Origin of the sequence: Enterobacter cloacae complex sp. 402C9 (assembly GCF_050030745.1) — a bacterium.
In the GTDB taxonomy this organism is placed as follows: Bacteria; Pseudomonadota; Gammaproteobacteria; order Enterobacterales; family Enterobacteriaceae; genus Enterobacter; species Enterobacter intestinihominis.
This window is the reverse complement of record NZ_JBLGUW010000001.1, coordinates 2235517-2291756: the sequence shown is the minus strand read 5'-3', so window position 1 is coordinate 2291756 and position 56240 is coordinate 2235517. Positions and strand designations below refer to the sequence as shown.

53 protein-coding genes (2 of these 53 only partly in view) are annotated in these 56240 nt (G+C 55.9%); 20 read left to right on the top strand and 33 right to left on the bottom strand.

Annotated features, from left to right (window positions below):
- Window positions 1–716: the 5' portion of a PhzF family phenazine biosynthesis protein gene (locus ACQG1K_RS10960; RefSeq protein WP_058676651.1), read on the bottom strand. 97 nt of this gene lie to the left of the window's left edge; only the first 716 of its 813 coding nucleotides appear in the window; the start codon lies at window positions 714–716; the stop codon falls past the left edge of the window.
- Between the two features lie 22 nt (window positions 717–738).
- Complete coding sequence (locus ACQG1K_RS10955) at window positions 739–1527, bottom strand: PhzF family phenazine biosynthesis protein (protein ID WP_367074563.1); 789 nt, start codon at window positions 1525–1527, stop codon at window positions 739–741.
- A 176-nt stretch (window positions 1528–1703) separates the two neighbouring features.
- Here ACQG1K_RS10955 and ACQG1K_RS10950 point away from each other — a divergent pair, with 176 nt between their 5' ends.
- Window positions 1704–2900 (top strand): sugar transporter, encoded by a 1197-nt coding sequence (locus ACQG1K_RS10950; protein ID WP_022648106.1) that lies wholly within the window; start codon window positions 1704–1706, stop codon window positions 2898–2900.
- A gap of 93 nt (window positions 2901–2993) precedes the next feature.
- Here the strand turns inward: ACQG1K_RS10950 and ACQG1K_RS10945 are convergent, their stop codons facing one another.
- Window positions 2994–3659, bottom strand: coding sequence for a MarC family NAAT transporter (locus tag ACQG1K_RS10945; RefSeq protein ID WP_022648105.1), 666 nt, complete (start codon window positions 3657–3659; stop codon window positions 2994–2996).
- Between the two features lie 256 nt (window positions 3660–3915).
- On the opposite strand from ACQG1K_RS10945, the gene marR reads away from it, so the two are divergent.
- Genes marR through marB form a run of 3 tightly spaced genes read left to right on the top strand, consistent with a single transcriptional unit; the run spans window position 3916 to window position 4999 of the window.
- Window positions 3916–4350, top strand: coding sequence for a multiple antibiotic resistance transcriptional regulator MarR (gene marR, locus ACQG1K_RS10940; protein WP_020884159.1), 435 nt, complete (start codon window positions 3916–3918; stop codon window positions 4348–4350).
- 20 nt (window positions 4351–4370) lie between these two features.
- A complete protein-coding gene (gene marA, locus ACQG1K_RS10935) occupies window positions 4371–4751 on the top strand; it encodes an MDR efflux pump AcrAB transcriptional activator MarA (RefSeq protein WP_001303241.1) in 381 nt (126 codons plus the stop codon).
- Between the two features lie 32 nt (window positions 4752–4783).
- On the top strand, window positions 4784–4999 hold the full coding sequence (gene marB / locus ACQG1K_RS10930; protein ID WP_003857184.1) for a multiple antibiotic resistance protein MarB: 216 nt from the start codon (window positions 4784–4786) through the stop codon (window positions 4997–4999).
- Between the two features lie 38 nt (window positions 5000–5037).
- Here marB and eamA read toward each other — a convergent pair whose 3' ends face one another.
- Complete coding sequence (eamA, locus tag ACQG1K_RS10925) at window positions 5038–5937, bottom strand: O-acetylserine/cysteine exporter (RefSeq protein ID WP_367074566.1); 900 nt, start codon at window positions 5935–5937, stop codon at window positions 5038–5040.
- Window positions 5938–6130: 193 nt separating this feature from the next.
- Between eamA and ydeE the strand changes: the two genes are divergently transcribed.
- A complete protein-coding gene (ydeE, locus tag ACQG1K_RS10920) occupies window positions 6131–7348 on the top strand; it encodes an efflux MFS transporter YdeE (protein WP_063152187.1) in 1218 nt (405 codons plus the stop codon).
- Between the two features lie 46 nt (window positions 7349–7394).
- Here the strand turns inward: ydeE and zinT are convergent, their stop codons facing one another.
- The 8 genes from zinT to ACQG1K_RS10880 all read right to left on the bottom strand — a co-directional run bounded on the left by zinT (window position 7395) and on the right by ACQG1K_RS10880 (window position 15402).
- Window positions 7395–8033 (bottom strand): metal-binding protein ZinT, encoded by a 639-nt coding sequence (gene zinT, locus ACQG1K_RS10915; RefSeq protein ID WP_367074568.1) that lies wholly within the window; start codon window positions 8031–8033, stop codon window positions 7395–7397.
- Between the two features lie 52 nt (window positions 8034–8085).
- The gene (gene urtE, locus ACQG1K_RS10910) at window positions 8086–8784 is read right to left on the bottom strand and encodes an urea ABC transporter ATP-binding subunit UrtE (RefSeq protein WP_023300094.1); all 699 of its coding nucleotides are present in this window, start codon (window positions 8782–8784) and stop codon (window positions 8086–8088) included.
- Window positions 8785–8793: 9 nt separating this feature from the next.
- Window positions 8794–9591, bottom strand: a complete 798-nt coding sequence (gene urtD, locus ACQG1K_RS10905) for an urea ABC transporter ATP-binding protein UrtD (protein ID WP_367074570.1) — start codon at window positions 9589–9591, stop codon at window positions 8794–8796.
- Complete coding sequence (gene urtC, locus ACQG1K_RS10900; protein ID WP_367074572.1) at window positions 9591–10664, bottom strand: urea ABC transporter permease subunit UrtC; 1074 nt, start codon at window positions 10662–10664, stop codon at window positions 9591–9593. The genes urtD and urtC overlap by 1 nt, the downstream gene beginning before the upstream one ends.
- A complete protein-coding gene (gene urtB / locus ACQG1K_RS10895) occupies window positions 10664–12238 on the bottom strand; it encodes an urea ABC transporter permease subunit UrtB (protein WP_032624268.1) in 1575 nt (524 codons plus the stop codon). The genes urtC and urtB overlap by 1 nt, the downstream gene beginning before the upstream one ends.
- A gap of 22 nt (window positions 12239–12260) precedes the next feature.
- Complete coding sequence (gene urtA / locus ACQG1K_RS10890; protein ID WP_023306184.1) at window positions 12261–13532, bottom strand: urea ABC transporter substrate-binding protein; 1272 nt, start codon at window positions 13530–13532, stop codon at window positions 12261–12263.
- A gap of 199 nt (window positions 13533–13731) precedes the next feature.
- Window positions 13732–14835 (bottom strand): cobalamin-independent methionine synthase II family protein, encoded by a 1104-nt coding sequence (locus ACQG1K_RS10885; protein WP_023300089.1) that lies wholly within the window; start codon window positions 14833–14835, stop codon window positions 13732–13734.
- Between the two features lie 156 nt (window positions 14836–14991).
- Window positions 14992–15402, bottom strand: coding sequence for a rhodanese-like domain-containing protein (locus ACQG1K_RS10880; RefSeq protein WP_023306182.1), 411 nt, complete (start codon window positions 15400–15402; stop codon window positions 14992–14994).
- 73 nt (window positions 15403–15475) lie between these two features.
- On the opposite strand from ACQG1K_RS10880, the gene ftrA reads away from it, so the two are divergent.
- Entirely contained in the window at window positions 15476–16474 is a 999-nt protein-coding gene (gene ftrA, locus ACQG1K_RS10875; protein WP_426720858.1) for a transcriptional regulator FtrA, read from the top strand.
- Between the two features lie 147 nt (window positions 16475–16621).
- Here the strand turns inward: ftrA and ACQG1K_RS10870 are convergent, their stop codons facing one another.
- Window positions 16622–16984 carry a hypothetical protein gene (locus ACQG1K_RS10870; RefSeq protein ID WP_015570547.1) on the bottom strand — a complete coding sequence of 121 codons (363 nt, stop codon included), beginning with the start codon at window positions 16982–16984 and terminating at the stop codon, window positions 16622–16624.
- Window positions 16985–17226: 242 nt separating this feature from the next.
- On the opposite strand from ACQG1K_RS10870, the gene ACQG1K_RS10865 reads away from it, so the two are divergent.
- On the top strand, window positions 17227–17460 hold the full coding sequence (locus ACQG1K_RS10865; RefSeq protein ID WP_023300086.1) for a DUF2554 family protein: 234 nt from the start codon (window positions 17227–17229) through the stop codon (window positions 17458–17460).
- Here the strand turns inward: ACQG1K_RS10865 and ACQG1K_RS10860 are convergent.
- Window positions 17457–19421: a peptidase U32 family protein gene (locus tag ACQG1K_RS10860; RefSeq protein WP_045622761.1), complete on the bottom strand. Its 1965-nt coding sequence runs from the start codon at window positions 19419–19421 to the stop codon at window positions 17457–17459. The two genes, ACQG1K_RS10865 and ACQG1K_RS10860, sit on opposite strands and share 4 nt — an antisense overlap.
- 80 nt (window positions 19422–19501) lie before the next feature.
- Window positions 19502–20029 carry a helix-turn-helix domain-containing protein gene (locus ACQG1K_RS10855; RefSeq protein WP_155019805.1) on the bottom strand — a complete coding sequence of 176 codons (528 nt, stop codon included), beginning with the start codon at window positions 20027–20029 and terminating at the stop codon, window positions 19502–19504.
- Between the two features lie 92 nt (window positions 20030–20121).
- On the opposite strand from ACQG1K_RS10855, the gene ACQG1K_RS10850 reads away from it, so the two are divergent.
- Entirely contained in the window at window positions 20122–21288 is a 1167-nt protein-coding gene (locus ACQG1K_RS10850; protein ID WP_337258046.1) for a benzoate/H(+) symporter BenE family transporter, read from the top strand.
- Here the strand turns inward: ACQG1K_RS10850 and ACQG1K_RS10845 are convergent.
- On the bottom strand, window positions 21268–22140 hold the full coding sequence (locus ACQG1K_RS10845; RefSeq protein ID WP_022648088.1) for a helix-turn-helix domain-containing protein: 873 nt from the start codon (window positions 22138–22140) through the stop codon (window positions 21268–21270). The genes ACQG1K_RS10850 and ACQG1K_RS10845 overlap by 21 nt on opposite strands.
- Window positions 22141–22314: 174 nt before the next feature.
- Here ACQG1K_RS10845 and ACQG1K_RS10840 point away from each other — a divergent pair, with 174 nt between their 5' ends.
- Window positions 22315–23211, top strand: coding sequence for a DMT family transporter (locus tag ACQG1K_RS10840; protein WP_038416041.1), 897 nt, complete (start codon window positions 22315–22317; stop codon window positions 23209–23211).
- Between the two features lie 33 nt (window positions 23212–23244).
- Here ACQG1K_RS10840 and ACQG1K_RS10835 read toward each other — a convergent pair whose 3' ends face one another.
- Together ACQG1K_RS10835 and ACQG1K_RS10830 are read right to left on the bottom strand one after the other, a co-directional pair.
- Entirely contained in the window at window positions 23245–23919 is a 675-nt protein-coding gene (locus ACQG1K_RS10835; protein WP_367074578.1) for a DUF3313 domain-containing protein, read from the bottom strand.
- Between the two features lie 135 nt (window positions 23920–24054).
- The gene (locus ACQG1K_RS10830; RefSeq protein WP_046621579.1) at window positions 24055–25650 is read right to left on the bottom strand and encodes an ABC transporter substrate-binding protein; all 1596 of its coding nucleotides are present in this window, start codon (window positions 25648–25650) and stop codon (window positions 24055–24057) included.
- Between the two features lie 111 nt (window positions 25651–25761).
- On the opposite strand from ACQG1K_RS10830, the gene pepT reads away from it, so the two are divergent.
- The gene (gene pepT, locus ACQG1K_RS10825) at window positions 25762–26991 is read left to right on the top strand and encodes a peptidase T (protein ID WP_426720859.1); all 1230 of its coding nucleotides are present in this window, start codon (window positions 25762–25764) and stop codon (window positions 26989–26991) included.
- Here the strand turns inward: pepT and tehB are convergent.
- Both tehB and tehA read right to left on the bottom strand, forming a co-directional pair.
- Window positions 26988–27581, bottom strand: coding sequence for a tellurite resistance methyltransferase TehB (tehB, locus tag ACQG1K_RS10820; RefSeq protein WP_023300079.1), 594 nt, complete (start codon window positions 27579–27581; stop codon window positions 26988–26990). The genes pepT and tehB overlap by 4 nt on opposite strands.
- Window positions 27581–28576 carry a dicarboxylate transporter/tellurite-resistance protein TehA gene (gene tehA / locus ACQG1K_RS10815; RefSeq protein WP_063149969.1) on the bottom strand — a complete coding sequence of 332 codons (996 nt, stop codon included), beginning with the start codon at window positions 28574–28576 and terminating at the stop codon, window positions 27581–27583. Before tehA ends, tehB begins: the two co-directional genes overlap by 1 nt.
- A 121-nt stretch (window positions 28577–28697) precedes the next feature.
- On the opposite strand from tehA, the gene ydcK reads away from it, so the two are divergent.
- Window positions 28698–29678 carry a YdcK family protein gene (ydcK, locus tag ACQG1K_RS10810; RefSeq protein WP_367074581.1) on the top strand — a complete coding sequence of 327 codons (981 nt, stop codon included), beginning with the start codon at window positions 28698–28700 and terminating at the stop codon, window positions 29676–29678.
- Here the strand turns inward: ydcK and rimL are convergent.
- A complete protein-coding gene (rimL, locus tag ACQG1K_RS10805) occupies window positions 29673–30212 on the bottom strand; it encodes a 50S ribosomal protein L7/L12-serine acetyltransferase (RefSeq protein WP_045622776.1) in 540 nt (179 codons plus the stop codon). The genes ydcK and rimL overlap by 6 nt on opposite strands.
- A 105-nt stretch (window positions 30213–30317) precedes the next feature.
- Window positions 30318–31973, bottom strand: coding sequence for a glucan biosynthesis protein D (locus ACQG1K_RS10800; protein WP_032622222.1), 1656 nt, complete (start codon window positions 31971–31973; stop codon window positions 30318–30320).
- Window positions 31974–32003: 30 nt separating this feature from the next.
- On the opposite strand from ACQG1K_RS10800, the gene ACQG1K_RS10795 reads away from it, so the two are divergent.
- Complete coding sequence (locus tag ACQG1K_RS10795) at window positions 32004–32249, top strand: hypothetical protein (RefSeq protein ID WP_367074583.1); 246 nt, start codon at window positions 32004–32006, stop codon at window positions 32247–32249.
- A gap of 81 nt (window positions 32250–32330) precedes the next feature.
- On the opposite strand, the gene ACQG1K_RS10790 is transcribed toward ACQG1K_RS10795, so the two are convergent.
- Both ACQG1K_RS10790 and ACQG1K_RS10785 read right to left on the bottom strand, forming a co-directional pair.
- Window positions 32331–33104, bottom strand: coding sequence for an ABC transporter substrate-binding protein (locus ACQG1K_RS10790; RefSeq protein WP_038416033.1), 774 nt, complete (start codon window positions 33102–33104; stop codon window positions 32331–32333).
- A gap of 10 nt (window positions 33105–33114) precedes the next feature.
- On the bottom strand, window positions 33115–34284 hold the full coding sequence (locus ACQG1K_RS10785; RefSeq protein WP_023306171.1) for a pyridoxal phosphate-dependent aminotransferase: 1170 nt from the start codon (window positions 34282–34284) through the stop codon (window positions 33115–33117).
- 113 nt (window positions 34285–34397) lie between these two features.
- Here ACQG1K_RS10785 and ACQG1K_RS10780 point away from each other — a divergent pair, with 113 nt between their 5' ends.
- The gene (locus ACQG1K_RS10780; RefSeq protein WP_023306170.1) at window positions 34398–35240 is read left to right on the top strand and encodes a LysR family transcriptional regulator; all 843 of its coding nucleotides are present in this window, start codon (window positions 34398–34400) and stop codon (window positions 35238–35240) included.
- Here the strand turns inward: ACQG1K_RS10780 and ACQG1K_RS10775 are convergent.
- Together ACQG1K_RS10775 and hglS are read right to left on the bottom strand one after the other, a co-directional pair.
- Window positions 35227–36732, bottom strand: a complete 1506-nt coding sequence (locus ACQG1K_RS10775) for a carboxylesterase/lipase family protein (RefSeq protein ID WP_367074585.1) — start codon at window positions 36730–36732, stop codon at window positions 35227–35229. The two genes, ACQG1K_RS10780 and ACQG1K_RS10775, sit on opposite strands and share 14 nt — an antisense overlap.
- Before the next feature lie 42 nt (window positions 36733–36774).
- Window positions 36775–38118, bottom strand: coding sequence for a 2-oxoadipate dioxygenase/decarboxylase HglS (hglS, locus tag ACQG1K_RS10770; protein ID WP_022648074.1), 1344 nt, complete (start codon window positions 38116–38118; stop codon window positions 36775–36777).
- A gap of 227 nt (window positions 38119–38345) precedes the next feature.
- Between hglS and ACQG1K_RS10765 the strand changes: the two genes are divergently transcribed.
- Window positions 38346–39269, top strand: coding sequence for a LysR substrate-binding domain-containing protein (locus ACQG1K_RS10765; RefSeq protein ID WP_022648073.1), 924 nt, complete (start codon window positions 38346–38348; stop codon window positions 39267–39269).
- A 41-nt stretch (window positions 39270–39310) separates the two neighbouring features.
- On the opposite strand, the gene ACQG1K_RS10760 is transcribed toward ACQG1K_RS10765, so the two are convergent.
- The 3 genes from ACQG1K_RS10760 to ACQG1K_RS10750 all read right to left on the bottom strand — a co-directional run bounded on the left by ACQG1K_RS10760 (window position 39311) and on the right by ACQG1K_RS10750 (window position 42585).
- Window positions 39311–40999: a methyl-accepting chemotaxis protein gene (locus ACQG1K_RS10760; RefSeq protein WP_367074588.1), complete on the bottom strand. Its 1689-nt coding sequence runs from the start codon at window positions 40997–40999 to the stop codon at window positions 39311–39313.
- Window positions 41000–41158: 159 nt separating this feature from the next.
- Window positions 41159–42277 (bottom strand): S-(hydroxymethyl)glutathione dehydrogenase/class III alcohol dehydrogenase, encoded by a 1119-nt coding sequence (locus tag ACQG1K_RS10755; protein WP_017693450.1) that lies wholly within the window; start codon window positions 42275–42277, stop codon window positions 41159–41161.
- 32 nt (window positions 42278–42309) lie between these two features.
- Window positions 42310–42585: a metal/formaldehyde-sensitive transcriptional repressor gene (locus ACQG1K_RS10750; protein WP_003857256.1), complete on the bottom strand. Its 276-nt coding sequence runs from the start codon at window positions 42583–42585 to the stop codon at window positions 42310–42312.
- Window positions 42586–42828: 243 nt separating this feature from the next.
- On the opposite strand from ACQG1K_RS10750, the gene ACQG1K_RS10745 reads away from it, so the two are divergent.
- The 5 genes from ACQG1K_RS10745 to ACQG1K_RS10725 all read left to right on the top strand — a co-directional run bounded on the left by ACQG1K_RS10745 (window position 42829) and on the right by ACQG1K_RS10725 (window position 45038).
- The gene (locus ACQG1K_RS10745; RefSeq protein ID WP_022648071.1) at window positions 42829–43434 is read left to right on the top strand and encodes a hypothetical protein; all 606 of its coding nucleotides are present in this window, start codon (window positions 42829–42831) and stop codon (window positions 43432–43434) included.
- 186 nt (window positions 43435–43620) lie between these two features.
- A complete protein-coding gene (locus tag ACQG1K_RS10740; RefSeq protein WP_003857263.1) occupies window positions 43621–43893 on the top strand; it encodes a DUF883 family protein in 273 nt (90 codons plus the stop codon).
- Between the two features lie 191 nt (window positions 43894–44084).
- Window positions 44085–44324 carry a regulatory protein YcgZ gene (gene ycgZ / locus ACQG1K_RS10735; RefSeq protein WP_154051247.1) on the top strand — a complete coding sequence of 80 codons (240 nt, stop codon included), beginning with the start codon at window positions 44085–44087 and terminating at the stop codon, window positions 44322–44324.
- A 112-nt stretch (window positions 44325–44436) separates the two neighbouring features.
- Complete coding sequence (locus ACQG1K_RS10730) at window positions 44437–44736, top strand: hypothetical protein (protein WP_023306164.1); 300 nt, start codon at window positions 44437–44439, stop codon at window positions 44734–44736.
- Between the two features lie 23 nt (window positions 44737–44759).
- Window positions 44760–45038 (top strand): biofilm development regulator YmgB/AriR family protein, encoded by a 279-nt coding sequence (locus ACQG1K_RS10725; RefSeq protein ID WP_075208094.1) that lies wholly within the window; start codon window positions 44760–44762, stop codon window positions 45036–45038.
- A gap of 85 nt (window positions 45039–45123) precedes the next feature.
- Here the strand turns inward: ACQG1K_RS10725 and ACQG1K_RS10720 are convergent, their stop codons facing one another.
- Window positions 45124–46581: an EAL domain-containing protein gene (locus ACQG1K_RS10720; RefSeq protein WP_367074592.1), complete on the bottom strand. Its 1458-nt coding sequence runs from the start codon at window positions 46579–46581 to the stop codon at window positions 45124–45126.
- A gap of 286 nt (window positions 46582–46867) precedes the next feature.
- Here ACQG1K_RS10720 and ACQG1K_RS10715 point away from each other — a divergent pair, with 286 nt between their 5' ends.
- On the top strand, window positions 46868–47752 hold the full coding sequence (locus ACQG1K_RS10715; RefSeq protein WP_048966891.1) for a hypothetical protein: 885 nt from the start codon (window positions 46868–46870) through the stop codon (window positions 47750–47752).
- A gap of 33 nt (window positions 47753–47785) precedes the next feature.
- On the opposite strand, the gene ACQG1K_RS10710 is transcribed toward ACQG1K_RS10715, so the two are convergent.
- The 3 genes from ACQG1K_RS10710 to ACQG1K_RS10700 all read right to left on the bottom strand — a co-directional run.
- Window positions 47786–48961, bottom strand: a complete 1176-nt coding sequence (locus tag ACQG1K_RS10710; RefSeq protein WP_367074594.1) for an HlyD family type I secretion periplasmic adaptor subunit — start codon at window positions 48959–48961, stop codon at window positions 47786–47788.
- Window positions 48958–51123 (bottom strand): type I secretion system permease/ATPase, encoded by a 2166-nt coding sequence (locus tag ACQG1K_RS10705; RefSeq protein ID WP_022648065.1) that lies wholly within the window; start codon window positions 51121–51123, stop codon window positions 48958–48960. The genes ACQG1K_RS10710 and ACQG1K_RS10705 overlap by 4 nt, the downstream gene beginning before the upstream one ends.
- 176 nt (window positions 51124–51299) lie before the next feature.
- Window positions 51300–56240, bottom strand: partial view of an Ig-like domain-containing protein gene (locus tag ACQG1K_RS10700; protein ID WP_426760339.1) — the 3' end only. It continues 11724 nt past the right edge of the window; only the last 4941 of its 16665 coding nucleotides appear in the window; its start codon lies beyond the right edge, outside the window; it ends in the stop codon at window positions 51300–51302.

Sequence of the window (56240 nt, the reverse complement as noted above, 5' to 3'; positions counted from 1 at the left end):
CAGCGCAGATCCCCGCCACGGGAGGAGACCTGGCGGGCCGACATCTGCGTTTTTCCAAGCTTTTCGCTCCAGTACGGGATCAGCATGCTGTGCGCTGATCCCGTCACCGGATCCTCCGGTACCCCTTCCCCCGGGCAGAAGAAGCGGCTGACGAAATCATACTCATCCCCCGGCGCCGTAACGCAGACCATTTTCCCCAGCGGGAGCATGGCTGTGATATCCGGCGTCAGCGCCTCCACCTGCCGCTGGCTGTCGAGCACCACTATGTAATCGCGCCCTGCACGCACCTCTTTTGCCGCGTTAATGCCCAGCGAGCTGAACAGCACTGGGGGTGGAGTATCGACAACCTCGGTTGACCACGCCGGGAAATTAAGCGTCAGCCAGTCGCCGCTGCGTTGTACCGTCAGTTCGCCGACAAAGCGCGTGGTGAAGGTGATTTCCGTATGTGGATAATCTAGGTATTCGAAAATAACGTGAGAAGCCGCGAGGGTTGCGTGGCCGCAGAGGTTAATTTCATCCTGCGTGGTAAACCAGCGCAGTTCAAACCCGTTATCCGTTCGGACAAAGAACGCCGTCTCTGACTGATTATGCTGCTTCGCCATCTTCAGCAGCGTCTCATCCGGCAGCCACGCTTCCAGCGGACACACCGCCGCCGCATTGCCGCCGAACGCCCTGTCGCTGAAGGCATCCACCAGATAAAAATCAATTTCCTGCATCGTTGGTTCCTCTTAGATTTATTCAGCGCAGAAATAATGTGCCCTTCAGATACAGCGCCGCCTGCCCGCCCATCCGCACGCGGTCGCCTTTCAGTTCGCAGCGTACGTCACCACCACGGGCAGAAACCTGACGGGCAAACATCTGTGTTTTGCCAAGCTGTTCACTCCAGTAAGGGATCAGCATGGTGTGCGCGGAGCCGGTGACAGGATCTTCCGGCACGGCCACGCCCGGCGAGAAGAAACGACTGACAAAGTCGTATTCCTCCTCGTCCCGGGCGGTGACGGCCACTTTATGTTCCCCCGGCGTCATGGCGGAGAAATCCGGATTAATGGCTTCCACTTGCTCGCGGCTCTCCAGTACCAGCACCCAGGCGCGGCCTTTTCGCGCCTCGACGTAGTGGCTGATACCGAGTGCGGTGAGCATCTCCGGTGGCGGCGTCTGTGCCTGCGTCGGGCAGGCCGGGAAGTCAAGCGTCATCCAGTCACCTTCACGGCTGACGGTCAGGCGACCAGAAGCGGTGTCAAAATGAAGGCGTGAGTCCGGATAATCCAGTTCGTTATACAGAACATACGCCGCGGCAAGCGTCGCGTGACCACACAGATTAACCTCGGTGAGCGTGGTGAACCAGCGCAGCTCAATCCCCCCTTTGGTGCACACAAAAAACGCGGTTTCCGACTGGTTATGCTGTTGTGCCATCCGCAGTAACGTCTCATCCGGTAGCCACGCGTCGAGCGGGCACACCGCCGCCGGGTTGCCGCCAAAGGAGGACTCGCTGAACGCATCTACCAGATAAAAATCAATCTCCTGCATTGTGTTACCGCCTGTTTTTGTTGTGTTGTTCTTTATCTTCAATGAAAACAACCGCGTTCGCTACCGCTGCATGAAGGTAAATTTTGTGATTCACATCACATAACGGTTGAGTTTTCGCCGTTTAAGGCTTTAAGATCGTCTCCTCATCTTTCAGGCAACGAATCCCAGATATCCCTATGACAACACACACGGTTTCCCGCAGGGTCGCGTGGCTACGCGTGGTCACGCTCGCCATCGCAGCGTTTATTTTCAACACCACGGAATTTGTTCCGGTTGGGCTGCTGTCCGACATTGCAGCCAGCTTCCATATGGAAACGGCACAGGTTGGCATTATGCTGACCATCTATGCATGGGTGGTAGCGCTGATGTCGCTGCCGTTTATGCTGCTGACCAGCCAGATGGAACGTCGTAAGCTGCTGATTGGGCTGTTTGTGGTGTTCATAGCCAGCCATGTGCTGTCATTTATGGCATGGAACTTTACGGTGCTGGTGATCAGCCGCGTCGGCATCGCGTTTGCCCATGCCGTTTTCTGGTCGATCACCGCATCGCTCGCCATTCGTCTCGCCCCGGCGGGGAAACGCGCCCAGGCGCTGAGCCTGATTGCCACCGGAACGGCGCTGGCGATGGTGTTAGGCCTGCCGATCGGGCGCATTGTGGGTCAATACTTCGGCTGGCGCACCACCTTCTTTGCCATCGGCATGGGGGCGCTGATCACCCTGGTGTGTCTGATCAAACTGCTGCCAAAACTGCCCAGCGAACACTCCGGCTCGCTGAAAAGTCTGCCGCTGCTGATGCGTCGACCAGCGCTGATGAGCATCTATCTGCTGACCGTGATTGTGGTGACCGCCCATTACACGGCCTACAGCTATATTGAGCCGTTTGTTCAGGTTGTGGCGGGCTTTAGCGCTAACTTCGCCACCGTTCTGCTGCTGATCCTGGGCGGCGCGGGGATTATCGGCAGCATCCTGTTCGGGAAGCTGGGCAATAAGCACGCGTCTGCGCTTGTAAGCAGTGCGATTGGCCTGCTGCTGGCGTGCCTGCTGTTACTGATGCCTGCGGCAGGCAGCGAGAGTCATCTGGCGATCCTCAGTCTGTTCTGGGGCGTGGCGATCATGATTATTGGTCTGGGAATGCAGGTCAAAGTGCTGGCCCTGGCCCCGGACGCCACGGACGTAGCGATGTCGCTGTTCTCGGGAATTTTTAATCTGGGAATTGGGGCCGGTGCGCTGGTGGGAAATCAGATCAGCCTGCATGTATCGATGTCGGCCATTGGCTATCTCGGGGCGATTCCCGCGCTGATTGCGCTGATCTGGTCGGTGCTTATCTTCCGTAAATGGCCGGTCGCGATGGAAGAACAGACCAGCCACGGTTGACGTTAGTTGTGCCGGGTGGCGGCTTCGGCCTACCCGGCCCAGGTTATTACGGACTTGTAGGCCGGGTAAGCGCAGCGCCACCCGGCGATGTCCTCAGTGATACGTCTTAATGATCTCCAGCACGCCGTTAATAATAAACTGCACGCCCATACAGACCAGCAGGAAGCCCATCAGACGGGAGATAGCTTCAATCCCCCCCTTGCCCACCCAGCGCATAATCGCCCCGGAGCTGCGCAATGACCCCCAGACGATAATGGCGATAAGCGCAAAAATGATCGGCGGCGCAACGGTAATAACCCAGTGCGGAAAAGTAACACCATCACGCACCGTTGAGGCGGAACTGATGATCATCGCAATCGTTCCCGGCCCCGCCGTGCTCGGCATGGCTAACGGCACAAACGCGATATTGGCGCTCGGTTCGCTTTCAAGCTCCTCCGATTTGCTTTTGGCTTCCGGCGATTCATGCGCTTTATGCGCCGGGAACAGCATCCGGAAACCAATAAACGCCACAATCAGCCCACCGGCGATACGCAGACCGGGAATCGAAATACCAAAAGTATTCATCACCAGTTGTCCGGCGTAATAAGCCACCATCATAATCGCGAAGACGTAGACGGAGGCCATCCTCGACTGCTGGTTGCGCTCCGCGCTGTTCATGTTACCCGCCAGCCCCAGAAAGAGCGCCACGGTCGTTAACGGGTTCGCCAGCGGAAGCAACACCACCAGCCCAAGCCCCACTGCTTTAATCAAATCCAACATAATGCACCGCAGTCCTTATCCTTATTCATTACCGCAATTATAGGGGGAAAGTCTCGTCCTGAGCTATCCGCGCAACGTAACCATAATTGTCCCGCGTAACTAATAACCCCAGATTATCTATATGATTTAAAAGCGTACAGAAAAAGTTCCTGAAGCGTTTTAGCAATTCGTGGCATCGGCTGATCCATTCAGTTGACTTATACTTGCCTGAGCAATAATATCTGCCGTGACTAAACTACTTGCCAGGGCAACCATTGTGAAAAGCACCAGTGATCTCTTTAACGACATAATCCCACTGGGTCGTCTTATTCATATGGTTAACCAGAAAAAAGATCGCCTGCTCAATGACTACCTGTCACCGCTGGATATCACCGCAACACAGTTCAAAGTGCTGTGTTCCATTCGCTGCGAAGTGTGTATCACGCCGGTTGAGCTGAAAAAGGTGCTCTCTGTCGATCTGGGTGCGTTGACCCGCATGCTGGATCGTCTCGTCTGCAAAGGATGGATAGAACGAAGCCCTAACCCGAATGACAAACGTGGCGTACTGGTGAAACTGACCAGCGATGGCGCGGCCATGTGTGAGCAATGTCATCAATTAGTAGGACAAACACTGCACCAGGAACTGACAAAAAACTTAACGGCAGATGAAGTGGCAACGCTTGAGCTTTTACTCAAGAAAATCCTGCCGTAAACAGAAAAAGAGGTATGACGATGTCCAGACGCAATACTGACGCTATCACCATTCATAGCATTTTGGACTGGATCGAAGATAACCTGGAATCTCCACTTTCCCTTGAGAAAGTGTCTGAGCGTTCAGGTTACTCAAAATGGCACCTGCAACGGATGTTTAAAAAAGAGACCGGCCATTCATTAGGACAATATATTCGCAGCCGTAAGCTGACGGAGATTGCCCAAAAACTGAAAGAAAGCAATGAGCCGATCCTCTATCTGGCGGAACGTTACGGATTTGAATCGCAACAAACCCTGACGCGTACGTTCAAGAACTACTTTGACGTGCCGCCTCATAAGTACCGTATTACCAGTATGCCGGGTGAATCCCGTTATCTGTATCCGCTAAAACATTGCAGTTAATCATCGCCTGTTAAGACGTAACCGAGGAAATCATGAAATTTATCGCCTCCGCCGCCCTCACCTTGCTGGTGCTGGTTTCCGGCCAGAGCTTCGCGGAGCAAACCCCCAGTGCGGGGCAGCAAAATAATCGTGACACCATGATTATGCCGTCCACGCAAAACCAGTCGCCCTGGGACTTCAATCACATGGGCGCTGGCAGCGACAAATCCGACGAATTAGGCGTGCCGTATTATAATCACGACCTGTAATTCGTTTTTGCCCCGCTAATGCGGGGCTTTTTTCTGCCTTAACTCCGCACCCGCGTCGCCCGACGCACCCGCAAACCAAAGACGTTGATATACAGCCCGGCCATAATCAGCCCTGCGCCACACAGTTGCAGCGCGCTGAGCGTTTCATCCAGCAACAGGGCGGCGCTGGCAAGCCCGACCACCGGAACCAGCAGCGATAACGGCGCCACGCGCCAGGTTTCATAGCGTCCGAGCAGCGATCCCCAGATGCCGTAGCCAATGATTGAGGCGACTAATGCCAGGTAGATCAGCGACAAAATGGTCGTCAGGTCGATCTCCACCAGGCTTTTCAGCATCACCTGCGGTCCATCCAGAATAAACGACGCGACCATAAACGGCACAATGGGGATCAACGCGCTCCAGACCACCAGCGACATGATCCCAGGACGCGACTCATGCTGCATTATCAGCTTGTTAAAGATGTTGCCGCACGCCCAGCTCAGCCCCGCCGCCAGGGTGAGCATAAAGCCCAGCAGCGCGACATGCTGACCGTTGAGGCTGCCTTCTATCAGCACCAGCACGCCAAAGACCGCAAGGCTAATGCCCACCAGCTGTTTGCCCTGCAAACGTTCGCCAAAGACAAACGCGCCGAGAATAATGGTAAAGAAAGCCTGCACCTGAAGCACCAGCGAAGCCAGACCCGCAGGCATACCGAATTTGATGGCGCAAAAAAGAAACGCAAACTGACCAAAGCTGATGGTGAGGCCGTAGCCCAGCAGAAGCTTCAGGGGAATCTTTGGGCGGGCAACGAAAAGCAGCGCCGGGAAGGCCACCAGCAGGAAGCGCAGACCCGCCAGCATGAGTGGAGGCATGTTGTGCAACCCCATTTTGATGACCACAAAATTGAGTCCCCACACCACGACAACCAGTAACGCTAACAGCCCGTCTTTCCGCGTCATTTTCCGCCCCTGAATTATTAAATTTTTGTAAACACTTCAAGGTAACAGAAAAAATACCCCCGCGAGAAGATCATTAATTCTGGTACTGAGGAGAAGCACTTGCGGATAAATTGGGTGCTATACAAGCTGCCGATCCCATGATAATCCTGTAATAACACAACAAAAAAAGCATAAGCATTTGTCGGGCAGGAAAATGAAACCATCAATCAGGCGCTCAACCGCAGCGCTGCTGGCATCGTCATTGTTATTAACAATTGGCCGCGGGGCAACGCTGCCCTTTATGACCATATATCTCACACGCGTGTACGATATGAGCGTGGAGAATATTGGCTATGCCCTTACCGTGGCGTTGACCATTGGCGTGGTGTTTAGCCTGGGGTTTGGCATCCTGGCGGACAAGTTCGACAAAAAACGCTATATGCTGGTCGCCATCGTGGCCTTTATCGCCGGGTTTGTGGCCATTCCGCTGGTGAATAACGTGACGCTGGTGGTGTTGTTCTTTGCCCTGATTAACTGCGCCTATTCCGTCTTCTCAACGGTGCTGAAAGCGTGGTTTGCCGACGTGCTGACCTCCAGCGAAAAGGCGCGCGTTTTCTCACTCAACTACAGTTTCCTGAACATCGGCTGGACGATTGGGCCGCCGGTTGGCACTCTACTGGTGATGTACAGCCTGCAACTGCCGTTCTGGCTGGCGGCCTTCTGCGCCGCACTGCCGCTCGGGTTTATCCATTTCTTTGTGCAGAAAAGCGTAGCGTCTGACAGCGTGGAGGAAAAAGCGCCGTGGCAGCCCTCGGTGCTGCTGAAGGACCGGGCGCTGTTCTGGTACACGCTCTCCGGCCTGCTGGCGTCCTACGTGGGCGGATCGTTCGCCAGCTGCATTTCCCAGTACGTCCTCGCCGCGTATGCGGACAGCGATTTCGCAGAAAAGGTGGTGGCCGTTGTGTTGCCCGTCAACGCGGTGGTGGTGGTCACCCTGCAATACGCGCTTGGCCGCAAGATCTCCGCAAGCAACATCCGCCCGCTAATGACAGCCGCAACGCTCTTTTTCATCCTCGGGCTGGGCGGGTTTATGCTTTCCGGCGAGAACCTGATTTACTGGGGGATTGCGGCGGCGATTTTCACCCTGGGTGAAATTATTTATGCTCCGGGTGAATACATGCTGATCGACAATATCGCCCCGCCGGGCATGAAGGCGAGCTACTTCTCCGCCCAGGCGCTGGGCTGGCTGGGCGCGGCGGCGAACCCGATGATCACCGGGCTCATCCTGACCCATCTGCCGCACTGGTCGTTATTTATTATTATGATGGCCGCCATCATTGCGGCGTGGCTGATGGTTTTGCGCGGGATGCGCGTGAAAAGTGAAGATAGCGTGTCGGGTGGCGCTGCGCTTACCCGACCTGGAAAACCCTAATCCCACGCCGGGTAAGGCTAAGCCCCCACCCGGCAAATCCAACAGCCTAGTGGTGCAACATCTCCTCCACCACCTGCTCTTTGTACATCTCGTTCGGGTAGTAGGTCGGCCAGTTATCCATCTCTTTCAGCAGCGCCTCGTGGGAGGTGTTGCCCATAAAGATATGGAAGTGTGAAGAGGCTTTCGGCCCGATGGTATGATCGCTGAACTGCACAAACTTAGGCGCCTGGCTTGCCTTATCCTTACATTCAAACTGGTAGCGCACGCCTTTTTTCCCCGACGCATAGGTCAGAATTTTATAACCGCTGTAGTCATAGCGGCAGCTGCTCACCGTTTTGCCTCTGTGGAATTCCATCACGTTGTTTTCAATGCCGATGGCGTCCACGTCCGTCGCGTAGCCCTTACGGTAGTAGGCTTTCACCTCGGCAGCGGATTTTTCCCCCTTCTGCGCTTTCTTTTCGAAAACCGGATCCAGCGAACCATCAAGCAGGAACGGGTAAACAGACTGCCAGGTCCCGTCCCAGTCAGACAGCGTCCTGTCCCTGACGTCTTTATCCTCAAAGACGCCGTTTGCCGCCTTCTGTTCCGCCTCCGTCATCTGATGACCGTGCGAATGGGCAAAAAGCGAGCCGCTTACCAGCAGCGTTCCCAGAGTCAGCGCAATTTTTCCAAGTTGTGCAGCCACAGCAAAACCCTCATTCCGTGTTATAAGAATGAGGATGTTATAGTATAACATTTCAGATCGCAACCAGTCCGCGAACCCCCTCCTGCTCCATGTTCTCACCGCGCCCCTGCTGGACGATGCTGCCGCGCGACATCACCAGATAGCTGTCGGCCAGCTCCGCCGCAAAATCATAAAACTGCTCCACCAGCAGGATCGCCATATCCCCCCGGTTCGCCAGGCTGCGGATCACCTGCCCAATCTCTTTAATCACCGACGGCTGTATACCTTCCGTGGGTTCATCCAGGATCAGTAACCGTGGACGGCTCGCCAGCGCGCGACCAATCGCCAGCTGCTGCTGCTGACCACCGGAAAGATCGCCTCCGCGACGGTGTTTCATCTCCTTCAGCACCGGGAAAAGCTGCCAAATCTCCTCCGGCACGCTCCTTGCGTTTCCCGCGGAGAAGCGCGACAGTCCCATCAGCAGGTTTTCTTCTACGGTCAGACGCGGAAAAATCTCCCGCCCCTGCGGAACATACGCCACGCCGGACTGCACCCGCTGGTGCGGTTTACTGTGAGTGATGGTCTTTCCCTGCCAGACCACCTCCCCGGCTTTCACCGGGATCAGCCCCATCAGGCACCTCAGCAGTGTGGTTTTCCCCACCCCGTTGCGCCCCAGCAGGCAGGTAACTTCCCCGACCACCGCCTCAAAGCTCACCCCGCGCAGAATATGACTTCCGCCGTAGTACTGATTCAGCTCGTTAACCTGTAACATCCCCTCTCCTTAGCGTCCCAGATAGACGTCAATCACCTGCTCATTGGCCTGTACCTCGCGAAGCGAGCCTTCTGCCAGTACGCGCCCCTGATGCAGCACCGTGACGTGGTCGGCGATGGTCTCGACGAAGCCCATATCGTGCTCAACCACCATCAGCGAATGCTTGCCTGCCAGAGTTCGGAACAGCTCGGCTGTGTATTCCGTCTCTGCGTCGGTCATACCGGCGGCGGGTTCGTCCAGCAGCAACAGATGCGGATCCTGCACCAGCAGCATGCCGATCTCCAGAAACTGCTTCTGCCCGTGGGAAAGCAGCCCGGCGCGGCGATCGCGCTCGCTGCCAAGCCGTAGCAAAACCAACATCTCGTCAATGCGGTCGCGCTGCTCGCCGCTTAGCGTAGCCCGCAGGCTCGCCCAGACGGACCTGTCGGCTTTCATGGCGATTTCGAGGTTTTCCCCTACGGTCAGCGCTTCAAACACGGTCGGCTTCTGGAACTTACGGCCAATGCCCTGACGGGCAATGGCCGCCGGTTCAAGGGCTGTCAGATCGATGGACTGATCGTAAATAGCCTTCCCGCTTTTTGGCCGGGTTTTGCCGGTGATCACGTCCATCAGCGTAGTTTTACCGGCGCCGTTAGGGCCAATGATGCAGCGCAATTCTCCAATGCCGATATTAAGTGAGAGATCGGTCAACGCCTGAAAACCATCGAAACTGACGTTAATGGCGTCGAGCTGTAACACCGGATCAGTCTGCTCACGGTAACGATCGCCCGGTAGCTGGCGGGTAAAGAGTCCTTCAGAGGGCTGCATTAATTCTCTCCCTTACGAAACAGACCGAACACGCCGCGCGGTAAAAAGAGCGTCACGGCGATGAAAATCAGCCCAAGAAACAGTTGCCAGTACTCCGGCATCGCCACGGTGAAAACGCTCTTCGCACCATTGACCAGCGCCGCACCAATCACCGGGCCTACCAGGGTGCCGCGCCCGCCCAGCGCCACCCAGATGGCCGCTTCAATCGAGTTGGTCGGCGACATTTCACCCGGGTTGATAATGCCCACCTGCGGAACGTACAGCGCTCCCGCCAGGCCACACAGCACGGCGGAAAGCGTCCAGACCAGCAGCTTGAAGCCGCGCGGATCGTAGCCGCAGAACGTCAGACGATTTTCCGCATCGCGCACCGCCGTTAAAATGCGGCCAAATTTACTCTTCGCCAGGGCGTAGCCTGTGCCCAGGGCCAGAAGCAGCAGCATGACCGTTGCGAGAAACAGCGCGATCCGCGTGGTGGTCGCCGTGACGGAAAACCCGAGCAGCGTGGTAAAGCCGGTAAAGCCGTTATTGCCGCCAAAGCCGGTTTCGTTGCGAAAGAACAGCAGCATGCCCGCATAGGTCAGCGCCTGGGTCATGATGGAGAAATAGACCCCTTTGATCTTCGAGCGGAAAGCAAACCAGCCGAAGACCAGCGCCAGCAGGCCGGGGATCGTCACGATTAACACCAGAGCCCAGGCGAAATGCTGCGTTCCCCACCAGAACCAGGGCAGTTCGCTCCATGAGAGAAACGACATAAACGCGGGCAGCCCGTCCCCGGCCGCCTGGCGCATCAGGTACATGCCCATCGCATAGCCGCCCAGGGCGAAGAATATGCCGTGCCCCAGCGAGAGCATACCGGCATAGCCCCAGACCAGATCGAGGGCCACGGCGACAATTGCGTAGCAGAGGATCTTGCCGATAAGCGTCAACATCCACGTCGAAACGGCCAGCGGATGGGTGGCGGGTAACAGCGCGAGAAAAGGCAACACCAGCAGCGCCGCAACCAGCAGACTGCCGAAGATTTGCGCGGTGCGCGGTGCCCTGCGCGCCAGTGTTAAGGTCAATGGCTGGCTCATCAGTCTGTCACCCTCCCTTTAAGTGCGAATAACCCCTGCGGACGTTTCTGGATAAACAGAATGATCGCCGCCAGAATCAGGATCTTGCCCAGCACGGCGCCCATCTGCGGTTCAAGAATTTTATTGAAGATCCCCAGACCAAAGGCCGCCGCGACGCTACCGGCCAGCTGGCCGACGCCGCCGAGCACCACCACCAGGAACGAATCGATGATGTATCCCTGGCCCAGCTCCGGCCCCACGTTCCCCAGCTGGGACAACGCCACGCCGCCCAACCCGGCAATGCCGGACCCGAGGCCAAATGCCAGCATATCTACCCGTCCGGTGGGAACGCCGCAGCAGGCCGCCATGCTGCGGTTTTGCGTCACCGCCCGCACGTTGAGACCCAGACGCGTTTTGTTCAGAATGAGCCAGGTGAAGAACAGCACCAGCAGTACAAAGCCGAGCACCACAATACGGTTCCAGGGCAGCGTCAGGTTGGCGAAAACCTGCACCCCGCCGGACAGCCAGGCCGGGTTAGCGACCTCAAGGTTCTGGGCGCCAAAGGTCATTCGCACCAGCTGGATAAGCATCAGGCTGATCCCCCAGGTGGCGAGCAGGGTTTCCAGCGGGCGGCCATAAAGATGGCGTATCACCGTGCGCTCCAGCACCATTCCGATGCCTGCGGTCAGGCAAAACGCCACCGGCAGCGCCACCACCGGATAGAGCGCCAGCCACTGAGGCATCCACTGCGCCATTACCTGCTGCACCATCCAGGTGGCATACGCCCCGAGCATCAGCATTTCACCGTGAGCCATGTTTATCACCCCCAGCAGACCATAGGTGATAGCCAGCCCGAGCGCGGCCAGCAAAAGTACCGACCCCAACGACAGGCCCATGAAGGCCTGCCCCAGCAGTTCGCCCCACATCAGCCGGTGCTGAATACGCTCCAGGCTCTCAGCGGCGGCGGCACGTACCCGTGCGTCCGGCTCGGTTTGCGTCCGGGTGAACGGCGTCAGCGTGGCCTGCACGTCCGGATCGTCAGACTGTCCCAACAGCTCAACAGCCTTGAGCCGTACTTCAGCCTGTGGGCTCGTCAGCTGGAGGTTTGCCAGCGCCAGCATCAGCGACTGTCGGGCGACGTCGTCCGTTTCGCTACTGGCCCGCTGTTGCAGAAAGCCGAGCATATCCGGCTGGGCGTCACGCTGAAGTTGCCGCGCGGCATGACGCCTTTCGGTGACACTGTCACTGACAAGCTGATGCGTCGCCAGCGCCGTGACGGTTAACACGCGCAGTCGGTTGGTCAGCCGCACGGCTTTGGTCGATCCTTCGGCGCTTTTTGCCGCGCCCAGGGCAACCATTTCGCCGTCGATGCGGGTAAATGCCTTCTTCTGGCTGTCGGTATAAAGGTTCTCCTGTTGCAGCGCCTTAAGCAGCGGCAAACGTGCAGGTTCCGGCGTGGCTGCCCAGCGGGTCAGCATGGCGGTTTGCTGGCTGCGGCTAGCGGCAACGAAATCATCGGCATCCGATGCCTGCGCCATCCCTGGCAGCAGTCCGGTAAGCCACACAATCGCAATCATCATGCGTATGGCGTTCATGACGTCTCTCCCTGGTGGTGGCTTAGTTGCTGGCGGTTTTCATCGGCTGGTCAGGCTTTTTGTCATTCCCGGCGATAAACGGGCTCCACGGTTGAGCGCGTACCGGCTGTTCGGTTTGCCAGACGACGTTGAACTGGCCGTTGCCTTCAATTTCACCAATCATGACGGGCTTATGCAGGTGGTGGTTGGTGGCGTCCATGGTCAGCGTAAAGCCGGACGGCGCGTTGAACGACTGGCCCGCCATTGCCGCGCGCACTTTGTCCACGTCGGTTGTTCCCGCTTTTTCAACCGCCTGCGCCCACATATGCAGGCCAACGTAAGTCGCTTCCATCGGATCGTTGGTGACCACGGTATCGGCATTCGGCAGCTTATGGGCTTTCGCGTAGGCTTTGTAAGCCGCGACAAAGGTCTGGTTGGTCGGGTTGTCGACGGATTCAAAGTAGTTCCACGCCGCCAGGTTACCCACCAGCGGTTTGGTATCAATGCCGCGAAGTTCTTCCTCGCCCACCGAGAACGCCACCACCGGCACGTCTGTGGCTTTCAGCCCCTGGTTCGCCAGTTCTTTATAGAAAGGCACGTTGGAATCACCGTTGATGGTGGAGACCACTGCCGTTTTGCCGCCTGTGGAGAACTTTTTGATACTGGCGACAATGGTCTGGTAATCGCTATGACCAAATGGGGTGTAGACCTCTTCAATATCTTTATCTTCAACGCCTTTCGAGTGCAGGAAGGCGCGCAGGATCTTGTTAGTAGTGCGCGGGTAAACGTAGTCCGTACCCAGCAGGAAGAATCGCTTCGCGCTGCCGCCGTCCTCGCTCATCAGGTACTCCACCGCCGGGATCGCCTGCTGGTTAGGCGCCGCGCCGGTATAGAAGACGTTAGGTGACATCTCTTCACCTTCATACTGCACCGGATAGAACAGCAAACCGTTCAGCTCCTCAAAAACCGGCAGAACCGATTTACGCGATACGGAGGTCCAGCAGCCAAACACCACGGCGACCTTATCCTGGCTCAGAAGCTGGCGGGCCTTTTCGGCAAACAGCGGCCAGTTGGATGCCGGGTCAACCACCACCGGCTCCAGCTTTTTCCCGAGCACGCCGCCTTTAGCGTTGATTTCATCGATGGTCATCAGGGCGACATCTTTCAGGGGCGTTTCTGAAATGGCCATCGTGCCGGAGAGAGAGTGCATAATCCCGACTTTAATGGTCTCTGCGGCCTGGACGCCAAAGCTCATTCCCATGGCGATGACGGAGGCGGACAAGGTGAACGCTTTAATAAAGGTACGACGGTGCATATTTTCACTCCTGAAAAGAAAGCTGTGCGAAGACGTCCGTTACCGCCGGACGCAGAAAAAAGTAACGCCAGTTTCAGGAGAGCAAAAACAGTGCCAGGTTGCAGAGACAGGATTTTAAAGGGCTCGAAGAGAGGAGTGACGGGAAACGACTCAGAATGGTACAGCGCTGCACTGTAATAATGCAGCGCTGTAAACGGCGTTACCAGACGTCGCTGGCGATTTGCGTCACCAGGCGAACTTTATCCCACTGCTGGGCTTCGCTCAGGCTGTTACCCTCTTCCGTAGAAGCAAATCCGCACTGCGGGCTGAGGCAAATCTGCTCTTTCGCCACGTAGCGCGCAGCCTCTTCCAGACGCGCTTTCACCCCTTCCGGGTTCTCCAGTTCACCGTGTTTGGTGGTGATCAGCCCCAGAACCACCTGCTGTTTACCCGGGCGCACAAAACGCAGTGGCGCGAAGTCCCCGCTACGGTCGTTGTCGTACTCCAGGAAGAACGCGTCGACGTTCACCGTGCCGAATAGCACCTCCGCCACCGGCTCATAGCCGCCCTCGGAAATCCAGGTTGAGCGGAAGTTGCCGCGGCAGACGTGCAGCCCGACGGTCAGATCGTCCGGTTTGCCCTCCAGCGCCTTATTCAGCACCCGGGCATAAGTTCGGGCAAGTTCGTCTGCATCGTCACCGCGCTCGCGGATCTGGCGGCGCTGGTCCTCCGAACAAAGATAGGCCCAGACGGTGTCATCCAGTTGCAGATAGCGGCAGCCTGCATCGTAAAAGGCCCGAATGGCATCGCGCCAGGTGGTCGCCAGATCGTCAAAGTAATCCTTCAGATCCGGGTAGACCGTAGCATCAATATCCTTGCGGCCACCGCGGAAGTGCAGCACGCTCGGGCTCGGAATGGTCATCTTCGGCTGTGCATTACCGCTAATGCTTTTGAGGTAGCGGAAATCTTCCAGCATAGGATGATCGCCGAAGCCCAGTTTGCCCGTTACGCGCACGCCGTGGGCTTTGGTCTGCACCCCGTTGAACTGAATGCCCTGCTGGGAATCATAACGCTCCACGCCCTGTAGCCCGTCAAAGAAGTCAAAGTGCCACCAGGCGCGGCGGAATTCACCGTCCGTTACCACATGCAGACCGCAGGCGCACTGCTGCTCGACAACATGACGAATGGCCTCGTCCTCAACCGCGCGAAGCTGCCCGGCATCGATTTCACCGCTGGCAAATTGCAGACGGGCCTGTTTAATAGCATCCGGGCGTAAAAAACTGCCGACTACATCGGCGCGGTACGGGGCATGGTGTCGCTGCATGGAAATCTCCTCTGTCTGTCGGCGTTAATTGCCCACAGTGATAATTCATCTCTTGAATCTTTAGACTTCTGGATGTCTAAACGTCCTGAAAAGATGTCATACCGGCTCGCCGCCGACAAACGAGAAAATTTCATCTGTGTTGAAATAAATTCATGTTCACAGAGCGGGTGATGAAGATCCTGCAAACGCGAACCGCTCATCTTCCCAGCCGGTCATGCCCCCGAGCATAATCTTAACCGGCAGACCCAGACGCGCCAGCTTTAGGGCCGCCCTGTCCGCCCCGTTGCAGTGCGGGCCTGCACAATAGACGACAAACAGCGTGCCCTCCGGCCACGCTTTCATCCGCTCTGCGGTGATCTGGCTCCAGGGTAAATGCAGCGCGCCGGGCAGATGCCGCCGGGCAAAATGTTCAGGCTTTCCGACAACGTGCAGCAGAACAAAGTCCTGCTCACCGCCGGATACCGCGTGATGGACATCGGCGCAGTCCGTCTCGACACTCAGACGACGCAGAAAATGTCCCACAGCTTCCTGCGGCTCAGCAGCCGGAAATTCAGTAACATAGCTCATGAATCTTCCTCATTTGTGGTGTTTGTGTTAACACTACTCTATCCCTTAATTCAGCCCATGAATGCGTCCGCCTATGCCAGAAAACAGCAAAAAGATGACAAACTTAAGACATCCCTCGCCGCGCGCGATCGTGCTGGCATATGACGGTTTATGTACCTTTGAGTTTGGCGTGGCGGTAGAAATCTTTGGCTTGCCGCGCCCGGAGATGGGCGATGACTGGTATCAGTTTGCCGTGGCGAGCGTGGATGATGGCGAACTCCGGGCAACGGGCGGGATCCGTATTCTGGCCGATGGCGATCTGGGTCTGCTGGAGACGGCGGATCTGGTTGTCGTTCCCGGCTGGCGAGGGCTGGACGAACCCGTACCGGAAGCGCTCTGCCAGGCGCTCCGCGCGGCGCATGCCCGCGGCTGCCAGCTACTCTCGATCTGTTCTGGGGTTTTCGTTCTGGCAGCCTCAGGCCTGCTTGACGGGCGGAAGGCGACCACCCACTGGCGCTATACGCAAGCGCTGAAAACACGCTATCCCGCCATTACCGTGGTCGAAGATGTGCTCTACCAGGACGAAGGCGATATTCTCACTTCCGCCGGAAGCGCCGCGGGGATTGATCTGTGCCTGCACGTGGTGCGCCGGAATTACGGTATGGAAGTGGCAAACCGCGTGGCGCGTCGGCTGGTGATCCCGCCCCATCGGGACGGCTCGCAAACCCAGCAGCTTAGCCGACCGGTGGCTCAGTTGCGGGAGAGCCAGCGCCTCGGCCAGCTGTTTGATTATCTTCACCAGCATCTGGCCGTTTCCCATACCGTCGAATCGCTGGCCCTGCGGGTGGGTATGAGTCAGCGCATCTTTCTGCGCCGTTTCCAGGACGCGACCGGAACAACGCCCGCGCGCTGGTTATTGACTGCGCGATTGCAGCGGGCAAAAGATTATCTCGAAAACAGTCGGCTCAGCATCGACAATATTGCGGAACAAACCGGATTTGGACAAAGTGCCACGCTGCGCCACCATTTCCGGCAGCAATATGCGCTTTCACCCGCGCAATATCGCAAACAATTTTTACAGCCGGTACGATAAACGGGCAAAAAAAACCGCCATAATCTGGCGGTAAATGCTTGCATGGATAGATTTGTATTTTGGTATCTACGCTCCGGTATTCCATACCGGGATGTGGATCACCTGCAATCTACCACTGTGAGCCTCAACGAAGCATAAACGAATCGATTAACCCGCTTTGGTATTAATTTGCAGATAACGCATCAGCCCCTGCTCTGCACTCTGGCGGGCATCATCATTAATCGCTTCGAGATAAAACGCACGAGAGACCCCATACGGCGCCTGCTCGGATGGGTAAACAGCGAACTGGAAGGTTTTGCCCCTCGCCTTATTGGTACAGCCCAGCTCCCAGCGATCTTCACTTACCTGGGTGCTATTACATTCGACACGTCCGTAATCGCTGGTTAAATACGATCCGACACGGCTTTTTGCTGACTGAATATATTCTGGTTCTTCATTTGAATAGATGCTGGCCGCAGCACCCACCGCAACCACTACGCCCAGAAGTGATAGCACGATTATTTTTTTCATTTATTCGATCCAATCCTTAGCCAGAAAAATCTTATTGTAAATGATTTCCCAATAAATCTAGCTTCTCTTTTCATACCAGAAATGGGAGTTTACAACGGCGATATTGCTTTTAAGAATAGTCTTAAGTGAGTTTTATGGCGACCACAATTTTTGACAGTCTATTTTCTCAAATTTAAAGAGTCGAATAATTACTCTATGAAATTATCCCTACGATGACCGTAGCGTATTTTCGGGGGTAAAAGATGTTCAGAAAAGGCTTTTCGCTACTGCTGCTGATTAGTGCACTGTTCTCGGGGCAGATTATGGCGGAGCACAAAGGGCATGAATTTGTGTATGTGAAAAACGCCGACCATCAGCTTCGTCATGAAGCTGACAGCGACGAGTTACGCAGCGCGGCAGAGGAGTCTGCGGAGGGGTTGCGCGAGCACCATGCCTGGCAGAAATCGCGCAAACCGGATACCCACTCTGCGGGTTAGCTGCCTTTACGCTTCGGCAGGGTCTTCATCAAATCGTCAGGGCTGACGGAGGCCACAATGCTGCCCGGAGACGGCATTTTGAAGATGTGATTCTTCATCTTGCCGATAACGTGCATTTCACACGGACGGCAGTCAAACTTCAGCGTCAGTACTTCATCGCCATTCACCAGCTGCATCGGCGTCGCTTTCCAGCTTTTAATATTCCCTTTCGCCTGTTTCGGACAAAGGTTAAAGGCAAACCGCAGGCAGTGTTTGGTGATCATCACCGGCACATCGCCCTTCTCTTCATGCGCTTCATACGCGGCGTCAATCAACTGCACGCCGTGACGATGGTAAAACGCACGCGCTTTGTGGTTGTAAACGTTCGCAAGGAAAGAGAGATGCGTGTCCGGGTAGACCGGCGCAGGCACCGCTTCGGCCTTACGACTGCCGCGCGGATAGTTTGCCAGGCGTGCTTCATCCAGCATCTCAGCCGTTTCACGGCGGAACTGGTTCAGCAGGCTGTTCGGCACGAACAGCGCATCCGGCAGATTCACCTCAATATTGCGCGCATAATAAATGGTCTGCCCGAGCTTCGCTACGCCATCCTTGAGGTTGCTGAGCGCTTTCTCCGCATTGTTCGCCACCTCGAACAGGCCGTCGAGCGTATGCGTCACGCTGATGCCGTCTTCGCAGGTCATGGTCAGGATCAGCTGCTCTTCCCAGCCACCCAGCGCGATATCCACCGCAATGCGACGCTCGCTGGAGGTCTTGAGCAAGGCCTGCTGCCAGTTGTGATCCAGGTTACGGTTCAGCGCCGCATTCGGGCGGGCTTTGTAAAGGTCGGCAGGCATTTCGTTCGGCCAGACGCGATAACGATTTTCGCCGGTTTTCTCCACCGTATTGGCGCGAAAACCAACCACTTCACGTTTGATCATCACGTTGAGGCCATCGCCGTTCGCCAGCGGCTCTGTAACCTGAACGTCAAGATGATCCTTCGCCACTTTCAGCACTTCACCCACCGGCAGACCAATAAACTTCGGTGAATCGAACGCGCCAATATCCCCTTTGCGCGCATTAACGAAATAATCCGTACTGCCGCGGTGGAACGTTTTGTCCGTCGATGGAATAAAGAAATGCTCTGTACGACCGGCGGACGCGCGCGCCAGGTCACCGCGATCCTCGATGATGGCATCCAGCATCTGACGATAATGGGCGGTGATATTTTTCACGTAGCTCATGTCCTTGTAGCGGCCTTCAATTTTGAAGGAGCGTACGCCGGCATCGATCAGCGCGCCGAGGTTTGCCGTCTGATCGTTATCTTTCATCGACAGCAGGTGTTTTTCGAATGCCACCACGCGGCCCTGATCGTCTTTCAGGGTATATGGCAGACGGCAGGCCTGAGAGCAGTCGCCGCGGTTAGCGCTGCGCCCCGTCTGGGCGTGAGAGATATTACACTGACCGGAATAGGCCACGCAAAGCGCACCGTGGATAAAGAATTCAATGGTCGCGTCGGTGGCCTGGTGGATATCGCGGATCTGGTTCAGGTTCAGCTCACGCGCCAGAACAATCTGCGTAAACCCGACGTCTGAAAGAAACTTCGCCTTCTCAACGGTGCGGATATCGCACTGGGTGCTGGCGTGCAGCTCAATTGGCGGGATATCCAGTTCCAGAACACCCATATCCTGAACGATCAGAGCGTCAACGCCGGTCTGGTAGAGATCGGTAATAAGACGCTGCGCGGGCTCCAGCTCATCATCATGAAGAATGGTGTTCAGGGTCACGAACACCTTCGCCCCGAAACGGTGGGCGAACGGTACCAGTTCGGCAATGTCGCGCAGGCTATTGCTGGCGTTATGACGGGCACCGAAGCCTGGGCCGCCAATGTAGACGGCATCCGCACCGTGAAGAATGGCTTCACGGGCAATGGCGGCGTCGCGGGCCGGGCTTAGCAGTTCAAGATGATGGGGGTGCAGGCGCATACTTCGTCGTTATCCGTTATGGTCAAAATGGCGGCTATTGTAGTCAGAAGTCTGTGCCAGTGAAACCGTTTTGCAACGCTTTAGCGGGGATAATGGATCAGAGAGTGAAAATGCACCGTCCGGGTGCTGCTGTTACGGTACGCGTGCGGTTTATCGCCGGCAAAACGCACGCCGGAATCAGCGTATAGAGTGCGCCAGACACCGTCAATCTGCATGTCCAGCTCACCGCTTATCACCACCACGTGTTCAATCACCCCGGCTTCGTGCGGCGTGGACTCACTCAGCGCGCCGGGCGACAGGGTGATGGAGAAATGGTCGAACTTAAGCTGTTCATCCCAGGGGAAAAGCGGTTTCACCACCATCGCCTGCTGCTGCGGATCGAACATCGCCTGCGGTTCGCTCTCTGGAGTGATAAACGCCGAAAAAGGTACGTTCAGCCCGGTGGCAATTTTCCACAAGGTTGAGACCGTCGGGCTGGACTCATTGCGTTCGATTTGCCCAAGCATCGCTTTCGACACGCCCGTCTCTTCCGCCAGTTTCGACAGGCTCCAGCCCCGCGCCTGACGCAGCGCTTTCAGTGTGGTTGCCAGATGTTGAGTGATATCCATAGTTCCTCCTGTTGCGGCAAAGCATACCACTTGTACGCTATAGCGCACAGTGATACCTTACCCCGGACGTTATAACGCACAACGGAGTTCACATGCGATCGACTGCCTCTCTCTTTCCTGCCGTGCTGGCTGGTTTTGTTGCCGTTCTGGTGGGCTACGCCAGCTCTGCCGCCATTATCTGGCAGGCGGCTGCGGCGGCGGGCGCCAGTACACAGCAAATCGCCGGATGGATGACCGCGCTGGGGCTCGGGATGGGGATCAGCACGCTTGCATTGTCGTGGTGGTATAAAGCCCCGGTGCTGACCGCCTGGTCGACTCCTGGCGCGGCGCTGCTCGCCACCAGCCTGCAAGGCGTGACGCTGGCGGAAACCATAGGGGTATTTATATTTGCGAATGCGCTGATTCTGCTGTGCGGCGTCACTGGCCTGTTTGCCCGGTTGATGAAACTGATCCCGCACTCGCTTGCCGCCGCTATGCTGGCAGGGGTGCTGTTACAGTTTGGCCTGAAGGCATTCAGCAATCTTGAGGGACACGTGCTTCTTTGCGGCAGTATGCTGGCCGCCTGGCTGGTGGCTAAAGCCGTAGCGCCCCGGTACGCCATTGTCGCCACGCTGCTGGTGGGGGTGTTCGTGGCCTGGGCTGGAGGTGACGTTGTCACGAATAAAATGACGTTATCGGTGATCATGCCGGAATTCATTGCCCCTGCGTTCACCTTCACCAGCCTGATCAGCGTCGGCTTACCCTTCTTCCTGGTGACCATGGCGTCGCAGAATGCGCCCGGCTTCGCCACCATACAGGCATCGGGCTATCCGCTGGCGGTCTCACCGCTGATCGTTGCCACCGGCGGGCTGGCGCTTCTGTTGTCCCCCTTCGGCGTCTATTCCATCTGTATCGCCGCCATCACCGCCGCCATCTGCCAGAGCCCGGACGCCCACCCGGATGCCAGTAAACGCTGGCTGGCAGCGGCGGCCGCAGGTGGGTTTTATCTGCTGGCGGGGGTGTTCGGCGGGTCGATTTCGGGGCTGATGGCCGCCCTGCCGCTGAGCGGCATCCAGACGCTGGCCGGGCTGGCCCTGCTCGGCACTATCAGCGGGAGTTTGTATCAGGCACTGAATCATGAAGCAGAGCGCGACGCGGCGATCGTCACCTTCCTGATGACCGCAAGCGGCGTCACGCTCCTGGGAATTGGCTCCGCTTTCTGGGGGCTGGTGCTGGGTGGGATCTGTTACGCTGTCTTCTCACGCCTTCGCCGCGCGTAGCTGTGACGGCGTGATGCCGGTCATGCTGCGAAAACGGTTACTGAAATGGCTGGCGGAGTTAAATCCGCAGGCCAGCGCGATGTCGGTGAGCGGCGTGGTCGTGTGCTGAATCAGCGCTTTGGCCTTCTCCATTCGGCGCTGCATGACGTACTGATGCGGCGCCAGCCCCATCGACTGGCGGAACATCCGCGCAAAGTGATACTCACTGAGTGCGGCCTGGCCCGCCAGTTCCGCCAGCGTTAAGGGTTGCGCCAGATTTTCCTCGATAAAGGCCAGCACGTTGCGCAGCACAAACGGCGATAACCCGCCGGTCACCACCGGTAACTTCCACTGGACGCTGGAATAGTGCTGGACCAAATGCGTCAGCAATAAGGTCGACGCAGTGCTCAGGGTGAGCTGATTGGCGTTTTGCTGCCAGTCGCAGCCGAGCAAAAACTGGCGATAAAGGGCGGTGATTTTCGGATCGCTGCCGAAGATTTTTTCCTCCAGCGTCAGCGATAGCGGTCGTTTATCCCAGATTTTCTCCCCCACGTCCCGCAGGTGTTCATCGGTGCAGTAGAGGTGCACGAACGACAGGTCATCACGAATATCCCATGTGGATTCGCTCTCTTCCGGCATCAGACAAAAACGGTCCGGCCCGCCGCCATTTTTCCAGCCACCCGGCGTTTTTTGATAGCTTTCATAGCCATCCGCCACGTACAGGCTAAGGGTGTGATGGTTGCTTTTCACGGTGATCGTGTCGTGCTTGTTGTACCACGCCGCCAGTTGAATGCCAGTATTGAGCGCGACGGTTTCCCGCAGCACTGCATTTTTTTGGCGTAACGTTTCAAAGGTGTCGTAAACGAGAGACATGGCCGTAAACAGGTGATTAATCAGACTGTCAGTCTAAGAAGTGTTGCAGCCTGTTACCAGCCATTGTGCGAGAAAAAAGCGCAAGAATTTGCAAGTCCGGCGCAAGGCGATGAAAGCCGGGGCCCCCTTCTTTCGCCACACTGTTGTTTTCCGCGGTATGAGAAGAGAGACACCATGAACGCATTACTCTATGGGCTGGTTGTTGTTATCTGGGGCACGACCTGGATCGCCATTTTTTTACAACAGGGGCCGGTTGCAGCGCCGGTCTCCATTTTCTGGCGCTTCGCCGTGGCCAGCGCCACGATGATGATCGTCCTGGTCGCCCTTCGTCGCCTGCGCAGGCTGGCGCTGCGGGATCATCTCTACTGCATGCTTCAGGGTTGCTGCGTTTTCTGTTTCAACTTCTGGTGCTTTTACACCGCCGCCGCCCATATCAATACCGGCCTTGAGTCGGTGATTTTCTCGATGGCCGTGCTGTATAACGCCATCAACAGCTTTATCTTCTTCGGCCAGCGTCCACCCGCACGCTTCTGGACGGCGGCAGCGCTGGGGCTTATCGGGATCATTACCCTGTTCTGGAACGATCTGCTCGCCAGCGGCTGGAGCGCGTCATTGCTTACGGGCATCGGGCTTTCCGCCCTCGGCACCTACGGCTTTTCGCTGGGGAATATGATCAGCATGCGTCATCAGCGAAACGGGCTGGAAACCATGACCACCAACGCCTGGGCGATGCTGTATGGCACCGTCGTGATGGGCCTTATCGCTCTATTAAGGGGCGAAAGTTTTATGCCGGAATGGACGGTGAGCTATATGGGGGCGCTGCTCTATCTTGCTCTGTTTGGCTCGGTGATTGCCTTCGGCGCCTACTTTACGCTGGTAGGCCGCATTGGTCCCGGTAAGGCCGCGTACAGCACCCTGCTGTTCCCGCTGGTGGCGCTGTCGATTTCAACGGTGTACGAGGGTTACGTGTGGCATATCAACGGGATCGTCGGCCTGCTGTTGATTTTAGGGGGAAATATGGTGATGTTTACGAAACCGGAAACCTGGTTCCGCCGCCTGCTGACGGCATAAAATAACGGCCTGCGTAGATGCAGGCCGTTTTTATTATTTTGCTGTCTGATGGACATCAAACATGGTGGCATCGGTCGCCATATCATCCACAACCTGTTTCAGTGTGGCGAATCCCAACGGCGTGTTCTCGTTGGCAAGCTCTTTACCTTCACCTTTACGAACAACTTTAACTACCGGTTTGTTCGTGGCGGCATCAATCAGCTCACCTTCAAAGAAAAGATGCGTATCCATGGTGCGATGGCCAGTTGCCATCTGCGTACCCGCAACCAGCAGCGCGACGGGCACCACTTCATAGAACTGCAAACCTTCTTTCTCTGAGCTCACACCCGTGATGGCGCCGCGGAAGATCAGGCTATGTTTGCCCGGCGTCGTCACAATTGGCTTACGCTGGCCAATCGCGTTTTTTAATGTGTTATTGGTGTAACTCAACAATTCATCAAGCGTTTTTTGCCCAAGCTGTGTGGTTGGCTTTGGTGTCGGATAATAGGTTATCGGGGTCCAGATAATACTGTCGTAGTTCGCCGGATCATAGGAAGGATCGACCCAACGCAAGGTTGGTTTCCCGGTTGCTGATGTCATCTCCTGCAAGTCAGAGTAATCTTTTAAAAAGCCTGAATATTGATCGGGGGCTGCGACTTTTGACGCACAGCCAGAAAGGGCCAACAGGCCAGAAAGCACTGCAACTTTAAGAAAAGTGGAAGTACGCATGATGGAGTTCCGAGTTATCTGCAAGTATGCACTTGAAGTTATAACAAAAAACAGAGGGAAATGTTGTGGCAAAAAATGACGGGGAAGGCACAAATTGTAAAAATAGTGCCCGGACGGGATCCGGGCAGAAAAATATTACTGTTTTATATCTACCTGCCAGAACAGATGTTTGCCGAAGGGATCGATTTCATAGCCCGTGACCTCTTTTCTGACTGGCTCAAAAATGGTCGAGTGGGCAATCATAACCGCCGGCATTTGATCGTGCATCATCTGCTGCGCCTGCTTGTACAGCGCCACGCGTTTTTCGCGATCGGTTATCGATTTTGCTTCGGCAATCAGGTTATCAAACGGTTTATAGCACCATTTGGCCGAGTTCGACCCGCCGTTGGCGGACGTACAGGTAAACAGTGGTCCGAAGAAGTTATCTGGATCGCCCGTCGCCGTTGTCCAGCCCATCAGCGCAGCCTGATGCTCCCCGCCCTTCACGCGCTTCAGGTATTCGCCCCATTCGTAGGTCACGATTTTGGTCTGCACGCCTACTTTCGCCCAGTCCGCCTGGATCATTTCAGCCATACGCTTCGCGTTCGGGTTATACGGCCGCTGCACGGGCATAGCCCACAGATCGATGCTTACGCCGTTGGCAAATCCCGCCTCCTTTAACAGCGTTTTCGCTTTTTCTGGATCGTAATCGTAGTCTTTCAGCTCGCTGTCGGCACTCCAGACGCCAGGCGGCAGCAGGTTTTTCGCCGCCGTGCCGGTGCCGTGGAAGACCGCCTCAATGATGGCCGGTTTGTTAATCGCCATCGCCAGCGCCTGGCGCACTTTTACGTTATCCAGCGGCGGCTTTTGCGTGTTAAATGCCAGGAAACCGGTATTCAGACCGGCCTTGCTCATCAGGTTGATGTCTTTGTTAGCCTTCATACGCGGCAGATCCGCCGGGTTTGGGAACGGCATCACCTGGCACTCATTCTTCTCGACTTTGGCAAAACGCACCGAGGCGTCCGGCGTGATGGTGAACACCAGTCGATCCAGCTTCGATTTTCCCTGCCAGTAGTCCGGGAAGGCGGTAAAGAGGATGCGGGAATCCTTCTGATATTGCGCCAGTTTAAACGGCCCGGTGCCAATCGGCTGCATATCAACCTTTTCAGGCGTGCCCGCTTTCAGCATGGCATCGGCATACTCCGCCGACAGGATGGAGGCAAAATACCACGCCAGATCGGCAACAAACGGCGCTTCCGGGTGCGCCAGGGTGAAGCGCACGGTGCGATCGTCAACCTTATCAATGGCGGTAATCAGGTTGCCGAACTCCAGACTTTCGAAGTTGGAATAACTGCCGTTGGAGACGTTATGGTAGGGATGATTCACATCCTTCTGGCGCATAAACGAGAAAATCACGTCATCCGCGTTGAAGTCGCGCGTCGGCGTGAACAGTTTATTACTGTGGAATTTCACCCCTTTGCGCAGGTGGAAGGTGTAGACCTTACCATCCTCGCTCACCTCCCAGCTTTCCGCCAGGCTCGGCACCAGTTCGGTAGTGCCCGGTTTGAAATCGACCAGACGGTTATAAACCGGTACGGCGCTGGCGTCCACGCTGGTCCCCGACGTATAGAGCTGAGGATTGAAATTTTCCGGCGATCCTTCGGAGCAATACACCAGCGTTTTTGCCGCGACGGTGGAACTGACCGTCAGCGCAGCAAGCGCCAGCGTTATCATTGTGAATGTGCTTTTCATCATTTATTCCTGTCTTTTTAATTCGACGGCTAATTACTTCTTTTGCCATTTCATAAATAACATTAAAGTGATGGCGCAAACACATGAAAAATAAATACAGAAGGAAACACTATGGGCTCAGAACTCTCCAGACAATTAACCCAACGCTTTTTCCGCTATCTCGCCATCACCAGCCAGAGCGACCCGAAAGTCAAAACCCTGCCCTCCACCCCGGGCCAGCACGACATGGCGCGGGAGCTGGCGAAGGAGCTGGAAACGCTGGGGTTAGACGATATTGTGATTGATGAGTTCGCCACCGTTACCGCCGTAAAAAAAGGCAATATTCCCGGCGCGCCGCGGATTGGTTTTATTACCCATATCGATACCGTTGACGTCGGTTTATCCCCGGATATTCATCCACAAATATTAACCTTTACGGGAGATGATCTCTGCCTGAATAAAGAAAAAGATATTTGGTTGCGCGTAAATGAGCACCCGGAAATTCTGGCTTATCCTGATGAGGAGATTATTTTCAGCGACGGAACCAGCGTATTAGGCGCAGATAATAAAGCGGCCGTCACCGTGGTCATGACGGTGCTGGAAAACCTCACCGCTGAACATAAGCATGGCGATATTGTGGTGGCGTTTGTGCCCGATGAAGAGATTGGTCTCTGTGGCGCGAAAGCGCTGGATTTGAAGCGCTTCGACGTCGATTTTGCCTGGACCATCGACTGCTGCGAGCTGGGGGAAATTGTTTACGAAAACTTTAACGCGGCGGCGGCTGAAATTCGCTTTACCGGCGTCACGGCGCACCCGATGTCCGCCAAAGGGGTGCTGGTCAACCCGCTGCTGATGGCAACGGATTTCATCAGCCATTTCGATCGCCAGCAAACCCCGGAATGCACCGAGGGGCGCGAAGGTTATATCTGGTTTAACGGCATCCAGGCCGGGCAAAACGAAGCGGTGCTGAAAGCCAACATTCGTGATTTTGACAAAGAGGGTTTTGCCGCCCGCAAGCAGCAAATTGCCGATGTGGCAGCGCGGATTGCTGCGCAGCATCCCACGGCAAACGTGGAGTATCGCATTGAAGATACCTACAGCAATATCAGCAATGCGATTGGCGAAGACCGCCGCGCGATCGACCTGATGTTCGAGGCGATGGAATCGCTCGGTATCACCCCAAAACCGATCCCCATGCGCGGTGGCACGGACGGGGCGGCCCTGTCAGCCAAAGGCTTGCTCACCCCGAACTTCTTCACCGGCGCCCATAACTTCCACTCGAAGTTTGAGTTTTTACCGCTGCCGTCGTTCGAGGCCTCCTGTCGCACGGCCCTGCAACTCTGTCTGCTGGCCGCGCGTTAAGCGGGCTTGCGTGCGAGCATGGTGGCGAAGCGCAGCTTGATACGGTTGCCGTTGGCATCGGTACGGTGGAGTTCCCCCACCTCTTCGTTGTACTTGATCAGCTCCCAGCCTTCGTAGTAGTGGCTCAGTTCACCGGTCTTGAAGGCAAACGGGAAACCGACGGTACACGGATAGTCCTCCGTATCCATGGCGGCAACGATCAGGTTATAGCCGCCTGGTTTAGTGCAACGCTGCATATTGGCGATAAGACCAGGGATGGTTTTCGCTTCGAGAAACATCAACACGACGGTGGAAAGAATAAAGTCGTATTCGCCGTCAAAGGTCAGGTTGTTCAGATCCTTTATCGCCGTTTGCAGATTCGCGATCCCTTCCGCCGCCTTAATGCGCTCGATGTTATCGATGCTCATCGGGTTTTTATCCCACGCCGTCACGTCATAGCCGTTGGCAGCGAGGTAGAGGCTGTTACGGCCATTTCCGCAACCGAGATCGAGCGTTTTTCCCGGCTTAACAATGTCCGCGCTGAGCAGGACCTCTGAGTGCGTGCGGGTCAGCCCATATTTCTCAGTAAAGTAGTTTTCATCGACAGTCATTATTTTTCCTCAGATTGCATTAGCAGTGCCTTATCAGCGCGCACCAGAAGTTTGCCCTGCATCAGCAAGATAAAAGTACGGACCAGCAGCATCGCGATGATGATGTTGGTGAAAATAAACAGGGGAACCGCGAGGGCATGAAAGAACCCTGACGGACTGCTCTGCCCCAGATGTAAACCGGTGGTCGCCAGCGCCGACACCCCGAACGAGAAGCTCCAGAACGACACGTTGAACGGCTGCGACAGATACCACGGCATCAGACGCAGCATAAACAGGAGTTGCAACAGACCATAGCCGAAAAGCATTTTGGCGAAGGTGTCCGCTTCGCCGCCGTTGACGCTAAACCAGGCGCTACAGGCCACCAGGGCAGGCGCAAGCTGGATCCCGAGCGAAGTACGAAGCGCCGCGGGCAGTTCGCCCGCGCTGCGCAGGCGTTGCAGAATGACCGGCTCGAGGCTCAGCCAGGAAAAGACCCCGGCACCAAGGAACACTAGCCCCGCATCGTGGAAACCCAGCGCACCGCAGGCCATGGCGCTGATAAAATTGTTCGCTACCGTCGGCAGATACAGTCCCGGCGTCGTGGCCTCTTCCGGATGCTTACCGCGCCACAGCCCGGCGCTTTGCCAGGCGGCATACGCAAGCTGGATCACCACGCCTACGCTAAACAGCACCAGCGACACTGGTCGGCACCACGGCACAAAGCCAATGGCCACCAGTAGCGTTGTGGCAGGAAACAGGCTGACAAAACTGCTCATTACCGGATGCCGCATCTCGGCCAGCACGCTATGTGGAAACCGTACCGCACGGGTAAGAAACGCCACGCTCAGCAGGAACCAGATCGCCACCGCCAGCGCCACCAGGATCTCGCCCGGCCAGCGCGTCACCGGCCAGATAGTACCGGCATAACGCCAGGCGAACCCCATACCTATGGTACCCAGAACCATACCGAAATAACCGGCGGGCAAGTTAAGAACGCGTTGGTTTTGGTTATGCATTTTTTTTAAACTTTAAAATGTATTTTAAATGCCATTTTAAGGGGTTTACCGTGCAGACGCCAGCACTTCGAAACGCCAAAAGTTTGCTACGTTTAGTGAATGGCTTTTCAGGGAAAACACGATGACAAAATACAGGCTTGGCAATGAAACGCGTCTCTGGCGCTGGCAGGATGGATCAACGCCGTGCACAACCCTACTCAGACAGATTATTGCCGCAAAGGATTTTAACGATGTGACCAGCGGGACAAAAGGTGGTTGGGTTGAGGATGAACACGCGCTCGCCCAGGACGGGGATTGCTGGGTTTATGATGAAAACAGCGTGGTGTTTGCCGGGGCCAGGATATCCGGCAACGCCCGCCTCACCCAACCTTGCATCGTAAGCCACCGCGCACTCGTAGGCGGCAACAGCTGGCTTGACGCGGCAGAGGTGAGTCATGGCGTGGCAATAAGTGACAACGTCACTATCCAGCACTCCACCGTACGCGGGGAATGCCGTATCGCGGGTGACGCGCGGGTGCTGCATAACAGCATGGTGATTGCAGCCAAAGGGCTGACACCCGACCGTGAGCAGATCCTGCAGATTTACGACAGAGCCACGGTCAGCCAGTCGCGTATTGTGCATCAGGCGCAAATCTACGGCGATGCCATGGTGACCTGGGCCTTTGTTGAGCACCGCGCGGAGGTGTTCGACCGCGCCATTCTTGAGGGCAACGCGGTTAATAACGTCTGGGTGTGCGACTGCGCCAAAGTGTACGGCAACGCCCGCCTGCTGGCCGGTTTAGAGGATGATGCGATCCCGACCGTGCGGTACAGTTCACAGGTCGCGGAAAACGCCCTCGTCGAAGGTAACTGCGTGATTAAACACCACGTATTGATTGGTGGCGAGGCGTGGTTACGCGGCGGGCCGATCCTGATTGATGACAAGGTCGTTATTCAGGGGCGAGCGCGTATCAGCGGCGATGTCCTGATTGAGCATCAGGTGGAGATGACAGACGATGCGGCGATCGAGGCGCTGGAGGGTGAAAGCATTCACGTCCGGGGAGCCAAAGTGATCAACGGTGACACGCGGATCACCCGGACGCCGCTGCTGGGGGCGCTATAGCGGGAATAACCTGGCGTACAGGTTTACGTCATCGAAGCGGCCGTTGAGCATTTCCGCTTCCCGCAAACAACCTTCCAGCGTAAAACCGTTGCGCTGCGCCACGCGGTTACTGTTATGATTAGCCACGCGACATTTGATCACAAAGCGGCGGATCTCGCCGCGCTCAACGTAATAGCGCATAAACGCCTGTAGCGCCTGAGAGAGAATGCCCTGTCCCTGATGCGCTTTGTCAAGCCAGTAGCCGATGTACCCGGCCTTATTCGCAGGCTCTATCGCGTTAAAAGAAAGCACGCCCACCAGCTCGTCCTTCATGAAAATCAGGAACATTTTGGCGTAGCCGCGCTGGTGCAGCATCTGGTTGCTCTGCACGTTACGCCGCGTGTCCTCTTCAGTGCCGACATGCTGCGCCCAGTCGAAGGCGGTTTGCAGCCAGGTTTTGTTTTTAATAACGAGGTTATGCAGATCGGTGGTATAGCGCTCTTCGACGGCGCGAAGCTCGATTTCCTGGGTTACGGGGATAATTTCTGAAGACATAGTGCCTCTTAATTGCCGGGTGGCGCTAACGCTTACCCGGCCTACAAATGCGTCCGGATCAGGCCGGGTAAGGCGAAGCCGCCACCCGGCACAAACCCATAAGGACTAACGCATGATCCGATCGTCAACGTAGTTACGTTTGTCCGGCGCGGGCGGGAAATACTGGTACAGCCAGGTCTCGCTGATGGCGTCGCCCTGACAGCGCAGGAACAGACGCATATCGACCGGCTCGGTGGAGTCAGAGGTTGGGTACCAGTCAAACAGAATGCGATACCCGTCGAACGGCTCGACGTAGAGGATCTCCACCTGCTTCGCTTCACCGCTGGACAGGGTGATCACCGGCTCAATGCCCTTCGGTGCGGCGGCCTTCAAATCGCCCCCGACGAAGTCAATGGCAAAGCGACGGGCCCACACTTTCGGGTAATTTTCACCCGGCGCCCAGCCCTCCGGGAAGCCGCCCATACCGGTACGGGTAGCGTAGACGTTTGCCAGCGGTGAACGCACCGGCGGCTGCGCGCTCCAGTAGAGACGGTATTTGAAGTCCAGTTCATCACCCGCCTGCACCGGTTTCTCCGGCTGCCAGAAGCAGACCACGTTATCGAGCGTCTCGCCGGTTGTCGGGATCTCCATCAGGGCGATGGATCCTTTACCCCAGTTGTTGCGCGGCTCGACCCACAGGCTTGGTCGCTTGTTATACCAGCCCATGACGTCCTGGTAATGGGAGAAATCACGGTCAAGCTGCAACAAACCAAAGCCTTTCGGGTTTTTATCCAGATAAGCGTTAAATTGCAGCTTTTGCGGGTTGTTCAGCGGTCGGCAGATCCACTCTCCGTTACCGCGCCACATTGCCAGGCGGTCTGAATCGTGGATCTGCGGATGAATGGTGTCGCACATGCGGCGTTCGTTGTTGCCGCAGCTGAACATGCTGGTCATCGGCGCGATGCCGAGCTGCTTGATGTCTTTGCGCGCATAGAGATGGTTTTCGACGTCCATGATCACCTGGCTCTTCTCACAGTGGATCACAAACTTATAGGCACCGGTAATGCTCGGGCTGTCCAGCAGCGCATAGACGGTAAAGGTGGTATCGCCCGGCTTAACGGTTTCAAACCAGAAGGAGGTGAAATCCGGGAACTCTTCCGGGGTGTCAGTAAAGGTATCCACCGCCAGCCCGCGTGCGGAAAGGCCGTACTGGTAGGTATCATCCACTGCGCGGAAGTAACTCGCGCCCAGGAACGAAACGATATCGCGTCGCGCCAGCTCCGGCGCTTTAAAGACGCGGAATCCGGCGAAGCCGAGGTCACTCTGACCTTCAAGCTGTTTGGTATCCACGCCCGTATCGCCGTAGCTGAACAGCTCTGGACGGAAGTGGATCTCACGCGCCTGAGAGGTGCTTTGATCCAGCGAGAACATGCGCACGCGGCGGCGGAATCCCATCCCCATATGGAAGAACTGGGCGTCCAGCTGGCGACCTTCAATGTTATTCCACAGCGACTGTTTCTCATCGTAACGGATGGCGTTGTACGCCTGCGGCGTCATGGTGGCCAGCGTTTCCGGCAGCGGACGCGGCGCACCACCCCACGGGGTTTTCGCCAGATCGTGCGCCATGGATTGCAGAACAGAGAAGTCAAAGCGACGGCTCTGACCGTCGGCAATGTCGGAGTCAGCAGCATACGCCGCCTGGGAAAACAGAGAAGCAAGGCCAGAAGTGCCGCTCAGGGCAGCCATTGCCAGGGAACCTTTGAGAAAACGTCTGCGATTCATGCCTGAGAAAACGTCCTTATGGTCGTGTGAATGAGTTTCGCGCGCAGCGAAATGACGGCAAGAAAGAACGCACAGCCTAAACAAAAACGGTTAAGAATCCAATTGTTGGCGGGTGATTATCTGAACAAACCGAGAAATATTTTCTGTCGACCAGAACGGCCTGAAAGTGGTGTAAAAAACAGTAAATACACTAAATCATTCATGCTGGCTCAAGGCGGCAAGTCTGAGAATCTCCAGGAGCTTACTCAAGTAAGTGACTGGGGTGAACAGACGTAGCCAACGCAGAGGCAGCCTGAAGGATGAAGTGTATTTAAAAATGTCCCGGCTGGACATCAACAGCCGGGACCAACGAGGCGGTTATTTTACGCTGACATCGATACCCGGGAAGTACTTATCAGCCAGTTTAGCGATCGTGCCGTCGGCACGTACTTTATCAATTGCGGCATCAAGCTGCTTTTTGGTGGCCTCATCCCCCTTACGCAGCCCAAAGCCGATCCCACTGCCGAGGATGGTGTCGTCCGACACCGGTTTGCCGATAAAGCCAAACCCTTTGCCCTGCGGCTTGCTGAGGAAACCTGCCTGCCCGGCCGCTGACATGACCAGCGAGGCATCGATGCGGCCATTCAGCAGATCTCCCCAGGCCATATTCTGATCTTTATAAGACACCACGGTGACACCGTGCTTTTCCCAGTGCTCTTTGGCGTAGGTTTCCTGAATTGAACCCTGAAGAACGCCGATGGTTTTGCCCTTCAGCCCTTCCGGCGTGGCCTCTACCGCAGAACCGGCTTTGCCCACCAGCTGGGAGGGAATACGGTAGATGGGCTGGGTAAAATCAATGCTCTTACGACGCTGTTCGGTGATGTTCATCGCCGAGTTTATGGCGTCGAACTTTTTCGCCACCAGACCGGGAATCAACGCATCAAACGAGGTTTCTACCCAGCTGCACTTCAGCGCGGCGGCTTTACAGATGGCATTTCCCAGTTCTACGTCAAATCCTTCCAGCTCCCCTGAGGCATTGCGGCTTTCAAACGGCGGATATTCCGCTTCCAGCCCGTATCGCAACTCGGTAGCAGCAAACGACGAGAATGAACACAGCAGTCCTATGCCGACAACTAACGCGCGTAATTTCATCTCAAATTCCTTAACGTGGTGTAACCCGACAAAGGGCCTGGGCACCTGCCCGTAACGTCGCCTCATCTTTCGCAAAAGAGAGACGGATCAGTTTATTGTCCGTGCCATCGGCATAAAACGCTGACAGCGGAATGGTGGCAACCCCGTACTCGACAATCAGCCTTTTCACCATCTCGCTGTCGCGCTCGTCGCTAAAGCCGCTGTAATCCGCAAGCAGGAAAAACGAACCGGCACTCGGAAGCAGCCTGAACGGTGAGTCGGCGAGCAAACTTTGCAGCAGATCGCGCTTGCGCTGATAAAACGCCGCCAGCGACAGCCAGGTTTGCGGATCGGTCATGTGTTCGGCAAACGCGTACTGCATCGGCGTATCGGCCGAGAACATTAAAAATTGATGGACCTTACATATTTCATCCATCAGCTCCGCGGGCGCCACACAATAACCCACGCGCCAGCCGGTGACGTGATAGGTTTTTCCGAAAGAAGAAATAATCACGCTGCGCTCCGCCAGTTGCGGGTGCGTTGCCATCCCGTGATGCGGTTCGCCATCAAAAACGACGTGCTCGTACACTTCGTCAGACAAAATGATGATGTCGGTGTGGCGCGTCAGCGCTGCCAGCTGGTGCAGATCGGCGGCTGAAAACACCTGTCCGCTCGGGTTGTGCGGCGTATTGACGATGATCATCCGCGTGCGTGGGGTAATAGCCGCGCGTACTTCATCCCAGTTCACGGCAAAATCCGGTACCGTCAGCTTAATAGCGATCGGCGTCGCCCCCTGCAGACGGACAATCGGCGCATAGCTGTCAAAGGAGGGCTCGAAATAGATCACCTCATCGCCAGGATGAACCAGCCCGCTGATGGCTGAGTAAAGCCCTTCGCTGGCGCTGGCGGTCACCAGTACCTCACTCGCCGGGTCATAGCGGGTGCCATAGAGCGTGGCAATTTTGTCCGCGATGCGCTCTCTGAGCGGTTGCAGCCCGGTCATGGAGGCATACTGGTTATGCCCTGACTCCATGGCGCGAGTGACGCCGGAGATAAGTTTTGGGTCGCAGGAAAAATTCGGCGCACCCTGAGAAAGGTTGATGGCGTTATGCCGGGCTGAAAGCTGGCCGATAACGGTAAAAATGGTGGTTCCTACATCGGGCAATTTGGAGCGGGTCTGCACCGGCGTTTTCAAAGTCATCCTCTGTCCCTTCTCGTGGTGAATGCATAACTATTCAAACAATAACTTGATTGCCGGGACAATCGAATTGTTGTCATAATAGCCATGACAAAAACGCATAGCTAAGGTGAGATATGTCGCGTCGTTCATTTCCGCTTAATGCCGTAGAGACGTTTATCGTGACCGCGCGTCACCTGAATCTTACCCATGCCGCGAAGGAGCTTTGTCTGACGCAGGGGGCGGTAAGCCGCAAAATTGCCTCGCTGGAAAGCTGGTTCGGCTTCCCGCTGTTCGAACGCCATGCTCGCGGCCTGCGTCTTTCTTCACAGGGAAGCGCCCTGCTGCCGGAACTGCAATCTGCGTTTGAGCACCTGCTTAACGTTGCTGAACAGGCGCGGACGCACCAGACCGTAATTCGACTGAAAGCGCCTACCTGCGCGATGCGCTGGCTGGTACCGCGTCTGTTACAGGTCGAGCGCGAACAGCCGGAACTCCAGATTGCGCTGACCACTACCACCGATCATAACGTCAATTTCAAAACCGAATCCTATGACGCGGCGATTGTGTTTGGAACGCACATGAGCGCCGGCGATCTGCTGTTCGAAGAGGCCTTAACCCCGGTGATGAGCCCGCTGCGGGCCGGTTCTGCGCTGGAAACACTCACCTTCCTTCACCCCACGCGGGACAAAACGGACTGGACGCTGTGGCTGGCGAAACAGCCGCGTCCGGCGCCAGCTATGCTCAAAAATCAACACTTTGAAACCATGGATCTGGCCATTACCGCCGCCATTCAGGGGCTGGGCATCGCCATTGCGGATGAAACGCTGGTGGAGGAGGACGTGCGCGCCGGACGGCTGATACGGCCTTATGATACGAGCATAAAGACGGGGGCGAGCTACCGGCTGGTGTTACGCGACGCACCCGACCCGGAGAACGGGCTGGATGCGTTTCGTGCCTGTCTGCTCAGTCGAGGCTGACGTGGTGTTTCATTACCCGTTTGAAGAGGCTCATACGGGCACGCATAAAACGGTTTTCAAGCCGAAAACCTGCATGTTTATTCACACCGATGCGTAACAACACGTCCCGCCCTTTCCGGCAGGCGGGCCAGCGCGTGGGCCCCACCAGGCTATCGCGTGCTCCCGCATCCCGGGCGAAGCTCACCCAGTAGTCCGCCACCTGAGCGGCGAAGGCCAGATCGCGTTCATTTACATACTGCCGCGAGGGTTCCACCTGCCCAAGGGTATCGAACACGTAGGGCACTTCGTTACCGTGCCAGGCGCCGTTGGTATACGTCGCGTGCTCCGCTTCGGCCACATAATCAAACCAGTATCGCCAGCACAGGCCGCCTGCCCGCTGCTGCGCCTGCATCACCACGTATCCCATGGTGGTAAAGGCCATGTCGCGGCAAACCTGCCTGCCGAGTTCCTCATCGCCCTTCACGCCCGGATAAAGCAGCTTGATCAGCCCCAGGCCAAAGCGCCGCTCGCGACGGAGCTTCTGGATCTGCCCGGCAAGATCGACCCCGAACACCGACATCACGCTGGCTTCGTCGCTGTTTGACCCAATCATCACCGGTACTGAATGCTGACGGGCAGCGAAAAAGACATCGAGCATGGCCTCAGGCAAAACGCAGTCACCCACGATGGGCGCAGGGGCGATATTCAGTGGCGAGGTCAGCGGCCAGAACGCCTCAGGCGGGATCGCGCGAAGCTGTTCCGCGGTGGCATTTTGCAGGCCAAAATGGGCAGCAATCGCTTCGCCTTTATGCATGGCCTGCTCGCGCGGGGTGTCGGGCAGCGTGTACCCGCTTTGCACAATGGCTTTATGGAACAGTCCTCCCGCAAGCGGAGAAGCCATCAGCGACAGCACGCTGCGCGCACCGGCCGACTCGCCAAATACGGTGATGTTCTCAGGATCGCCGCCGAACGCGGCAATGTTATCGCGCACCCATTCCAGGGCCTGGATCTGATCGAGCAGCGCAAAGTTATGCACCACGCGTTCTTCTTCCCCCTCCAGCGCCGGGTGGGCAAAAAAGCCGAGGTGGCCGAGACGGTAATTAATTGTCACCACCACCGTGCCGCGCTTCGCCAGCGCCCTGCCGTTATACGGAGGCAGACCGCCAGCGCCGAGTGTAAATCCTCCGCCGTGCAGCCAGACCATCACCGGAAGCGGATCGGCGCGTACGGCTGGCGACCAGACGTTAAGGTACAGGCAGTCTTCAGAGAACTGGCCAGGATCGCCGCCGCCCAGCTCCTGACAGCTTTCGCTGCTCTGCCAGCTGGAGGCGGAGAACGCCGTCGCCGGACGCACGCCATCCCAGCGTGCAGGGGGGCGTGGGGAGCGCCAGCGCCACGGGCCAACCGGCGGTGCCGCATAAGGAATGCCACACCACACATGGGTATCGCCTTCAGTAGAACCAAGTAGTGCGCCCTGGCGCGTTTCAACCACAGGGGCGGAGGGATTTTCCATACCAACCTTCTTTTTCCATCACACCCCTGCAGAGTAACGGTTTCAGAGCAAACCGCAACGCTGTTTGCTGCGCGCTTCCGCCTCCTCGTAAAGCGTAAACTCGTCGTACACCGCACAGCCGAGCGCGGCTTCGAAGGCATTGCGGCTGGCATTGCCGTGGCTGCGCGCCTGCGTTTCATTGCCAAGATTCGACTGGAAAATCCCCGCAGCGCTGACGGGCAGAAAATCCTCATAGGTGATCGGCTGCGCCACAACCCAGCCGCGTTCGATCAGCGGCTGCGGATCGTCGCCGGGACGAAACGCGTGGCGATGCGCTTCACCTGTCGGAGTCAGACGGTAGCGGAAATAAGCCAGCCCCTGACGGCGCAGGAACATTTCGCTGTCCGGGAAGGTGCTGAAGATCTCGCGCAGGTGAAGCTGATGGGTCAGGTTGTCTTTGCCGGTCCCGGCCTGATTTAACAGACGGTCGTACAGCTCGCGCCCTTTCGGCGTAAGGGCCACGCCCCGCTGCTCAATCTCACCGAAACGCGCGGTATGCGTACCCTTGTGTTCTCCCGCGAAAAGCACCGGCTCTTCCAGCGCCTTAAAGCTGGTCTGGCGCAGGAGGATCGGCACCTCGCGGCGCGGCGGTCCTTCAATCAGGATTTTCGGCTCAATGCCGTACTTCGGCATCAGCTCCTGTACCCGGTCGATATCCAGCGTGCGCGGCGTGAGATGGTTGATATGGCACCCCGGGAAACAGACCACGTCGGCTATCAGGCGATGTTCGTTACTAAGCGCCAGATAGGTTTCCTGATCGACCGTCGCATGGCGATGCCAGCGGAAGGTTTCTAAGGCTTCCTGCACAAATTCGCGCGCCTGTGCCTCGGTAAAGTGTCCCTGTACATCATGCAGGTCGATCAGGTCCAGGCAGCGCGGCGTAAAGATGTTGCGCCGGGAGAGGATCTCTGCCGCCCTTTCGCGCAGCGCAACGTTTTCAATCAGCTCCAGGCGCAGCAGCGAGGTAAAAATGCGAAACGGATTACGGCAGAGCGCCGCATCGTCAGTCGGACGAAACGCCGTCGAGTGGACGGGGACGCCCGCCTGGGAGAGATCGTAGTAGCTGACCGGGTACATGCCCATAATGGCGAAGATCCGGCGCAGGGTGGAAAGCTCCTGCGCGGTGCCAACGCGGATCGCACCGTGACGTTCAACATTCAGGCGCGCCAGTTCGTCTGCATTTGCCAGTTGTTCATGTAAAAGTGGGTTATTTTCCAGAACCGCCAGGTTAACGTCCGCCACCAGTTCCAGCAAGGTGCCGTACTGCGGAACTTCCTGCTGGTACATCGCCGACATAGCCTGCGAAAAGTGTTCCCGAATATCATCAGCCGTGATGGTGTTCGCCATGATGTCATGCCTCCAGTGAATACTACCTGGAGTGTAGAGAAGCCCGTTCTTTTCGTTGGGAAGAATTTACAAATTGTGATCCAGGCAGACGAGTGGTCAAAGCATGGGCGTTTTCGAAAAACAGTTGTAACTCAAACAGATCAAATGTTAAAAATATTTTGCTATCAGGTTATCAAATTCAAACAACTTAACTTGTCACCCGCGTCGCTCTGTTTTTAACATCGCCTATGGAAAAAAATGGTCTGTTCAGTCAGCGCATACGCTTGCGCCATTTGCATACATTTGTGGCCGTCGCTCAACAGGGAACGCTGGGGCGAGCGGCTGAAACCCTTAACCTTAGTCAGCCTGCACTATCCAAAACGCTGAACGAACTGGAACAGCTTACCGGAACCCGTCTGTTCGACCGCGGCCGTCTGGGCGCTCAGCTTACGCTCGTAGGCGAACAGTTCCTGACGCATGCCGTTAAAGTTCTTGATGCCCTCAATACCGCCGGTCAGGCCTTAAACCGTAAAGAAGAGCAGGCCAGCGACATCGTGCGCGTGGGGGCACTGCCAACGGCGGCGCTGGGCATATTGCCTGCGGCGATCGGCCAGTTCCACCGCCAGCAAAAGCACGCCACGCTTCAGGTCGCGACCATGAATAACACCATGCTGCTGGCGGGCCTGAAGTCAGGGGAGCTCGATCTGGGCATTGGCCGGATGTCCGATCCGGAACTGATGAGCGGCCTGAATTACGAGCTGCTGTTCCTGGAATCACTGAAGCTGGTCGTGCGTCCGAATCATCCCCTGTTGCAGGATACCGTCACATTAAGCCGCGTAATGGAGTGGCCAGTGGTAGTTTCCCCGAAAGGAACGGTTCCGCGTCAGAATGCGGAAGCGTTGCTGCAAATGCAGGGCTGCACGCTGCCTTCAGGGTGTATTGAAACGCTCTCGGCGTCTCTTTCGCGCCAGCTGACGGTGGATTATGACTACGTGTGGTTTGTGCCGTCCGGCGCGGTGAAGGACGATCTGCGGCGCGGCGTGCTTACGGCGCTGCCGGTAACCTCGCCCGGCGCCGGTGAACCCATTGGGATCCTGACGCGGGTAGATGCCCCGCTCTCTGAAGGCGCCCAAACGCTGTTAAGCGCCATTCGTAAGTCAATGCCTCTCTGACCCTAAACGCAGAACCCGCCGCGAGGGCGGGTCTGTCTTACTCAGAACGTTTCCCAGTTATCACCTGAGACAGCCGCCGCCGGGGTTAAAGGCGCGGGTTTTGCTGCGGTTGCGGCAGCAGTCCTTCCTGCTCGTGCCCCATTGAGACGAAACGCGCCAACGGCTTCCGTCAGACGCGCGCCCTGCTCTTCCAGCGAGGCCGCCGCCGCAGAGGCTTCTTCCACCAGCGAGGCATTCTGCTGCGTCACCTTATCCATCTCGGAAATCGCCTGGCTCACCTGAACAATGCCGCGGCTCTGCTCATCAGACGCGGCCGCAATCTCCAGCATAATATCGGTGACGCGTTTAACCGCCTCGACGATCTCATTCATGGTATTGCCCGCCGCAACCACCTCCCCGGAACCCTGATCGATAAGCGATACCGATTCATTAATCAGGCTTTCAATCTCTTTCGCCGCGTTCGCGCTGCGGCTTGCCAGGGTGCGGACTTCACTCGCCACGACCGCAAAGCCGCGTCCTTGTTCACCCGCACGCGCCGCCTCGACCGCCGCATTGAGCGCGAGAATATTGGTCTGGAACGCGATGCTGTTAATCACGGCGGTAATTTCAGAGATCTTCTTCGAGCTGGTGGAAATATTACCCATGGTTTTCACCACGCCGGAGACCATCTGCCCCCCGCGGCTGGCCTTACCGGAGGCATCTTCTGCAAGTTTACTCGCATGATGCGCGTTATCGGCGTTTTGCTTCACCGTCGCGGTGAGCTGCTCCATGCTGGCCGCCGTCTGTTCGATGGCCGCCGCCTGCTGTTCGGTTCGGGATGAGAGATCGGTATTACCCGCGGAGATCTCGCTGGTTCCACGGTAGATCTCCTCCGCCCCCTGCCGCACCGTGCCCACGGTTGCCACCAGCGCGTGCTGCATTGTTTGCAGATCGCGCGTCAGGCGGCCAATTTCGCTGCGCCCGGTCGGTTCGTCCGGCATGGTTAAATCGCCTTTCGCGATATTTTCGATACGCGTAGCGGCTCGCTGAAGCGGGTTTATCACCGTACGGCGCAGCACCACAAAGGTGATCACCGCCAGCGCCAGCGCCAGGCCAAACGCGCCGAACATAAACATCAGCCCCAGCCGGGTGCGGGTGTGAGCCTGCGCCGTCAGTGCGTTGGCGCGTTCGGTGCGGATTTTTATCGCCTTCAGCAGCACCGCGTTATAGGCATCGTCCAGCGGACGCGCGGTCTCATTTTCATGGTTGATAATGGCTTCAAACATGCCGTTTTTGGCATATTTCAGCATCGGCTGCATACCGGCGATGTAGGCGTCATAGCGGGCTTTCAGATCGCCATCCAGCGCTTCATCAGCCTGAGTGCGAACGGTGCGCTTCATATAGGCGGCAAATCCATCCTGCGACTGCCTGATGCGGATCTCAGCCTCAGCGATGTTTTGTTTCATCGCCTCCATCTCCGCGATACGGCTCGCCGCCCCCGCGTGGATCATGTTGATACGGGCGGTGCGTAAATGGTTGGAACTGTTTGACAGACCGGTGCGCACCTGGATTTCTGCTGTGACATCCTGCTGATCGTTATCGGCCTGGAGCAGGAAATAGCCTGCCAGACCCGAGCTCAAGGCAAACAGGAGAATAATGCCACCGAGAATGGAGGAAAACAGCGGAACCAGCCGGATGTGATGCAAGAAACTCAGCTTGTGCTGCGCCTGCATCGATGTTGTGTTGTCCATGACCGTCGACTCTCTTATAGGTAAGATGCGTAAAAACACGCCTGTAAAAGAGTCATCGGCACAGCGGGGAATTAGATTACGCCTAAAAGCGCCAGACAGGTCACACTTTAGAGAAGATCAGGGAAGAAATGCCAGCGGGAAAAACCGCTGGCAGAATAATCAGTTGTCGCCGAAATGGATGACGGTACGAATGGATTTTCCTTCGTGCATCAGATCGAAAGCTTCGTTGATCTGCTCCAGCGGCAGGCGGTGCGTAATGAACGGATCGAGCTGAATTTTGCCGACCATCGCATCTTCAACCATGCCCGGCAGCTGTGTACGGCCTTTCACGCCGCCAAATGCCGACCCGCGCCATACGCGCCCTGTCACCAGCTGGAAGGGACGGGTTTTAATCTCCTGACCCGCGCCGGCCACACCGATAATGATGCTCTCACCCCAGCCTTTGTGGCAGCACTCCAGCGCTGAGCGCATCACGTTGACGTTGCCGATACATTCGAAGCTGAAGTCCACGCCGCCGTCGGTCAGCTCAACGATCACGTCCTGAACCGGTTTGTCGTAGTCTTTCGGGTTGATGAAGTCGGTCGCACCCATCTCACCTGCGAGCTTAAATTTCTCCGGGTTGGTATCCACAGCAATGATACGCCCAGCTTTCGCCTGTACCGCGCCCTGGATGACCGCCAGACCGATCCCGCCCAGGCCGAACACCGCCACGGTGTCACCCTCTTTCACTTTCGCCGTGTTATGCACCGCGCCGATACCGGTGGTGACACCGCAGCCGAGCAGACAGACTTTATCCAGCGGTGCCTGCGGATTCACTTTCGCCAGTGAGATCTCGGCGCACACCGTGTATTCGCTGAAGGTGCTGGTCCCCATGTAGTGATAGATTGGCTCGCCGTTATAGGAGAAACGGGTGGTACCGTCCGGCATAAGACCTTTGCCCTGCGTGGCGCGCACGGCCTGACAGAGATTAGTTTTGCCGGATTTGCAGAACTTACACTCGCCGCATTCTGCGGTGTAGAGCGGGATCACATGGTCGCCGGGCTTCAGGCTGGTAACGCCTTCACCCACTTCCACCACCACACCGCCCCCTTCGTGGCCGAGCACCGCCGGGAATACGCCTTCCGGATCGTCACCGGAGAGGGTAAACGCATCGGTATGGCAGACGCCGGTGTGAGTAATTTTGATCAGCACTTCGCCTTTCTTCGGCGGAGCTACATCAATTTCAACGATTTTCAGCGGCTGGCCTGGGCCGAACGCGACAGCTGCGCGAGATTTCATGATGTCTTTCCCTTGTTGTGAGGTGTGTGGGTTTATTTTAGATAAGAGCGCAGCAAATGGCCGACTTCCGCCATCCGCACTGCCCGCTGATCCGGGGTGGTCTCCCCCGTCACCAGCTCATCTTTGAGGTGAATTTCAACCATTTCACCCATCAGGCCATTGGCAGCACCGCGCACGGCGGCTATTTGCTGCAGAATGGCGAGACAGGGATCGCCCGACTCCAGGGCGCGTTCAAGGGCATCAACCTGGCCTCGAATGCGGCGGACGCGGGTCAGAATACGTTTTTTATCTTCGGGTGAATGCGGCATACGCCCTCCTGATACTATAGGGGGGTATGGTACCTCGTATGTTATTGCCCTGTAAACCACAAGATAGAGACGCTGCAATGAGCACATCGCCGGCAAGGAACAAAAGATATTTAGGGTTTATTCTGGCCGCTACGAATCCTATTTAGCTCGTAATGTTAAAATTCCGCACTTATATGGCACGATGTGAACAGAAATAACATTCTCGTCACCTAACATACTGCTACAAACAAAATGGTGGTGTTAATGATTGTACTAAAGAGCTTTTTATTCTTTGTTGGCGCGGCGGTCGCATGCGCGCTTATTATACTTTGTCTTTGGGTTGATATGCGGTTTGTCGGCCATGATATTCCGGAATTATCACTGACCGAAATTATGCAGGAAACGGTATTAGCGACTATCGTTTTTCTCCATTTTCGTCTGGCGAAAATGAACGAATCCATGCGTTACTGCAATATTCTGGTGGGTGGATTTTTCCTGACAATGCTAATTCGTGAGCTGGACGCGCTTTTTGATCTCATTTCTCATGGGAGTTGGGTGTGGTTCGCGCTGATTACCGCTCTGCTGGCGTTAATTCGCCCCGTTATGCATTTTCGCGCTACCCTGGAACAGCTGGCAAAATATACCCAATCCCCCTGGTACGGTATTCTGTTGAGCGGCCTGCTGGCTGTACTGGTCTTCTCCCGCCTCTTTGGAATGCAGGTGCTGTGGCACGCCATCCTGGAGCATGGCTATATGCGTGTCGTGAAAAACGCCGTGGAGGAAGGTTCGGAATCGTTCGGCTATATGCTGTGCCTGGCCGCATCCCTTGGCTATTACATTACCTTTCGCGCTAACGCACGAGAGAAATAGTCTCTTCCCGCTACGTAGACAGAGACGGCGAGGGAAATATTTATCCACTCCATCCTTAGGGCGTTATGGTGGACATGTAAGAAAGACATATCCTAAAAAGAGGTAATCAGGCGTCGATTTTAGCGAATTCTCTCTCACTCTTGCCATCAGCGTCTATCCTTAGACTATCAACAAAAGGAGGCTGGAATGTCTGATTTCGACACTGATAAAAATGCACAATACGCTGGCGATAAAGCCAAAAACAAACTTGATGAATTATCCGGCTCTGCGCAGCAGCAGTTTGGTGAATTCGTTGATTCCCCTAAACATCAGGTGAAAGGTGCAGCGAAAAAATATGCAGCCCAGGCCAGTGATGCCGTCTCGGATGTTACTGAAGCCGTCAGAAATAACCCGTTAACGGGCTTAATCGCTGCGGGTGCGGTAGGCATCGTTCTGGGACTTCTGCTGGGACGGAAATAATTTCAGGCCCTCCGGGGCCTTTTCTATGCCCCACGTTTTTCTCCCTCTCTTCCCCCCTAATTTTGATAGTTCTTATGACAAATCCCCGAACCGCACGAAAAACTTGTACAATTTAGATGTACAGATTTGACCGGATAGTATAAATTCGATGCCAGTGATGTTACAAAATTGTTTGTCAACGGTGGAAAATTATGCGTCGCAACCATGCTCCCTCTACAGCAGAAAGCGCTATAACCTTGTATTTTAACAAGGATAACGTCCCAACACAGCAGGAAACCCTTGGTGCCATCGTCAGTGAGATCATCAAAGAAAATGTACAACTGAGCAGAATGACAATTTGTACAAAGCTGTTGCGCAGAATTGAAGAATCAACGTCTGACGTTGAGAAAGCGCACTATAACAGTTTGATAGCCCTCTTCTTCGAGCGTTAACCTGAACACTGTTTTTAACTTACTAAGTTAGTCATGCTGAGTGAGAATAGAGCATCTGGATGCGATGACTAACCCCATGCTACAGCCGCGTGTAGCAGAGTGAGATTAAGCTATGCATAGAACTAAATTTGAACGACTTAAGGATGACCTTATCGGTGAGGCCGTATTATCCATACTGAAAGAGAACGGGCCTATTACCTTTGCGTCTCTTGCTAATCGCCTGCTGGCGATGGCTAACGTTGAATCAAATGATGAGCGTAAAAATGCATTGATTGCCGCTGAAGATGAAGTGCGCCAGCGTGTAACCGGCGTATCGCACGACCGGGGAAGAGTGATGGGCGATTATGAAATTGGCCGCATGCGCTCTCTCTTTACTCACAACACGCTTCTGAGCCCAAATAAGAAACACTAATTTTAACCGAGACGGTGACCACCATGAGTAAAGCGACTATGCACCAGACGTATAATTTTGAAGCCCTGCACGATAAAGGACTGGCGGAACACTTTCTTAATGCTGGAAAGCATCTCAGTGGTGAAGTTGAAGTGTTAGGCTCGGCAATACGCTGTATTATGCTGACCGGTGACAACCTTTCGAATAAAGAGATCATCCTGCAACTGATTCACGCCCTTGAAATTACCGAGGAGCCTGAAGCCTGCGATGTCATTCGCAACACACTTGAAATTGTTGTCGGCTTTACGCGTGATGATATCTGAGAATACACTATTGCGACGGTGATTGAGTGTTTTTTACTGGTGGTCGAATACTGTAGTCTGTCGTACCACCAGCATAGTGAAGCCGTTAACTAAATAGCCGTACCATTCGATCCAACTCTTCTTCTTTAACCGCGTGGGAAAGATAATAACCCTGGAATCGCTTAACCCCTAACGCGACAAGTTTTTCAAATTTTTCTTCGCTATCGACGCCTTCCGCAACGCATTCGGTCCCCGTCATGTCGCTGTAAACCTGTATCGCTTTAATAATGCTATAGTCTTTGTCGTTAGCCACAAAGTGCTCAACAATATCGCGATCAAGCTTTAGTCCATCAACATTAATCAGTCTGATGGGCAACATAGCATGATATTTTGAAAAACAGTCATCCAGAAAAAGCCGACATCCCTCGGCGCGTAAACGCTGGAGTGTTTCGGGAATATTTTTATCCTTTGTTACGTCAATCGTTTCAGCTAGTTCAAAGACTAGTTTCCCGGCCCACTGCGGTTTGAGTAACATTTCGACGGCCTTTTTGGCCATCCCCGGCAGCGCGTTTCCCGAAGCAAGTTGAGGAGGAATGTTAACTGAAAAATAATATTTTCCATTGTATTTATTGATACCTGATACGGCCGCATGGATGACTAACGCCGTTAGCTTGAGCCATATTTCACTATTTTTTATCCCTCCCAGAAAATAGGCTGGCTTCAGGATCTCACCTTTTTTATGCCAGCGCAGCAGGATTTCAAATCCAACTCCTTTTTTATCACTATCAGTGATAATTTGATAAGCCGCAAAGATTTCCCGTTTATGTAACGCTTGTAATATATCTATTTCCGTTTCCGAAAACACTTTTGTTTTATTTTTTACTGCACAAACCTCATCTCTGAAAACGCGAGAGTCGCTAAACCATACTCTGATAATATATAATTTACCCAAACCCACCTTGCGATGGGTATAAATAGTTTTATCTGACAGCCCTAACCTCTTACTCTGCTCTTTTATGGAAATACCCCGATAGAAATTCAGTAGCACGGTTAACTCGCGATGTGTTAACCCATGCAAATTTTCTTTACCCTCCTTGTCCGGTACGTTACGCAACAAGCGTGAAGGGCCAGCACGCTCATCTGTCTCATTTTTTACAAAGCCCATTATTTCTGTAATATTCTCTACCCTGATCGTGAAAAGCTTTTTTGTATTATTAACGAGACTTCTCAACGTTGCATTAAGCCATCGCTCAGGTAGTGCACCATACAGGGTGACCCTGCAAATCACTGGCAGTGCATTCAGAACGGATACCAAGCGCTTCAGGCTTTCAAGAAAAGTAGCAACGTCACGACCAAGGAAAACCGAAACCTCGGGCGATTGATTTTCCATCATTTTTTCAACGTCAACGGAACATATTTCATCCTCTTCAAAATGGAGTCGCGTGGCGTGTACGCCTCGAGATTTCAGAAGCAGGCTATACCCTTCAAAGGTGAAACCGCAGGCTGAAATAACAAACCGTTGCTTGTAGCAAGTACCTTGCACAGAAGGTAAATTTTGAGACATAACCTGCTCCTGAGAATACAAACATCATTCCCATATGTAATTAAAGCCAATATTCCTTGTCGCATTGAATAATTTTACCGCACCCCATTTGGTTAATAAACCGTTATCAATGTTATGCACATGAACATCTTTGCGTTAATCAACCGACTCATCCATATGCAGCATAAATATCATTTTCTTTTCATATAACAACAGTAACCAGGACTTTCTCAAGGTATAATGAAAATTCCGAAAAAGAAGTCCGGACACTTCTTCTCATCGGCTCAGACAAAAAAGAGAAAATGCTATGGATAATCACATCTCATCCAGAGCTTTGCTACATCGACGGGATGTCATTAAAAACAACCCGCGATTTAGTGAAGCTATAACAGAACATTACAGAATCAATGACGCCATTTATAAAAAACAACCCCTGTTCTACAAAACGATGCTTCAGGAATCACGGTTCAATATAATACTCTCAATATGTTGTTTTGTTTTTGGCAATCAGGCTGAGTCGGTCTCGGAGATTAAGGCACTGTGCTCACGCTATAATATCGCCAGCCCTAACAGCGTTATTGCAATCATCACCATACTTAAAACCACCGGGCGAATTAAGACCTGGCGCTGTACCGAAGATCGGCGAAAAACAAAAATCGCGCCTACGGAAAAAGGACTGGATGAGCTTAAACGCTATATGTCCGGGGCGTTCACGCCTGTTAGCATTCTTTATCCGACATTCAACATTAATGTTAATCTTCTGGACAATGACACACTCAGGCACAACTTTTTCCGGCGCGCCGCAGAATACCTTTTCCGCGGATTAACATTCAGTAAAGTACTTCCGGAGGTGGGTTTATTTATTGATAAGGATGGTGGCCGGATGATTATGCTCTATCTCTATTTGCAGGCCATTAAAAACAAAACAGCATACGGTGCCATAATAGCGTATTCAGCCAGCACACTTGCAAAAGAATTTTTCGTCTCGCGTATTCACGTCAACCGCATTATCAAATCGGCACAGGAGGCAGGTTATCTTAAAGATCGCGGCGATGGCCGGATGTCCATTTACCCGGCATTTATCGAACTTGTCGAAAATTATGCCGGTTTATATTTTGCCTATGTCACACATTACATCAATGTGGTACCAAAAGAACGACGCCATGCTGTCAACATGACGTCTACACTCTGATCTGACGGGCGTTCGGCTTGCTGAACGCCTTTTTTATCGCTCGCGCAGCGCCTCTTTTGCCTTATTTAACGGTTTCAGCAGATAATCAATGACGGATTTACTGCCGGTTTTGATATCAACCGTAGCTATCATGCCCGGAAACACCGGGAATTCCTTGCCCTGCCGGTTAGTCAGATGGTTACTGTTTGTACGGATATAAACGCGATAATAATAAACATCCCGTTTCACCTCGTCCTGAAGGGTATCCGGTGAAATCATCGTCACCTCCCCCTCCAGCCCGCCGTAAATGGAGTAGTCATAAGCGGTGATTTTCACCAGCGCTTTTTGCCCGGGATGGATAAACGCGACATCGCGCGGCGAGATTTTCGCTTCTATCACCATCTGGTCATCAAGCGGTACCAGGCTCATCAGTTTGCCGTTCGGCGGGATCACCCCGCCAACCGTCGTCACGTCAATGTCTTTCACGATGCCACGCACCGGCGCATTAAACGTTAAGCGGGTGAGTGAGTCTTCGCGCCCTTTCATCACCGAACGCTGCGCTTCGATTTCCGCGTTCGCTTTCGCCAGTTCTTCGCGGGCGCGAACGTAGTACTGGTTTTTCATCTCGGTGATTTTGCTCTCCAGCTCATTTTTTTGGCGTTCAAGGCGTAAGACTTCGACCTTACTGGCCGCCCCCTGCGTCACCAGCGGGCGCGTTAATGCCAGTTCACGCTGCACGAGATCCGCTCCCTGGCGTAAACCCGCCAGCCCTTTTTCAAGGCTTTCGCGACGAGACTGGTAAAGCGCCGTTTCCTGTTTAACCAGCTCAACGTCGTCATCCAGCTCTGCCGGGAATGTCAGCCCGGTGTCGTTCACTTCAGCATTCAGACGCGCGGCTGTCGCCATCGCAGCATTTAATCGAGACTCGCTCTCAAGCACGCTGGACTCGGTTTTCGTCCGGTCCAGTTGGGCAAGCTGTTGACCACGCTCGACGATATCGCCTTCGCGCACCATCAGACTGTGGATAATCCCCCCTTCCAGGGACTGGATCACCTGCTCGTGGGAGGACGGGATCACCTTGCCACTGCCCGTAGTGACCTCATCCAGCTGGAACAGGCTGGCCCAGGTAATAAACACCACCAGCAGGGCAAACAGCGACCATGCCACCAGCGACGATCGCGGCAGGCGGGGCTCCTTCAGTCGGCTATTAAAGCGGGAGAAATCATTCATGCCACGCCCTCCGTTTTCAGTTTAACCGTGCGCTGCGGCGCCTGCTGCGGGGCCATTCCGTGCTGGCGTAAAATGGCATCACGAGGGCCATCCATCACCACTTTGCCGTTTTCCAGCACGATAATGCGGTCAACCAGGTCCAGAATCGGCAGACGATGCGTCGCCACCACCAGCGTCCGGCGCTTACCGAGCCACTGGTGCAGATGCTGGATAAACTGCTTCTCGCTGACCTCATCCAGCCAGGCGGTGGGTTCATCCAGCAGCAGAATATTCGGCGAGGTGATCAGCGCGCGGGCCAGCAGCAGCGCCTGACGTTGCCCGCCGGAAAGCCCCATTCCGCCCTCGTTGATGATGGTGTTCAGCCCCATTTTCTGCTTGCGCACAAACTCCAGCGCGCCGCTATTGACCAGCGCCTGATGGATTTCCTCGTCTGTCGCCAGCGGATTACCCATCAGGATGTTGTCGCGTACGGAGCCGAAGAACAGCCTCGCCTGCTGACTGAGCAGCTGCATATCGCGGCGTACGTCAGCCGGGTCAAGATGATTGAGAGCAATATCGTCCAGCAAAATGCTGCCCTGCTGTGGCTCCTGCATTCCCGCCAGCAGGTGCAGCAAAGTGCTTTTCCCCGAGCCATTCCGCCCGAGCACCGCCACGCGCTCCCCGGCGCGAATGCGCAGTTTGCTGACGTTCAGCACGGTGAGCTTCTCTTCTTCGTCGTAATAAAACCCGACGTCGTCCAGCTGATAATCACCGCGCAGGTGGGCTTTATGCACTTTTTTGCCGTGCTGGGGATCGTCAATCGGACGCTGCATCAGGTCATCCAGTCCCTTGCGGGCCACCTTTGCTGACTGCCAGCGGGAGAGCACGCCGGAAATCTGCGACAGCGGCGCAATGGTGCGGGACGCCAGAATCGAGGTGCCCACCAGCGCACCGGTGGTCATGTCGCCGCTGATGACCAGGTAACAGCCCACCAGCAGCACCACGGCGTAGACGATAGATTGCACCTCCTGGGTCCAGGTCAGCAGCAGCCCCGTCAGCCAGCGCTGTTTCATGCCGACGCTGGCGGCAACGTCATTGGTGTTATTCCACTGGTTCTGGAACCGCTGCTCGGCGCGCATCAGCTTGATGTCCTCAAGCCCCTGCACCGCTTCCACCAGCGTGGCGTTACGAATCGCCGATTCACGCATCCCTTCGCTGGAGAGTTTTCCCAGCGGGCGCTGCACCAGCAGGCCGGGAATGAGCAGCAGCGGCACGGCCAGCAGCACCACCAGCACCAGCGGGCCGCCAATCATCCACAGAATGAAGACGAACAGCAGGAAGAACGGCAGATCGGAGATGGCTGCAATGGTGGTGGAGGTGATCAGCTCCCGCACCGACTCCAGCTCGCGGATCTGGGCGATAAACGACCCGGTCGATTTCGACCGTGCGCCGTTTTTAATCCGCAGGGCGTGGGCAAACACGCGCTCGGAAATACGCAGGTCGGCGCGTTTCCCTACCACATCCGAAATATGCACCCGCAGCATGCGCATGATGAATTCAAACACGATAGCGATCATCACGCCCCCAAACAGCACCCACAGCGTGGCCTCCGACTGGGACGGCACCACCCTGTCATACACCTGCATGGAAAAGACCATGCCGGAGAGCGCTAGCACGTTGGCGACCAGCGCCACCAGCATAATATCGCTGTAACGACGCCAGTCTTTCAGCGCCAGCTGCCAGAACCAGTTTTTCTCATAGGGTTTGATGTAATCATCCACGCGCGCATCCGGCGTGGACTCCAGGGGACGCAGCACCATCAGCCCTTTTAACCGCGAACCGAGTTCGTCACGCGTCAGCGTCGTCTCCAGGCCGCCGTCGCCGCTGAACTGCACGCTGATGTTCCCTTCGTTGTCCATACGGTTGATGACCGCGATTTGCCCGCCGGTGAACTCCGCCAGCAGCGGTAAGCGCCACGGGTCGAGCGATACGGCTTCCGCCGCTACCCAACGCATCCCCAGCCCAAGCTGGCGCGCCATCTCCTCCAGCACCAGCTGGCGCGAAGACTGGCTTTCATGGTTAATCGTGACCCGAACATGCTCCGCCGAAAAATCCAGCCGATAGTGCTTAGCGATAATGAGCATGCCCTGCAACCAGGGTTCGTACTGTGGATGTGTCTTCATAATGCTACGTCCTGTTCAGGGCGATGATTTCGCACTGAAATGATACCTTTGCGAGATGATTAGAAATCGAACGTTACCTAAACAAGCCCGCAAAATAATCTTGTGAAATAGAGGGTTATGGCTATTAATGTAAAGAAACGCAAAAAGCCGCGAGGATCGCTCCCCGCGGCGTTGTTTTACGCAATTAACAGTTGATGATTTGCCAGCAGCGTCGCCAGATCCGTCTGCACGCCGTTCAGCGTCACCAGGGTGGTTGGCGAGAACTGGCCGCCCGTCCCGTCGAGGTCAACCTGGATCTCGGTGTTGCTGCCGTTCTGCACCACGCGGATGTAGTCAGCAATGTTGCCCGCGCTACTGTCCAGCGTCGCCACGCCGTTCACGTAGCTCGCCGAGCCGGTGCCGGTATAGCCGCTGTCGGAAAGCAGGTCGCGCAGATCGATGCGGTCCGTGTCTGCCGTCCCTTCCCAGGTACCGACGGTAAAGCCGTTCACCACATCGCTACCGTTGCCGCCCGTCGCGTCAGACGCGTTGATCAGCTTATAGAGCAGCGTGTCCTGACCGCCGCTGCCGATGTTGAAGGTGTCGTTACCGCCGCGGCCTTCGAACTGGTTATCACCGCTGTTGCCGGTGATCACGTCGTCATGGTCGGAGCCGTTAATCCCTTCAATATTCAACAACCGTGTGGTACCGAACCCGGTGTCCTGCGCCGTAGAGAGGCGCAAATCAACAGTTATCCCAGAGGTGGCATTGCGGTAATCCACCACGTCCATGCCGCCGGTATTGCTCCAGGTGTCGTAGTCGGAATGGGTATTCCAGCCGCCGGAGCCGTTATAGGTATAGATCCCATCCTCTGCGATAAAGGTGTCGTTATACCCGGTTCCGGTAATGGTTCCGCTGTGGCCGCCGGTGGCCGCTTCGGCGGTGAGAACATAACCCTCTTTGCCGTTGCTCGCGTCCAGGCCGGTCCAGGTGACGTTATCCGACACGCCGTTGGTGATCTTCACGATCTCCGCCGAGTAGGTTTCGTTCGGATCCAGCCCGTAGAAACTTACCAGCGCAGAGGTATCATTCGAGCCAATGCCGGACTGGGCGTTGATGATCTGCGAGGCCACCAGTACGCCCGCGGCGTTGTACAGATTGACCGTGTTGCCGTAGTAGGCGTTGATGCCCTCGCTATCGACAATGTGCAGATGCATCGCGGTACCGTCAGCAATGGTTTTGCTGTTTTGCACCAGCACCACCTTGCCATTCTGCTGAGACACCAGCAGATCCTGCGCACCATCCCAGTTGTAGTCCACCGCGGCGACGCCGGTGACGTTAGCAAGCCCTGACGCCAGCTGGCTTGAAGTCCAGGTTGAGCCGTAGCCGTTGTTGGTGAACAAGGTTGCCGTCTGCGAGCCGCCGTAGGTGCTGAGCTTGATGATGTCCATCTGCCCATCGCCGTTCCAGTCCACCGCCACCGACAAATAGCCCGCCGTGGCGTTAGAGGCTTCCACCGCGCTCCTGGTGGTGGATAGCTGCCCGGTACCGTCGTTGTAGTAAATCACCCCGCCGTTGTTGTTGTAGCTGCTGCCCAGGTACAGGTCCATGTAGCCATCGCCGTTAAAGTCCGCCCACGTCATGGACGCCGCCGTGGTGGTATTCGAGGCGTTGGCCACAAACACGTTGGTCAGGTTCTGGCCAATGGAGAGCGTACCGTTCCCGTTGTTGTTTATCACGGTGAGCGAGTACGCCCCGCTGCGGTTGGTGTGCTGCACGATGTCCACGGTGCCGTCGTTGTTCAGGTCGACGCCGGAGATTTCACGTCCGGAATCGAACTGGCCGTAGAATCCACCTTCCCCGCCGGTGCCGTCCGGCGACAGAACGCCGTTGGTATTAACCAGGTAGGTCAGGGAGTCCATACCGGCATCTCCGTAGGCCAGATCCAGATAGCCATCCCCGGTTTTATCGTAGGCAATTACGCCGCCGTACCAGATGGTGGTCCCCATTGCCAGCTGGCTGGCGGTGTAACTGCTGCCATCGTAGGTCCACATCACCTGCGTAGAACCCGCGTAGGTGTTCTCAGTTGCGAAAATATCCTGGGTGCCGTTACGGTCAAAGTCGGCGGCGGTTTGACTCACCACGTAAGAGCCACGGGTGTTGCTCAGCGTATTGCCGGCATAGGTCGAGCTATCGCTGCTGGAGTAAGACTGGCCGTTAGCAATGATATTCCACAGGCCGCTGCTGTTCGTGCCGACGGTCATGGTCGAGTTATTCAGGTTACCCGCAGTGGTCGCCCAGTCGGTATTCACCGAGGTGGTATCGATCACCAGGCTGCCGGTTGCCGTACCAGTGGTGTTACCGTTGCCCGCGCTACTCTTCACCTGCGCGGTTACGTCGTAGTTCGCCACGCTCAGGGCATCGCTGTCCGGGATCTGCAGATACCAGGTATTGTGATCCGGGTCGACTACCACCGCGCCGCCGGTCTGGGAGGTGTAGGTTTTCCCGTTCACCGTCACCACCAGATATTCACCGTTTACCAGGTCTGCGGAGACCGTACCGCTGACAATCGGCGTGGTATCCGAGGTGGTCTGGGCAGTAATCGCCGCCGTGGTGGTCGGGATGCTGGTATCGACGTTCAGCACAAAGCCATCCGATTCCGTGTAGTTACCGGCTTTGTCGGTGACGCGCAGAATGTAAGTGTGATTCCCGTCGAGCAGGCCGTTGTCCTGATAGGACCAGCTTGCGCTGCCGTTCATTGTGACCTGACCCAGCAAGATCCCGTCCCGGTAAAGCTGCACGATTTCGCCGTCTTCCGGAGCACGGTTAAGCGTACCGTTGATCAGCGGTGAGGTATCGTCTGTCGCGACTGATGCGCCGTACGTGCCCGTACGTTCACCTTCCCCGTCGGTATAGCTGACCACCGTTCCCACCGTTTCAGGCGGCGTGGTATCAACCGTTACCACCTGCGAAGAGGTTGAGCCAACGTTGCCCGCCTGGTCGATGATCCGCACCTGCCAGGTGTAATCCCCGTCCGCCAGATCGCGGGTATCCGTATAGCTCCAGCGCTGGTTAGTGACGGCAGTGTCAATCCAGGTATTGCCGCCGTCGAGGCTGATCTGTACGCGCTCGTCGCTGGCCAGCGCGCTGCCCAACGAGCCGTTGATCGTCAGCGAGGTGTCCATGGTGATGAAATCACTCCCGGACTGCCCGGTATCTTCGCTGATGCTGTCAATGGTGATGCCGTACTGCGGCGCCTGGGTATCCACCGTCACGTCCTGCGTGGTGGTGGCCCCGACGTTGCCCGCCTGATCGACAACCCGCACTTGATAGCGGTAGTCGCCGTCGGCCAGGGTGCGCGCGTCGTTATAACTCCACCGGGTGCCGCTTACCGTGGCGTAAACCCAGGTAGTGCCGCCATCCATGCTCACCTGCACATACTCACCCGCCCCGAGTTCGGCCCCGAGCGTCCCGTTGAGCGTGTACGAGGTCGAACTGGTCAGGAAGTCGTTATTGTCGAAGCCGGTATCGACGGTGATGTTATCCACGGTCACCGTAATCGCCGCATCCGGCGCGACCGTATCGACCATCACCTGCTGATGAGCGCTGGCACCCACGTTGCCCGCCGCATCCACTACGCGAACGTAGTAGTCATAGGTCTGGTTACCCAGCGTGCGGCCGTCCACGTAGTACCAACTGTTGCCGGTGACGATCACGTTCTGCCAGCTGACTCCGCCGTCGATGCTAATCTGGGCATATTCGCCGTCGGCCAGCGTTGCGCCGAGCGAGCCGTGCAGCGTCAGGGAGGTATCATTGGTGATAAAGTCGCTGCTGCTCAGGCCGGTATCGTCGCTTATGCTGTCGATAGCGATCGTTTTGCTGGCGTCCGGCGCGACGGTATCAATGGTCACCACCTGGCTGGTGGTGGCGCTGATATTCCCCGCGTCGTCAATCACCCGCAGCTGGTAGTTGTAGTCTCCGTCGGCCAGCGTGCGGCCATCAACGTAGGTCCAGCTCAGACCGCTGACGCTCACGTCAGTCCAGGTCGCGCCACCGTCCAGGCTGATCTGCGCGTGGTCGCCGCTGCCCAGGGCCGCGCCGAGCGTCCCTTTCAGGCTAATCTGGTTGTCGCTGGTAATGAAGTCGCTGTCGGACAGGCCGGTATCCTGCGAGACGGAATCCACGGTAATGCTCGTCGCCGCAGGCTTAGTCAGATCGATTACCACGTCCTGGCTGTCCGTTGCCCCGACGTTGCCCGCGTTATCAATGACGCGCACCTGGTACGGGTACGTACCGTCCGTCAGGGTGCGGCCATCGGTGTAACGCCAGGTGGTGCCGGTCACGGTCAGGTCAATCCAGGTGACGCCGCCGTCGAGGCTGATCTGCGCCTTCTCGTTATTGCCGAGCTGCGCCGATAGCGAACCGTTCACCACCACCTGCTTATCGTTGGTGATGAAGTCACTCGCGCTCAGGCCGGTATCGTTTTGCAGGGAATCAATGCTGATCCCCATTGACGGTGCGGTGAGATCCACGGTGACGCTGTGGTTATCGCTGGCGCTGTTGCCGATGGCGTTGCTCACCTGCGCATTGATCACGTACGAACCGCCGTCCGCCAGCGCGGTCACGTCTGCGCTGCCGACCGTATAGCTCCAGGTGCCGTCATTTTGAACGGTAGCCGTGTAGGTTTTACCGTTCAGCGTAATGGTCACCGTCTGGCCCGCAGGCGCGTCGGTGGTGCCGCTGACAATTAGCGGCGTGCCGTGCTCGGCGGCGTTGACGATATCGTCCTGGGCAAAGGTGTTAATGACGATGGTCGGCACGTCGCCGTTCAGCGTCACGTCGTGTGTTGCGCTGCCCAGGTTACCCGCCTTATCGCTCACCGTAGCCGTAATGGTGTAATCCCCATCGCTCAGGCCGAGGAAGTCGCGGCCCGGCACGAAGACCGACCACGAACCGTCTGCTCCAACGGTCGCCTGATAGCTGTGCCCGTTGAAGGAGACGGTCACCGTCTGGCCCTGCTCCGCGGTGGTGGTCCCGCTAATAGTCTGCCCCGCCAGCTGCTCGGCGTTGTTGACGATATCGTCATCGGCCACGGTGCTGATGGTGACGGCTGGTGCGACGGTATCGACCGTTAAGGT

Coding starts and splice junctions, on each gene's coding strand:
- ACQG1K_RS10870 (WP_015570547.1), bottom strand. CDS start 16,984: ATGAAAAAAATAATCGTGCTATCACTTCTGGGCGTAGTGGTTGCGGTG.
- tehB (WP_023300079.1), bottom strand. CDS start 27,581: ATGACTGTCGATGAAAACTACTTTACTGAGAAATATGGGCTGACCCGC.
- pepT (WP_426720859.1), top strand. CDS start 25,762: ATGGGCTCAGAACTCTCCAGACAATTAACCCAACGCTTTTTCCGCTAT.
- ACQG1K_RS10850 (WP_337258046.1), top strand. CDS start 20,122: ATGCGATCGACTGCCTCTCTCTTTCCTGCCGTGCTGGCTGGTTTTGTT.
- ydcK (WP_367074581.1), top strand. CDS start 28,698: ATGACAAAATACAGGCTTGGCAATGAAACGCGTCTCTGGCGCTGGCAG.
- ACQG1K_RS10730 (WP_023306164.1), top strand. CDS start 44,437: ATGCATAGAACTAAATTTGAACGACTTAAGGATGACCTTATCGGTGAG.
- ACQG1K_RS10950 (WP_022648106.1), top strand. CDS start 1,704: ATGACAACACACACGGTTTCCCGCAGGGTCGCGTGGCTACGCGTGGTC.
- ycgZ (WP_154051247.1), top strand. CDS start 44,085: ATGCGTCGCAACCATGCTCCCTCTACAGCAGAAAGCGCTATAACCTTG.
- ACQG1K_RS10760 (WP_367074588.1), bottom strand. CDS start 40,999: ATGGACAACACAACATCGATGCAGGCGCAGCACAAGCTGAGTTTCTTG.
- urtB (WP_032624268.1), bottom strand. CDS start 12,238: ATGAACGCCATACGCATGATGATTGCGATTGTGTGGCTTACCGGACTG.
- ACQG1K_RS10835 (WP_367074578.1), bottom strand. CDS start 23,919: ATGCGTACTTCCACTTTTCTTAAAGTTGCAGTGCTTTCTGGCCTGTTG.
- urtE (WP_023300094.1), bottom strand. CDS start 8,784: ATGTTACAGGTTAACGAGCTGAATCAGTACTACGGCGGAAGTCATATT.
- ACQG1K_RS10775 (WP_367074585.1), bottom strand. CDS start 36,732: ATGGAAAATCCCTCCGCCCCTGTGGTTGAAACGCGCCAGGGCGCACTA.
- ACQG1K_RS10740 (WP_003857263.1), top strand. CDS start 43,621: ATGTCTGATTTCGACACTGATAAAAATGCACAATACGCTGGCGATAAA.
- urtC (WP_367074572.1), bottom strand. CDS start 10,664: ATGAGCCAGCCATTGACCTTAACACTGGCGCGCAGGGCACCGCGCACC.
- marB (WP_003857184.1), top strand. CDS start 4,784: ATGAAATTTATCGCCTCCGCCGCCCTCACCTTGCTGGTGCTGGTTTCC.
- ACQG1K_RS10885 (WP_023300089.1), bottom strand. CDS start 14,835: ATGCAGCGACACCATGCCCCGTACCGCGCCGATGTAGTCGGCAGTTTT.
- eamA (WP_367074566.1), bottom strand. CDS start 5,937: ATGACGCGGAAAGACGGGCTGTTAGCGTTACTGGTTGTCGTGGTGTGG.
- urtD (WP_367074570.1), bottom strand. CDS start 9,591: ATGCAGCCCTCTGAAGGACTCTTTACCCGCCAGCTACCGGGCGATCGT.
- ACQG1K_RS10840 (WP_038416041.1), top strand. CDS start 22,315: ATGAACGCATTACTCTATGGGCTGGTTGTTGTTATCTGGGGCACGACC.
- ACQG1K_RS10795 (WP_367074583.1), top strand. CDS start 32,004: ATGAGTTTCGCGCGCAGCGAAATGACGGCAAGAAAGAACGCACAGCCT.
- hglS (WP_022648074.1), bottom strand. CDS start 38,118: ATGGCGAACACCATCACGGCTGATGATATTCGGGAACACTTTTCGCAG.
- ACQG1K_RS10720 (WP_367074592.1), bottom strand. CDS start 46,581: ATGTCTCAAAATTTACCTTCTGTGCAAGGTACTTGCTACAAGCAACGG.
- ACQG1K_RS10790 (WP_038416033.1), bottom strand. CDS start 33,104: ATGAAATTACGCGCGTTAGTTGTCGGCATAGGACTGCTGTGTTCATTC.
- tehA (WP_063149969.1), bottom strand. CDS start 28,576: ATGCATAACCAAAACCAACGCGTTCTTAACTTGCCCGCCGGTTATTTC.
- ydeE (WP_063152187.1), top strand. CDS start 6,131: ATGAAACCATCAATCAGGCGCTCAACCGCAGCGCTGCTGGCATCGTCA.
- ACQG1K_RS10865 (WP_023300086.1), top strand. CDS start 17,227: ATGTTCAGAAAAGGCTTTTCGCTACTGCTGCTGATTAGTGCACTGTTC.
- ACQG1K_RS10860 (WP_045622761.1), bottom strand. CDS start 19,421: ATGCGCCTGCACCCCCATCATCTTGAACTGCTAAGCCCGGCCCGCGAC.
- ACQG1K_RS10745 (WP_022648071.1), top strand. CDS start 42,829: ATGATTGTACTAAAGAGCTTTTTATTCTTTGTTGGCGCGGCGGTCGCA.
- ACQG1K_RS10855 (WP_155019805.1), bottom strand. CDS start 20,029: ATGGATATCACTCAACATCTGGCAACCACACTGAAAGCGCTGCGTCAG.
- ACQG1K_RS10955 (WP_367074563.1), bottom strand. CDS start 1,527: ATGCAGGAGATTGATTTTTATCTGGTAGATGCGTTCAGCGAGTCCTCC.
- ACQG1K_RS10780 (WP_023306170.1), top strand. CDS start 34,398: ATGTCGCGTCGTTCATTTCCGCTTAATGCCGTAGAGACGTTTATCGTG.
- marA (WP_001303241.1), top strand. CDS start 4,371: ATGTCCAGACGCAATACTGACGCTATCACCATTCATAGCATTTTGGAC.
- ftrA (WP_426720858.1), top strand. CDS start 15,476: ATGCCAGAAAACAGCAAAAAGATGACAAACTTAAGACATCCCTCGCCG.
- rimL (WP_045622776.1), bottom strand. CDS start 30,212: ATGTCTTCAGAAATTATCCCCGTAACCCAGGAAATCGAGCTTCGCGCC.
- ACQG1K_RS10845 (WP_022648088.1), bottom strand. CDS start 22,140: ATGTCTCTCGTTTACGACACCTTTGAAACGTTACGCCAAAAAAATGCA.
- ACQG1K_RS10710 (WP_367074594.1), bottom strand. CDS start 48,961: ATGAATGATTTCTCCCGCTTTAATAGCCGACTGAAGGAGCCCCGCCTG.
- ACQG1K_RS10715 (WP_048966891.1), top strand. CDS start 46,868: ATGGATAATCACATCTCATCCAGAGCTTTGCTACATCGACGGGATGTC.
- ACQG1K_RS10830 (WP_046621579.1), bottom strand. CDS start 25,650: ATGAAAAGCACATTCACAATGATAACGCTGGCGCTTGCTGCGCTGACG.
- ACQG1K_RS10800 (WP_032622222.1), bottom strand. CDS start 31,973: ATGAATCGCAGACGTTTTCTCAAAGGTTCCCTGGCAATGGCTGCCCTG.
- ACQG1K_RS10880 (WP_023306182.1), bottom strand. CDS start 15,402: ATGAGCTATGTTACTGAATTTCCGGCTGCTGAGCCGCAGGAAGCTGTG.
- ACQG1K_RS10705 (WP_022648065.1), bottom strand. CDS start 51,123: ATGAAGACACATCCACAGTACGAACCCTGGTTGCAGGGCATGCTCATT.
- ACQG1K_RS10785 (WP_023306171.1), bottom strand. CDS start 34,284: ATGACTTTGAAAACGCCGGTGCAGACCCGCTCCAAATTGCCCGATGTA.
- ACQG1K_RS10945 (WP_022648105.1), bottom strand. CDS start 3,659: ATGTTGGATTTGATTAAAGCAGTGGGGCTTGGGCTGGTGGTGTTGCTT.
- urtA (WP_023306184.1), bottom strand. CDS start 13,532: ATGCACCGTCGTACCTTTATTAAAGCGTTCACCTTGTCCGCCTCCGTC.
- ACQG1K_RS10765 (WP_022648073.1), top strand. CDS start 38,346: ATGGAAAAAAATGGTCTGTTCAGTCAGCGCATACGCTTGCGCCATTTG.
- ACQG1K_RS10750 (WP_003857256.1), bottom strand. CDS start 42,585: ATGCCGCATTCACCCGAAGATAAAAAACGTATTCTGACCCGCGTCCGC.
- ACQG1K_RS10755 (WP_017693450.1), bottom strand. CDS start 42,277: ATGAAATCTCGCGCAGCTGTCGCGTTCGGCCCAGGCCAGCCGCTGAAA.
- ACQG1K_RS10725 (WP_075208094.1), top strand. CDS start 44,760: ATGAGTAAAGCGACTATGCACCAGACGTATAATTTTGAAGCCCTGCAC.